General features: G+C 33.8%; 46 protein-coding genes (1 of these 46 running past the window's edge). 28 read left to right on the forward strand and 18 right to left on the reverse strand.

All coding sequences use genetic code 11. The annotated features are described in order from the left end of the window. Positions 1–5 precede the first annotated feature (5 nt). From ABI657_RS05895 to ABI657_RS05940, 10 genes are all read left to right on the forward strand, one after another. Positions 6–1010: a 2Fe-2S iron-sulfur cluster-binding protein gene (locus ABI657_RS05895; protein WP_348096370.1), complete on the forward strand. Its 1005-nt coding sequence runs from the start codon at positions 6–8 to the stop codon at positions 1008–1010. 2 nt (positions 1011–1012) lie between these two features. Beyond that, positions 1013–2068: an NADH-quinone oxidoreductase subunit NuoH gene (nuoH, locus tag ABI657_RS05900; protein ID WP_348096315.1), complete on the forward strand. Its 1056-nt coding sequence runs from the start codon at positions 1013–1015 to the stop codon at positions 2066–2068. 54 nt (positions 2069–2122) lie between these two features. After that, a complete protein-coding gene (locus ABI657_RS05905; protein WP_348096316.1) occupies positions 2123–2413 on the forward strand; it encodes an ORF6N domain-containing protein in 291 nt (96 codons plus the stop codon). Between the two features lie 350 nt (positions 2414–2763). After that, positions 2764–3309 (forward strand): NADH-quinone oxidoreductase subunit I, encoded by a 546-nt coding sequence (locus ABI657_RS05910; protein WP_348096317.1) that lies wholly within the window; start codon positions 2764–2766, stop codon positions 3307–3309. Beyond that, positions 3310–3849, forward strand: a complete 540-nt coding sequence (locus tag ABI657_RS05915) for an NADH-quinone oxidoreductase subunit J (protein WP_348096318.1) — start codon at positions 3310–3312, stop codon at positions 3847–3849. Further along, positions 3849–4169, forward strand: a complete 321-nt coding sequence (gene nuoK, locus ABI657_RS05920) for an NADH-quinone oxidoreductase subunit NuoK (RefSeq protein WP_017494599.1) — start codon at positions 3849–3851, stop codon at positions 4167–4169. The genes ABI657_RS05915 and nuoK overlap by 1 nt, the downstream gene beginning before the upstream one ends. A 6-nt stretch (positions 4170–4175) precedes the next feature. After that, on the forward strand, positions 4176–6059 hold the full coding sequence (nuoL, locus tag ABI657_RS05925; protein ID WP_348096319.1) for an NADH-quinone oxidoreductase subunit L: 1884 nt from the start codon (positions 4176–4178) through the stop codon (positions 6057–6059). 10 nt (positions 6060–6069) lie between these two features. After that, a complete protein-coding gene (locus tag ABI657_RS05930; protein WP_348096320.1) occupies positions 6070–7509 on the forward strand; it encodes an NADH-quinone oxidoreductase subunit M in 1440 nt (479 codons plus the stop codon). 63 nt (positions 7510–7572) lie between these two features. Beyond that, positions 7573–8967 (forward strand): NADH-quinone oxidoreductase subunit N, encoded by a 1395-nt coding sequence (locus ABI657_RS05935; RefSeq protein WP_348096321.1) that lies wholly within the window; start codon positions 7573–7575, stop codon positions 8965–8967. Between the two features lie 165 nt (positions 8968–9132). Then, on the forward strand, positions 9133–9906 hold the full coding sequence (locus ABI657_RS05940; RefSeq protein ID WP_348096322.1) for a Bax inhibitor-1/YccA family protein: 774 nt from the start codon (positions 9133–9135) through the stop codon (positions 9904–9906). A gap of 53 nt (positions 9907–9959) precedes the next feature. Here the strand turns inward: ABI657_RS05940 and ABI657_RS05945 are convergent, their stop codons facing one another. Beyond that, positions 9960–10349, reverse strand: a complete 390-nt coding sequence (locus ABI657_RS05945; RefSeq protein WP_348096323.1) for a PAS domain-containing protein — start codon at positions 10347–10349, stop codon at positions 9960–9962. A gap of 203 nt (positions 10350–10552) precedes the next feature. Beyond that, positions 10553–11635, reverse strand: coding sequence for a DNA polymerase IV (gene dinB / locus ABI657_RS05950; protein ID WP_348096324.1), 1083 nt, complete (start codon positions 11633–11635; stop codon positions 10553–10555). A gap of 214 nt (positions 11636–11849) precedes the next feature. Here dinB and ABI657_RS05955 point away from each other — a divergent pair, with 214 nt between their 5' ends. Next, entirely contained in the window at positions 11850–13373 is a 1524-nt protein-coding gene (locus ABI657_RS05955) for a DUF4394 domain-containing protein (protein WP_348096325.1), read from the forward strand. Positions 13374–13441: 68 nt separating this feature from the next. Here the strand turns inward: ABI657_RS05955 and mfd are convergent, their stop codons facing one another. Then, positions 13442–16807: a transcription-repair coupling factor gene (mfd, locus tag ABI657_RS05960; protein ID WP_348096326.1), complete on the reverse strand. Its 3366-nt coding sequence runs from the start codon at positions 16805–16807 to the stop codon at positions 13442–13444. Beyond that, positions 16800–17426, reverse strand: a complete 627-nt coding sequence (locus tag ABI657_RS05965) for a hypothetical protein (RefSeq protein ID WP_348096327.1) — start codon at positions 17424–17426, stop codon at positions 16800–16802. Before ABI657_RS05965 ends, mfd begins: the two co-directional genes overlap by 8 nt. A 203-nt stretch (positions 17427–17629) precedes the next feature. Here ABI657_RS05965 and ABI657_RS05970 point away from each other — a divergent pair, with 203 nt between their 5' ends. Then, positions 17630–18568 carry an L-threonine 3-dehydrogenase gene (locus ABI657_RS05970; RefSeq protein ID WP_348096328.1) on the forward strand — a complete coding sequence of 313 codons (939 nt, stop codon included), beginning with the start codon at positions 17630–17632 and terminating at the stop codon, positions 18566–18568. Positions 18569–18641: 73 nt separating this feature from the next. Here ABI657_RS05970 and ABI657_RS05975 read toward each other — a convergent pair whose 3' ends face one another. Beyond that, entirely contained in the window at positions 18642–20522 is a 1881-nt protein-coding gene (locus tag ABI657_RS05975; protein WP_348096329.1) for a M1 family metallopeptidase, read from the reverse strand. Positions 20523–20606: 84 nt separating this feature from the next. Then, the gene (locus ABI657_RS05980) at positions 20607–22238 is read right to left on the reverse strand and encodes a S8 family peptidase (RefSeq protein ID WP_348096330.1); all 1632 of its coding nucleotides are present in this window, start codon (positions 22236–22238) and stop codon (positions 20607–20609) included. Positions 22239–22460: 222 nt separating this feature from the next. Here ABI657_RS05980 and ABI657_RS05985 point away from each other — a divergent pair, with 222 nt between their 5' ends. Further along, the gene (locus ABI657_RS05985; protein ID WP_348096331.1) at positions 22461–23774 is read left to right on the forward strand and encodes a T9SS type A sorting domain-containing protein; all 1314 of its coding nucleotides are present in this window, start codon (positions 22461–22463) and stop codon (positions 23772–23774) included. Positions 23775–23850: 76 nt separating this feature from the next. Here the strand turns inward: ABI657_RS05985 and ABI657_RS05990 are convergent, their stop codons facing one another. Next, positions 23851–24708, reverse strand: coding sequence for an MBL fold metallo-hydrolase (locus ABI657_RS05990; RefSeq protein WP_348096332.1), 858 nt, complete (start codon positions 24706–24708; stop codon positions 23851–23853). Positions 24709–24827: 119 nt separating this feature from the next. On the opposite strand from ABI657_RS05990, the gene ABI657_RS05995 reads away from it, so the two are divergent. From ABI657_RS05995 to sufD, 12 genes are all read left to right on the forward strand, one after another. Next, a complete protein-coding gene (locus tag ABI657_RS05995) occupies positions 24828–25454 on the forward strand; it encodes a response regulator transcription factor (RefSeq protein ID WP_348096333.1) in 627 nt (208 codons plus the stop codon). A gap of 15 nt (positions 25455–25469) precedes the next feature. Beyond that, a complete protein-coding gene (locus ABI657_RS06000) occupies positions 25470–27218 on the forward strand; it encodes an ATP-binding protein (protein ID WP_348096334.1) in 1749 nt (582 codons plus the stop codon). Between the two features lie 236 nt (positions 27219–27454). After that, complete coding sequence (locus ABI657_RS06005; protein ID WP_348096335.1) at positions 27455–28654, forward strand: hypothetical protein; 1200 nt, start codon at positions 27455–27457, stop codon at positions 28652–28654. 7 nt (positions 28655–28661) lie between these two features. Next, on the forward strand, positions 28662–29519 hold the full coding sequence (locus ABI657_RS06010; RefSeq protein WP_348096336.1) for a T9SS type A sorting domain-containing protein: 858 nt from the start codon (positions 28662–28664) through the stop codon (positions 29517–29519). 2 nt (positions 29520–29521) lie between these two features. Continuing rightward, positions 29522–32008: a T9SS type A sorting domain-containing protein gene (locus ABI657_RS06015; RefSeq protein WP_348096337.1), complete on the forward strand. Its 2487-nt coding sequence runs from the start codon at positions 29522–29524 to the stop codon at positions 32006–32008. Between the two features lie 16 nt (positions 32009–32024). Further along, positions 32025–33323, forward strand: a complete 1299-nt coding sequence (locus ABI657_RS06020; RefSeq protein WP_348096338.1) for an IPT/TIG domain-containing protein — start codon at positions 32025–32027, stop codon at positions 33321–33323. A 900-nt stretch (positions 33324–34223) separates the two neighbouring features. After that, positions 34224–34553 carry an iron-sulfur cluster assembly accessory protein gene (locus ABI657_RS06025; RefSeq protein ID WP_348096339.1) on the forward strand — a complete coding sequence of 110 codons (330 nt, stop codon included), beginning with the start codon at positions 34224–34226 and terminating at the stop codon, positions 34551–34553. 18 nt (positions 34554–34571) lie between these two features. Next, positions 34572–36020: a Fe-S cluster assembly protein SufB gene (sufB, locus tag ABI657_RS06030; protein ID WP_348096340.1), complete on the forward strand. Its 1449-nt coding sequence runs from the start codon at positions 34572–34574 to the stop codon at positions 36018–36020. A gap of 7 nt (positions 36021–36027) precedes the next feature. Beyond that, positions 36028–36522 carry a flavodoxin family protein gene (locus tag ABI657_RS06035; protein WP_348096341.1) on the forward strand — a complete coding sequence of 165 codons (495 nt, stop codon included), beginning with the start codon at positions 36028–36030 and terminating at the stop codon, positions 36520–36522. Positions 36523–36535: 13 nt separating this feature from the next. Then, positions 36536–37282 carry a Fe-S cluster assembly ATPase SufC gene (gene sufC / locus ABI657_RS06040; RefSeq protein ID WP_348096342.1) on the forward strand — a complete coding sequence of 249 codons (747 nt, stop codon included), beginning with the start codon at positions 36536–36538 and terminating at the stop codon, positions 37280–37282. Positions 37283–37367: 85 nt separating this feature from the next. Next, entirely contained in the window at positions 37368–37757 is a 390-nt protein-coding gene (locus ABI657_RS06045; RefSeq protein ID WP_348096343.1) for a four helix bundle protein, read from the forward strand. 89 nt (positions 37758–37846) lie between these two features. Beyond that, positions 37847–39163: a Fe-S cluster assembly protein SufD gene (gene sufD / locus ABI657_RS06050; RefSeq protein WP_348096344.1), complete on the forward strand. Its 1317-nt coding sequence runs from the start codon at positions 37847–37849 to the stop codon at positions 39161–39163. Positions 39164–39251: 88 nt separating this feature from the next. Here sufD and ABI657_RS06055 read toward each other — a convergent pair whose 3' ends face one another. After that, positions 39252–40211, reverse strand: coding sequence for a 3',5'-cyclic-nucleotide phosphodiesterase (locus ABI657_RS06055; protein WP_348096345.1), 960 nt, complete (start codon positions 40209–40211; stop codon positions 39252–39254). 173 nt (positions 40212–40384) lie between these two features. Between ABI657_RS06055 and ABI657_RS06060 the strand changes: the two genes are divergently transcribed. Then, a complete protein-coding gene (locus ABI657_RS06060) occupies positions 40385–41938 on the forward strand; it encodes an aldehyde dehydrogenase family protein (protein WP_348096346.1) in 1554 nt (517 codons plus the stop codon). Between the two features lie 72 nt (positions 41939–42010). Here the strand turns inward: ABI657_RS06060 and ABI657_RS06065 are convergent, their stop codons facing one another. The 5 genes from ABI657_RS06065 to ABI657_RS06085 form a co-directional block, all read right to left on the reverse strand. Next, entirely contained in the window at positions 42011–44773 is a 2763-nt protein-coding gene (locus tag ABI657_RS06065) for a T9SS type A sorting domain-containing protein (RefSeq protein WP_348096347.1), read from the reverse strand. 470 nt (positions 44774–45243) lie between these two features. Beyond that, positions 45244–48093 carry a T9SS type A sorting domain-containing protein gene (locus tag ABI657_RS06070; RefSeq protein ID WP_348096348.1) on the reverse strand — a complete coding sequence of 950 codons (2850 nt, stop codon included), beginning with the start codon at positions 48091–48093 and terminating at the stop codon, positions 45244–45246. Positions 48094–48496: 403 nt separating this feature from the next. Then, on the reverse strand, positions 48497–49027 hold the full coding sequence (locus ABI657_RS06075; protein WP_348096349.1) for a DUF6646 family protein: 531 nt from the start codon (positions 49025–49027) through the stop codon (positions 48497–48499). A gap of 43 nt (positions 49028–49070) precedes the next feature. Further along, entirely contained in the window at positions 49071–49796 is a 726-nt protein-coding gene (locus ABI657_RS06080; RefSeq protein ID WP_348096350.1) for a metallophosphoesterase family protein, read from the reverse strand. A gap of 202 nt (positions 49797–49998) precedes the next feature. Beyond that, the gene (locus tag ABI657_RS06085; RefSeq protein ID WP_348096351.1) at positions 49999–51195 is read right to left on the reverse strand and encodes a C1 family peptidase; all 1197 of its coding nucleotides are present in this window, start codon (positions 51193–51195) and stop codon (positions 49999–50001) included. Between the two features lie 223 nt (positions 51196–51418). Between ABI657_RS06085 and ABI657_RS06090 the strand changes: the two genes are divergently transcribed. Further along, complete coding sequence (locus tag ABI657_RS06090; protein WP_348096352.1) at positions 51419–52213, forward strand: helix-turn-helix transcriptional regulator; 795 nt, start codon at positions 51419–51421, stop codon at positions 52211–52213. Positions 52214–52291: 78 nt separating this feature from the next. Continuing rightward, entirely contained in the window at positions 52292–53173 is an 882-nt protein-coding gene (locus tag ABI657_RS06095) for a type II CAAX endopeptidase family protein (protein ID WP_348096353.1), read from the forward strand. A 72-nt stretch (positions 53174–53245) separates the two neighbouring features. On the opposite strand, the gene pyk is transcribed toward ABI657_RS06095, so the two are convergent. The 5 genes from pyk to ABI657_RS06120 form a co-directional block, all read right to left on the reverse strand. Beyond that, positions 53246–54676, reverse strand: coding sequence for a pyruvate kinase (gene pyk / locus ABI657_RS06100; protein ID WP_348096354.1), 1431 nt, complete (start codon positions 54674–54676; stop codon positions 53246–53248). Between the two features lie 3 nt (positions 54677–54679). After that, a complete protein-coding gene (locus ABI657_RS06105) occupies positions 54680–55168 on the reverse strand; it encodes an IPExxxVDY family protein (RefSeq protein WP_348096355.1) in 489 nt (162 codons plus the stop codon). A 124-nt stretch (positions 55169–55292) separates the two neighbouring features. Next, a complete protein-coding gene (gene rnc, locus ABI657_RS06110) occupies positions 55293–56033 on the reverse strand; it encodes a ribonuclease III (protein WP_348096356.1) in 741 nt (246 codons plus the stop codon). An 8-nt stretch (positions 56034–56041) separates the two neighbouring features. Further along, positions 56042–57295: a beta-ketoacyl-ACP synthase II gene (fabF, locus tag ABI657_RS06115; RefSeq protein ID WP_348096357.1), complete on the reverse strand. Its 1254-nt coding sequence runs from the start codon at positions 57293–57295 to the stop codon at positions 56042–56044. A 181-nt stretch (positions 57296–57476) separates the two neighbouring features. Next, positions 57477–57671: the 3' portion of an acyl carrier protein gene (locus ABI657_RS06120; RefSeq protein WP_007137004.1), read on the reverse strand. It continues 42 nt past the right edge of the window; 195 of the gene's 237 nt are visible here — the last part of the coding sequence; its start codon lies off the right edge, out of view; its stop codon occupies positions 57477–57479.

Genomic DNA, 57671 nt, shown 5'->3' on the forward strand with positions numbered 1-57671 from the left:
AAAGTATCGACGTAGAACCAGGAACTACCATCCTGCAGGCTGCACGTATGATTGGCGGGGATTTAGTTCCGCCAGCCATGTGTTATTACTCAAAATTAAAAGGCAGCGGCGGAAAATGCCGTTGTTGTTTAGTGGAAGTTTCCAAAGGAAGTGAAGCAGATCCAAGACCAATGCCAAAATTAATGGCATCTTGCGTTACAGGCTGTATGGACGGAATGGAAGTGAACAGCAAATCTTCAGACAGAGTAACGGAAGCCCGTAAATCAGTAACGGAATTTTTATTGATCAATCACCCATTGGACTGCCCGGTTTGTGATCAGGCTGGTGAGTGTGATCTTCAAAATTTAAGTTTCGAACACGGAAATCCGAAATCACGTTTTATCGAAGAAAAAAGAACATTCGAACCAGAAGATATTGGTCCGCATATTCAATTACATATGAACCGTTGTATTTTATGTCAAAGATGTGTACAGGTTGCAGATCAATTAACAGACAACAGGGTTCACGGTGTATTAGATCGTGGAGATCACGCTAATATTTCAACAGGAATCTCAAAAGCTATCGATAATGAATTTTCAGGAAATATGATTGATGTTTGTCCTGTAGGGGCATTGACAGATAAAACTTTCCGTTTCAAATCGAGAGTTTGGTTCAACAAACCTTATAATGCACACAGAGAATGTACAACTCCTGGATGCTGTGGAAAAACAACTGTCTGGATGTTTGGTGGAGAAATTCAACGTGTGACCGGTCGTAAAGACGAGTACCATGAAGTAGAAGAATTCATTTGTAACTCTTGCCGTTTTGACCACAAAAATGTTAGTGACTGGACTATTGAAGGACCCAGAGAATTTGAAAAAGATTCTGTTATCAACCAAAATAACTACACTCAGAAATTAGAGAAAGTAGAAATCGCTACAGAAAAAAACATTCTTTTGGGCAGAGACGAAGACCGTAAAAAAATTAGTATGGCTGAAATTCCATTAAACACTAACAACCAAAATTCTTAAATATGGTAAATAGTGCGTTTATTATAGAAAAAAGTGTGGTGATTTTTGTGGTTTTTGCTATAACCATGATTATGGCGATGTACTCGACCTGGGCTGAGCGTAAAGTTGCGGCTTACCTGCAGGATCGTGTGGGTCCAAACCGTGCAGGCTGGGGAGGTTTATTACAGCCTCTTGCTGATGGTTTGAAATTATTTTCGAAAGAAGAATTTTTCCCTAATACGCCTAATAAATTTTTATTTGTTGTAGGCCCTGCCATTGCGATGAGTACGGCTTTAATGACAAGCGCTGTTATTCCGTGGGGAGACAGGTTGCATTTATTTGGAAGAGATATTTTATTACAGGCGACAGATATTAACATTGGATTATTATATTTTTTCGGAGTGGTTTCTGTTGGAGTTTACGGAATCATGATTGGTGGATGGGCTTCGAATAATAAATTCTCTTTGATGGGAGCTGTTCGTGCAGCTTCTCAAATGGTTTCTTATGAAGTTGCCATGGGATTATCAATGATTGCTTTGTTGATGATGACCGGAACTTTAAGCTTAAAAGAAATTTCACTACAACAGGCAGGAATGAACTGGAATATTTTTTACCAGCCCTTATCTTTCCTTATTTTCCTTATTTGCGCTTTTGCAGAAACCAACAGAACACCTTTTGATTTGGCAGAATGTGAGTCGGAATTAATTGGTGGTTACCATACGGAATATTCATCGATGAAAATGGGATTCTATTTATTTGCTGAATATGCGAATATGTTTATTTCGGCGACTATTATTTCGGTATTGTTTTTTGGAGGATATAATTATCCGGGAATGCAGTGGATGGTGGAGAATGTGGGTGTAAATACCGCTAACTTATTAGGAATTGCCGTGCTGTTTATAAAAATATGTTTCTTCATATTCTTTTATATGTGGGTTCGCTGGACGATTCCGAGATTTAGATATGACCAATTGATGCATTTGGGATGGAAAATTTTAATTCCGCTTTCGATTTTGAATATCATCGTTACCGGTGTTGTTATTTTGAGACACGATATTGCGGCTTATTTCGGATTTTAAAATTGTATTGAAAAAGTTAGTTACAATTAGTGACCATTTCATAAAACAAATAAAATGAGTAACGAATTAATGATTACTGAAGAATTCATAATTAGCAAAATATTGCTTATTCGAGGACAGAAAGTAATGACTGATTCTGAGTTAGCAATACTTTACGCAGTAGAAACTAAACAACTTAAAAGGCAGGTTCGTAGAAATACAGAGCGATTTCCTGAAGATTTTATGTTTGAATTGACTGATATTGAAAATGAAATTCTAAGGTGCCAATTTGGCACCTTAAAGCAAGGACCCTATTCAAAATATAAACCGATGGTATTTACTGAACAAGGAGTTGCAATGTTGTAAAGTGTTTTAAATAGTGCTATTGCTATAAAAGTTAATATTCAGATTATTCGTGTTTTTACAAAAATACGTCAAGAAATTTCGGAAACTCTGAATATGAAATTAGAAATCGAAGAGATAAAAAAGAAATATCGAATCAGAATAAAAATATTGAATGGTCTTTACTTATTTAGATGAGTTGATGGACAAACAAGACAATAAAATTGAAAGAACAAAAATTGGTTATAAAAAATAAAATTCATTAATACCAAAATGTCCTAGCCCTGATAGAAGCGGTATCCTTTTTTGGCTTTTTCTGCCAAAAAAGATACAAGCGGATAGCAGGATTAAGCTTCAAAATAAAAATTAAAAGAATGTCAATAGAAACTATATCATTATCGGGTAGAAAAAAGTTGGTCTCTAATAAGGAGATGACTTTTTTGGAGCGATTGTATCTTGTGGCGATTGTAAAAGGTTTACTTATTACGATTAAACACTTTTTCAGAAAAAAAGCTACTATTCATTATCCGGAACAGGTACGTGAAATGAGTCCGGTTTATCGTGGTCAGCATCAGTTGAAACGTGATGAGCAGGGTCGTGAAAACTGTACTGCTTGTGGATTGTGTGCTTTGTCATGCCCTGCAGAAGCCATCACGATGAAAGCTGCTGAGCGTAAAGCGGATGAAAAGCATTTGTACCGAGAAGAGAAATATGCTTCGATTTACGAAATCAATATGTTGCGTTGTATTTTTTGCGGACTTTGTGAAGAAGCCTGTCCAAAAGATGCCATTTATTTAACTACTTCGAAAGTATTGGTTCCTTCCAGCTACGAAAGAGAAGATTTTATTTTTGGAAAAGACAGATTAGTGATGCCTCTTGATGTGGCGATCAAAAACGCTCAACTTAACAACGCTAATTAAATGATACATATTCCTGATTTTGCACACGCAACTACAGTACAAATTATTTTTTGTTTCTTAGCGTTTATTACGGTTGCGACCGCATTTTTGACCATTTTTAGCAGAAACCCGATTCACAGTGCCATTTATTTGGTGATTTGTTTCTTTTCGATTGCCGGTCATTATTTATTACTGAATGCTCAGTTTTTGGCAGTCGTACATATTATAGTTTACTCGGGAGCAATTATGATCCTGTTCCTGTTTACGATTATGCTGATGAACCTGAACGAACGCCATCAGGTGCACAGACCGAGAATTACTCGTCTTGGCGCTATTGTTTCTTTCTGTTTGATTTGTATTGTTTTGATTGCAATATTTATCAACTCCAAACCAATTGTTGGAGAATACGATTCTACGGGAGAAGATTTCCAGTCGATAAAAGTATTGGGTAAAATATTATTGAACGAATATATGGTTCCGTTTGAATTTGCTTCAATCCTGCTTTTGGTAGCCATGATTGGAACTGTATTATTGTCTAAAAAAGAAAAATTAAATAAATAATGGGTAATATATTAAATCAAATAGGTATTGAAAACTACATCTTTTTAAGTGTTGTACTTTTCTGTATTGGTATTTTTGGTGTATTGTACAGACGAAATGCTATTATCGTTTTCATGTCTATCGAAATCATGCTGAATGCTGTTAACCTTTTATTTGTTGCTTTTTCAACTTATCATCAAGACGCGCAAGGACAAGTTTTTGTATTCTTCTCGATGGCAGTTGCTGCAGCAGAAGTTGCAGTTGGATTGGCTATTTTAGTTTCGATCTTTAGAAATTTAGGTTCGATTAGTATCGATAATTTAAAAAATTTAAAAGGATAAATGGAAATGGATACCAATTTAGCTTTAGTTTTAGTATTAGCTCCTTTTTTAGGATTTTTAATCAATGTTTTCTTTGGAAAAAGCTTAGGAAAAACAGTTTCGGGAATTATCGGAACGGCTTCTGTAGTGATTTCGTTTCTTGTAACAATTTTCTTTTTCAATCAGATTACCCAAACTGAAAAAGCCATTCAGATTACCTTATTTGACTGGATTCAGATCAGTAATCTTAAAATCAATCTTGGATTTTTATTAGATCAATTGTCTATTCTTTGGTTGCTTTTTGTAACGGGAATTGGATCTTTGATTCATATATATTCTATCAGTTACATGCACGATGATGAAAATATGCACAAGTTCTTTTCATATTTGAATTTGTTCGTCTTTTTCATGATTACCCTTGTAATTGGAAGCAACTTGTTGGTATTGTTTATAGGTTGGGAAGGTGTTGGACTTTGTTCGTACTTATTAATTGGTTTCTGGTATAAAAACCAGGACTATAATGATGCTGCGAAAAAAGCGTTTATCATGAACAGAATTGGAGATTTAGGTCTTTTGATTGGAATGTTCATTCTGGGTTCGATGTTTTCAACTTTGGATTATGCAACTTTACAAACGGCGATTACCGGAGCAACTGACTTAAATATTCCGCTGCTTTCATTAGCTGCGTTATGTTTGTTTATTGGTGCTTGTGGTAAATCGGCACAAATTCCATTATACACCTGGTTACCTGATGCGATGGCTGGACCAACTCCGGTTTCGGCATTAATACACGCGGCAACGATGGTTACTGCAGGTATTTTTATGGTAACGAGATTGAACTTTGTTTTTGATCTGGCTCCGGATGTTCAGACCATTATTGCAATTGTTGGAGGTATAACTTCATTGGTTGCCGCAACAATTGGTTTGGTTCAGACCGATATCAAAAAAGTATTGGCCTACTCTACCGTTTCTCAATTAGGTTTAATGTTTTTAGCATTGGGATTTGGCGCTTATGAAGTCGCTGTTTTTCACGTAATAACACATGCTTTCTTCAAGGCCTGTTTATTCTTAGGATCAGGTTCTGTAATTCACGGATTGCACGGAGAGCAGGATATGCGTAAAATGGGTGGTCTGCGCAAAGTAATGCCCATCACTTTCTGGACGATGCTGGTTTCATCATTAGCTATTTCAGGAGTTCCGTTTTTCTCTGGTTTTTTCTCTAAAGATGAAATTTTACTGACAGCTTTTCACAATAGTATTCCTTTATATGTTGTGGGTTCTATCGCATCAATAATGACTGCTTTTTATATGTTCCGATTAATGTTTCTTACTTTCTTTAAGGACTTTAGAGGGACAGAAGAACAAAAACATCATTTACATGAAAGTGACGGCTTGATTACTTTTCCGTTAATGATTTTAGCAATTTTGGCTACTTTTGGAGGTCTTATCAGTTTACCTGGAAATAGCTGGCTAAACGAATATTTATCTCCACTTTTCACGAAAGTGGCAGGCGAAGAACACCATTTAGGTACTACAGAATATATCCTGATGGGAGTTGCTGTACTTGGTGGATTAGTTGGTATTTTAATTGCTTACATCAAATACTTCAAACAGGATAATGTTCCAGAATCAGATGAAAACATAACCGGTCTGACTAAAGTTTTATACAACAAATATTATGTAGACGAAGCGTATGATGCCCTATTTGTTGCTCCAGTAAACTTCTTGTCAAAATTCTTTAGGGATTATATTGAAACAGGCTTATCAGCACTCGTTTTCGGATTAGGAAAAGTAACCAATGAAATAGGTTTTCAGGGTAAAAAATTACAGAATGGAAGTGTGGGAGTCTATCTTTTTGCTTTTGTTTTGGGTCTATGTGCCATTGTTTCCTATATATTTTTAGCTCAATAATTTTATAACTATGAACGTTTCCCTTATATTAATTATTCTTTTAATTGGTGCATTTGTCACTTATTTTGCCGGAGATAAACTGGCATCAAAAGTAGCTTTGTTCTTTAGTTTGGCCGCTTTGGGCTGTTCCGTTGTGTTGTTGAATCACTTTTTGGATGGCGAAAATATCAGTTTAATCAATGCCTGGATTACACAGCCTAAAATTTCATTTGCGCTAAATGCAGATGGATTGGCAATGGCGATGCTTTTATTAACGGTAGCGTTAACGCCTATTATTATATTTTCATCTTTCGGGAATGACTATAAAAATGCGAAAAGCTTTTATGCTTTAATTTTATTTATGGCTTTTGCAATGACAGGAACTTTTCTGGCGTCAGATGGTCTTTTATATTATATTTTTTGGGAATTGGCTCTTATTCCAATTTATTTTATTGCCCTTATTTGGGGGAATGGGGATGCTGAAGAGCGTAAAAAAGCAGTGATTAAATTCTTTATTTACACTTTTGCCGGGTCTTTATTCATGTTAGTATCGCTTATTTATTTGTACCAAAAGGCGGGAAGTTTCCTAATTGAAGATTTATATCAACTTGATTTATCTCAAACAGAGCAAATCTGGATATTCTTAGGTTTCTTTTTAGCGTATGCTATTAAAATTCCAATTATTCCTTTCCATACCTGGCAGGCAAATGTGTACCAAAAAGCACCCACTGTTGGCACAATGCTTTTATCCGGTATTATGCTAAAAATGGGATTGTACAGTGTTATTCGCTGGCAATTGCCAATTGCACCGCTTGCGGCAAAAGAATTAATGAATATTATTATTGCTTTAGGAATTGCCGGAGTAATTTATGGTTCAATCGTAGCCTTAAGACAAAAAGACCTAAAGAAATTATTGGCGTATTCATCATTAGCGCACGTTGGATTAATTGCTGCGGGAACATATACTTTAACTCTTGACGGATTACGCGGTGCTGTTTTACAAATGATTGCACACGGTTTTGTGGTAGTTGGATTATTCCTCGCTGCTGAAATTATTTTTAGAAGATTTCAAACCAGAAATATTTCTGAAATGGGCGGTATTCGTATCCAATCACCAAAGTTCGCTTCCATGTTTTTGATCCTGGTTTTGGCTTCGGTTGCGTTGCCGGGAACTTTTAACTTTGTAGGTGAGTTTACGGTTTTGTACAGTCTTTCTCAAATCAATATTTGGTTTGCTCTTTTGGGCGGAACAACCATTATTTTAGGGGCATATTATATGCTTAAAATGTTTCAGAATGTAATGTTGGGTGAAGCTAATACTAAAACTTTTGCTGATGTAACGCTTAATGAAGGAATTTCATTAGTAGTAATTATTACTATTTTAATTTTCTTCGGATTTTATCCAAAGCCAATTACAGACTTAATTTCTCCGAGTTTAGAAATTATTTTAAACGCTATCAACAAGAATTAATATTTTAAATAAAAATAAATTAGGGCGTCATTAGTTTGGATTTCCTAAATCAAAAAAACAAAAATGAATACATTAATAGCTATAACAGGATTGGGTATTTTCTGCCTATTGTTTGAAATTCTTAATTTAAGAAAGGCCATTGTTCCTGTAACCATTATTGGGTTATTGGGTGTTTTGGCGCTTAATTATTACGAATTCGGATCTACAGAAAGTTACTACTATAATATGATTACAGTTAGTAAATTCTCAACCGCATTTTCATCATTGTTTATTGTTTTAACTATTTTCCTTGTAGCATTAAGTCACAATTTCTATGAAAATCATCCAACCAAAATCTCCGATTTTGTTGCTATAAAAATATTTTTATTAGCTGGAGGAGTTGCCATGGTTTCTTTTGGAAACTTAGCAATGTTTTTCTTAGGTATCGAAATATTATCAATTTCCTTATATATTCTGGCAGCAAGCGAACGTTTGAATCTTAAAAGTAACGAAGCAGGAATGAAATACTTTTTGATGGGTTCCTTTGCATCAGGAATTATACTTTTTGGGATTTGTCTAATTTATGGAGCAATGGGAAGTTTTGATATCGTTGAAATTAGCGAATATTCCTTATCGGCCGAATTGCCAATCTGGTTCCCAATCGGAATGATTTTACTGACTATCGGGATGTTATTTAAAATTGCCGCAGTTCCTTTTCATTTTTGGGCCCCGGATGTTTATGAAGGATCTCCTGCTTTAACGACTGCTTTAATGAGCACTTTGGCAAAGGTGATAGCAATTGCAACACTTTTCAAATTAATTTCGGGTTTAAATTTAATTCCGTCTTTAGAAAATCAGGACCATCTATATACTTTCGAAAATATCATTGTAGTTATTTCCATTGCTTCTATGACCGTAGGAAACATCATGGCACTGCGTCAGGCAAATGTAAAACGTATGCTGGCTTTTTCAGGAATTTCTCATGCCGGTTTTATGTTGATGACATTATTAACTGTAGCAACATCCGCAGGTGTTTTGTTATATTACACTACAGCTTATGCATTAGCAGGAATTGCTGCATTCAGTGTTATTCTGTATGTGTGCAAAAACAATCAGAATCATGAAGATATCAGCAACTTTCATGGTTTAGGAAAAACAAATCCGTTATTGGCAGCTATCCTTACAGCTTCACTCTTATCAATGGCTGGTATTCCGATTTTCTCAGGGTTTTTTGCGAAATTATTTTTATTTAATCAAACAATTCAGGCGGGTTATATTGCTTTGGTAATTGTTGCTGTTGTTAATTCCATTATCAGTGTTGGATATTATTTCAAACTGATATTGGCCATGTATTCCAAAGAACCGAATCAGGAACGTACCGGAAAACCTTTTCTTATCTACGCTGTTGCCATCATTTCAATAGTTTTAAATATTGCTTTAGGTTTATTCCCGTCAATAGTTTTAGATTTATTGAATTAAAAAATTAAATCTTAATAAATACAAATCCATCAGATGTTATTTTGATGGATTTTTATTTTTAACTGAATCATTTTCAGATGAAAAAATCATGTTAAAAATGTTGAACAAAACTAAAGACTTCAAAAAAACTAACTATATTTGGATACAATTAAATGTATTAGAAATATGAACTTCAATTCGAAAAATCCATTTTTAAGCAACAAGCGTTTTTCATCAAATGCTGTTTCAAAAGCTGAAGAAGTGCATCAGACACAAATTATTGATTACAATCAGGAAATGACTGTATCAGGTACAATCAATAAAACAGCAATTTTATTTTTAATTTTATGCGGAGCTGCGATGGTAACGTGGTGGATGTTTTTTCAGCAAATGAACGTAATGCCAATAGCAATTGGCGGGGCTATTGTTGGACTTATTTTAGTCGTAATTTCTGCATTTAAACCGCAAGCGTCTCCTTACTTAGCTCCCGGTTATGCCTTATTTGAAGGATTGTTTATTGGAGGTATTTCTGCTATTTTTGAATTAAAATTTCCTGGAATTGTATTAAATGCTGTTGCTGCAACCTTAGTTACTTTTTTAGTTTGCCTTGGTTTGTATAAATTTAAAATCGTTAAAGTAACAGAGCAATTTAAATCTGTAGTTATTGCATCTACATTAGCAATTGCAACTTATTATTTAATTTCATGGGTAGTTTCTATGTTTACAAGCTGGCAACCTGTGCATTACGGAAATTCTATGATGAGTATAGGAATTAGTGTTTTTGTAATTATTATTGCAGCATTAAACCTGTTTTTAGATTTCGACCAAATTGAAAAAGGGGCAAAGGAAAGAATGCCAAAATTCATGGAATGGTATGGTGCTATGGGACTAATGGTAACTTTAGTTTGGTTGTATATTGAATTCCTAAGATTACTATCAAAATTATCAAGTAAAGATTAATTAAATTTTAAATAAATGAAAAAAACCTTTTGAAATTACTTCAGGAGGTTTTTTTATGCTGCTTTTTCAAAAGCTATAAAATGGGATAGTTGACCTTTCATGTTAAAGACGGGGACACCGTGAATAATACAATCATAGATTTCACCATTTTTTTTATAATTCAATATTGTCTTTTCAAAAGGAATTTGTTTTTCGATTGCTGTTCTGATTTCCTGCAGAACCAAAGCTGAAGTCATTGGTCCCTGAAAAATTTTTGGCAATTTCCCCAGAATCTCATTTTCTGTATAACCTGTCATCTTGGAAATGCCTTCAGATGCAAAAATTATTTTTTGCTCGCTATTTGTAATTACGACAACTTCGTTCATTAAACGTTGCTTAATATCAAGACCGATTTCATTCCATTTAAATTTTGTTGAAATACGTTTGATTTTTTTTATGTCCAAAGAAAATGTTTTTAATTCATTTATAGATTCATAATGAAAATCCCAACAAAGTAGCGGCACTGGGCTACTATTTAAATTTGAATCAAATTCGGAAAAAAACTCACTATAATAATTTACAGATTCCATAAGAATGATTTGTTCAAAGTTAATGAGAAATTTATAAACAAAACTTAAATTTTAGAATTTAACTCTTGTTTAATCTATCAAAAATCAAATTTCAACTGAACAACAACAGCTTTCTTCTCTTCCGTATTGAGGTTGTTTAAAGAAATCCCTAATAAACGAACAGAATCTTTCATCCGTTCCTGATACAATAATTCTTCTACCGTCTCAAGAATCAAACTTTTGTCTGAGATAAAATATGGTAGTGTTTTGCTTCTTGTTTGTTGTGTAAAATCGCTGTATTTAATTTTAAGCGTTACCGTTTTCCCGGATATATTGTGCTTCCTTAACCTTTTTTCTAGTGAAACTGCAATTTTTTCAAGCTGTTCCAACATGAAGATTTCGGATGTTAGATTAACATCAAAGGTATGCTCTGAAGCTACAGATTTTGTATTTCGGGAAGGTTTTACTTCACTGTTATGAATTCCCCTGACAACGTGAAAATAAAATTTGCCGGACTTTCCAAAATGCTTCTCTAAAAACTCTTCTGATTTTGTTTTTAAATCCGCTCCGGTAAAAATGCCCAATTGATACATTTTTTCGGTCGTTACTTTTCCAACTCCATAAAATTTCCGAATGGGCAATTCTTCTAAAAAAGGAATTACCTCATCCGGATTAACAGTTTTCTGACCATTTGGTTTATTATAATCACTCGCAATTTTGGCGACAAATTTATTTACCGAAATTCCGGCCGATGCAGTAATTCCAACTTCATTCAAAATTCGCAACCTGATTTCCTGAGCCAACAAAGAGGCACTCGGATTTCCTTTTTTATTTTGAGTTACATCAAGATAGGCTTCGTCAAGTGAAAGGGGTTCGACCATATCTGTATATTCATGGAAAATTTTATGAATCTTAGATGAAATTTCTTTGTAACGATCAAAACGAGGGCGAACGAAAATAATTTCCGGACAATATTTTTTTGCCAAAACGCCGCTAATGGCACTACGAACGCCAAACTTCCTGGCTTCATAACTTGCTGCCGCAACAACTCCCCTGTTTTCTGATCCGCCAACTGCTATAGCTTTACCCCGTAAAGCAGGATTATCCATTTGCTCTACCGAAGCATAAAAAGCATCCATATCAATATGGATTATTTTTCGATAAATTGGTGTTTCAGACATGATACAAATTTAGAGAAGAACAGATAAAAAGAGCTATCTAAATGGATCAATATCTTTTATAAAAATGAATTTTATTTTTATAAACCAGATCTCTAAAACCCGAAAAACTCATGGGTCAATATCATTTGTTTTCTTTTAAAGCTTTTTTCTTATAAAACTAAAACCATAACTGTCTTTTGTTCGTACATCATTAATAACCAAAACTTATCATATTATGAACAAAACAACTTTAAACAATCGTCTTGCTTCGTTTTTACTTTTAGGAACACTAGCACTGACTGCTTTTTCCTGCAATAATGACGATAATGATTTAGGAAATATGTCACCGGCAGCACCGGATGTAAATTTTACCGCATTAACAAACAGCAATAGTATTGTAAAGTATAATGCCAAAAATGTAGCAACACCTATTTCAACAACAGCCATTACAGGTTTGCCAAGCGGTGAGAAAATCGTAAGTATCGATTACAGACCTGCAACAGGGCAATTGTATGCATTAGGAACTTCGAGCCGTCTTTATTTTATTAACGAACAATCGGGCTTGGCAACGGCATTAGGAAGTACTTCTTTTACACCAGCCTTAAGCGGAACTACTGCTACTATAAATTTTAATCCTACCGTGGATAGAATTCGTTTGGTAACACCATCAGGGCAAAATCTGAGATTGCATCCTGAATTAGGGACTGTTGCAGCAACAGATGGTACAATAAATGGAGGAACAACTCCAAGCATCGGGGCAGTGGCTTACACCAATAGTGTTGCGGGTGCTACAACTACACAACTTTTTGATATTGATTTTGCGCAAGATAAATTATACCTTCAAAACCCACCAAATAATGGAACCATTGAGGAAGTAGGTCCTTTGACAGTTGATTTTGCAGGAGTTGGAAATTTCGATATTCTTCCTGATAACAGCGCTGCATTAGCTGTTACCTACAATAACAATATATCTAATTTATATACAGTTAATTTAACAACTGGAAAAGCAGAAAAATTAGGTGTTTTTGGATTAGCAGTTATTGGAATTGCATTTAAAACTAATCCTGTTGCCTACGCAGCTTCATCTGATAATAAATTATACCGTTTTGACCCGACTAATCCAACCATGAATTCTGTGAATTTTGTTGGTCTTTTGGACAGTGAAACTATAATTGGATTGGATTTTAGACCTGCAACGGGAACACTTTATGCAATAACAAACCAAAATAGGTTGTTGACTATAAACACTGCCAGCGGTCAAGTTACAGCAGTTGGTACGCCTTTGACAACTGCATTATCCGGAACCTCAATTGGGTTTGATTTTAATCCAATGGCAGATAGAATAAGACTAGTAACCAATACCGGGGAAAACTTAAGATTGCATCCCGATTTAGGTACTGTGGCGGGAACAGATACCACTTTAAGTCCAGGGACGCCAGCTGTTAGCGGTGCTGCTTATACCAATAACTTTGTAACTACAGCTACGACCAATTTATTTGTTATCGACTACACTACCAATATGCTTTACAACCAAACTCCACCTAATAATGGTACTTTAATTCCTGTAGGTGCTTTAGGAATAGATGTGGATGCTGAAAATGGTTTTGACATTGGAGGCAGTTCAAATACTGCTTTTGCTTTGTTTAAAGTAGGGGGAATGACATCCGTATACTCTGTGAATTTGACAACTGGAGCGGCTACAAAAATTAAGGATTTTAATATTTCAGCGACTGCTATGGCGGTTGGTTTAGGATTTTAAACTAAAGATTATTTTTTTAGTTAAAACCCAACCAGGATTTGAAAATCCTGGTTGGGTTTTTAATTTTACTACACGCCCAACATCTCCATCAATTCCAAAGCTCGTTTGGTGGATTTTACATTCTCAAAAGTCAATAAAAGTCGCAAGCCGTTTGGCGTTTGTTTTTCTTTCATTTGGCAAAGTGAGCTGTATTTTTGTACAAACTGCAACACCTTTCTGAACTTTGAAGACTGGTAATAATCAGACTGCTGATCCGAAACAAAATAACCAATCATTTTGCCTTTTTTCATCACCAGTTTTTCGATTCCGATGTTGGTTGCGATCCATTTGATACGAATGCTGTTCATAAGGGCATTGGCGCGCGGAGGCATCGGGCCGAAACGGTCGATCAATTTGTTTTGAAAGATGATCAATTCCTCTTCGTTTTTTACCGAGCCCAATTCGTTGTACAAACTCAAACGTTCCGTGACATTATTGATATATTCATCAGAAAATAATAATTCAAAGTCGGTATCGATTTGTAAATCTTTGACGTATTCCTTCGTTTCAATATCATTCTCTTCCGGATATAAATCTTTGAATTCATTTTCTTTTAATTCCTCGATGGCTTCGTTCATGATTTTTTGGTAGGTATCAAAACCAATTTCATTGATGAAACCGCTTTGTTCGCCGCCCAATAAATCTCCTGCACCACGAATCTCCAAATCTTTCATAGCAATGTTAAAACCACTTCCGAGTTCGCTGAATTGCTCCAAAGCCTGAATACGTTTTCTGGCATCTTCGGTCATGGAAGAATACGGCGGACAGATGAAATAACAGAACGCTTTTTTGTTGCTTCGACCAACACGTCCCCGCATTTGATGCAGATCTGATAGTCCGAAATTATTGGCATTATTGATAAAAATCGTGTTGGCATTTGGTACATCCAAACCGCTTTCAATAATGGTGGTGGCTACCAAAACATCAAAATCCCCGTTCATGAAAGCTAACATCAATTCTTCGAGTTTGGCTCCTTCCATTTGTCCATGACCAATTCCGACTCTCGCATTCGGAACCAAACGCTGAATCATACCAGCTACTTCTTTGATGTTTTCTATTCGGTTATTGATGAAGAAAACTTGTCCGTTTCGTTGAATTTCATACGAAATCGCATCACGAATAATTTCCTCGTTAAAACCTACCACATTTGTTTCAATAGGATAACGATTTGGCGGAGGCGTTGTTATTACAGACAAATCGCGCGCAGCCATTAATGAAAACTGAAGCGTTCTCGGAATTGGCGTTGCGGTTAAGGTCAGTGTATCGACATTAGCGGCAATCGTTTTTAATTTATCCTTTACGTTCACTCCAAACTTTTGTTCCTCATCAACAATCAATAAACCAAGGTCTTTAAAAACGACATTTTTATTGACCAATTGATGCGTTCCGATGACAATGTCGAGTTTTCCTTCGGCTAAATCTTTTAAAGTCTGTGCTTTTTGTTTGGCGGTTCTGAATCGGTTTAAATAACCGACAGAAACCGGCATATCTTTCAATCGTTCTGTAAAAGTTCGATAATGCTGATAAGCCAAAATCGTGGTCGGAACCAAAATCGCAACTTGTTTGCTATTGTCAACGGCCTTAAAAGCAGCACGAATGGCAACTTCTGTTTTTCCAAAACCAACGTCGCCACAAACCAAACGATCCATTGGGCGATCGCTTTCCATGTCGGCCTTTACTTCCTGTGTTGATTTGGTCTGATCCGGGGTATCTTCATAAATAAACGAGCTTTCTAATTCATTTTGAAGATAACTGTCAGGCGCAAACGCAAACCCTTTTTCCAATCTTCGTTTGGCATACAACTGAATCAAATTGAAGGCAATATGTTTTACGCGTGCTTTGGTTTTTTGTTTTAAAATCTTCCACGCGTTCGATCCTAATTTATAAATTTTAGGCGGTGTTCCGTCTTTTCCGTTGTATTTTGAAATTTTATGAAGCGAGTGAATGCTTACATACACAATATCATTATCAGCATAAACCAATTTGATAGCTTCCTGAGTTTTGCCTTCCACCTGAATTTTCTGCAAACCGCCAAACTTTCCAATTCCATGATCGATGTGTGTTACATAATCGCCCACCGAAAGTGAGGTCAATTCTTTAAGCGTAATGTTTTGCTTTTTAGAATAGCCGTTTTTAATGTTGAATTTATGATAACGCTCAAAAATCTGGTGATCTGTATAGGCCGTTATTTGATTTTCTTCGTCAATAAAACCTTGGTACAAGGGCAACACAACGGTGTGATATTGCTTGCGGATGTTTTCTGAATTGGCTTCGTCCAAACTTTCAAAAATATCATGAAACCGTTTGGCCTGAGCATCATTCGAACAAAACAGATAATTTTTATAGCCGTTAAAATGATTCTCACTTAGATTATTCAGCAACAAATCAAACTGTTTATTGAAGGATGGCTGCGGCTGAAAATGAAATTCGAATTTTTTAGTGGTTTTGAAAATTGATTTTGAAGCCAATTCTACTATCGAAAAATTTAAAGCTCTTTTGATAAACGAACTCTGATTTAAAAATAATTGTTCCGGAGTAGCGTGTTTTATTTCTCCCGAAAGTTTCTCAAAAGCTTCTTCGGCCCTTGCAAATTGTTTGTCTAACTGACTAAAAAGTCCTTCGGTATTCTGAATAAAAATAACGGTCTTTTCGGCAATATAATCTAAAAAGCTTTCACGGTTTTCCTGAAAAATTTTGTTTTCGACATTCGGAATAATGGTAATTTTTTTATGTGTTACTAACGATAATTGAGTTTCAACATCAAAGCTTCTGATACTATCTACTTCATTTCCAAAGAATTCAATTCTATAGGGATGATCATTTGAAAAAGAAAACACATCAACTATTCCTCCACGAACCGAAAATTCTCCAGGTTCTGTAATAAAATCTACTCTTTTAAATTCATATTCGAATAAAACTTCGTTAATAAAATCAATCGAAATTTTATCGTTGACAGCGACTTTTAAAGTGTTATTATCAAGTTGCTGACGTGTAACGACTTTTTCAAAAAGCGCTTCAGGATAGGTGACAATTATGGCTGGTTTTTTACGGGAATTAATCCTGTTTAATACCTCAGCACGAAGCAAAACATTGGCATTATCTGTTTCATCAACCTGATAAGGACGACGAAATGAAGCAGGATAAAACAGAACATCCTGCTCACCGATCATTTGTTCGAGGTCATTCAAATAATAAGCAGCTTCTTCCTTGTTATCTAAGACAACTAAAAAAGGCAATTCGGTTTTTTTGAAAACAGCACGAATTATAAACGAAACTGCTGAACCCAATAATCCGCTAAGATGCATTTTTACCTGATTCTGATCTAGTAATTGTGTGGCAATCTGCTGTGTTTTAGGCAGATTGTCATACGTAGTATATAAGGCGTTTTTACTCAATTTTTGTTAAATTTTGATCTATATTTCGTGCCGGAACCGGCGCTAAGGCTGCATTTGGGATTGCACGTGTTGTATCTAACATTCTGAGAAAATCTTCTTCTCCCTGCTCTTTTGGAATTTTACTTTTCTCGATAATTTTGTCCATTTGTCTTTGTAAAGAAACCAATTCTTTATTTATTTCGCCAATCAAAAAGGTTACTTTTTCATCCGGGATTCTATCTAAGTGAATAAACAAATCCATCATTTTTACTTTAGTAATTAAAATTGAGATTCGGCTTTTTATATTTGGCTGATTGAATTGTGCCGGAATATTATTATTTAATGCCACTGCCTTTTTAGCAATTGCTAAAGATTTTTTTTGAAAAGCACCAATTGTTTTTCTCGGTTTTCCGCCCAGTTCTTTTAAAAAATCCCCCCATTCCTTCCAATCCTTGACATTTTTTTCTGAAATTTCATTAATAGGCTCATCAATAAACGACCATCCTTTATTTATATTATTAAAAATGATTTCTTTCTTTTTAGCTTCTTTAATATTTTCTGCAAGGCGTTTTTCATTTTGATCCTGACATGAATTCAGCACAAAAATTAAAAGTAGAAAAAGAGATGTTTTGTATTTCATCAGGTACAACATTAAGCTACAAAGTTACAAGTAAATTTACAATTATGAATTTTGATTTACAATGATTTTATGGGGATCCTAGAAAATTTTTTGAAAACGAATTAGACAAAAAAAATATTATTTGTTGTTAAATTCATAATTTAACATTCTTAAAAGTATGATTATTTACGAATACATTATATTTGTTCTTTAAATATATTCAAATGACTCCAAAAATATTAATCATTGGCGCTTGTGGTCAAATTGGGACAGAACTGACACAGAAACTGCGTAAGCTGTACGGAACAGAAAATGTTATTGCTTCTGACATTCGAAAATTAAATACTGATGTGGTGAATTCAGGTCCGTTTGAAGTGGTCAATGCATTAGATTTTAACCAAATTGAGCATCTTGTTGAAATACACCAAATTACAGATGTCTATTTAATGGCCGCACTTTTATCGGCTACAGCAGAAAAAAATCCTGCCTTTGCCTGGGATCTGAATATGAATTCTTTATTCCACGTTTTGAATCTGGCAAAAGCAAAAAAAATAAAAAAGATTTTCTGGCCATCGAGTATCGCTGTTTTTGGACCTACAACTCCCAAAGAAAATACACCGCAATACACCATTATGGAACCTTCGACCGTTTACGGAATCAGTAAACAAGCGGGAGAAAGATGGTGTGAATATTACCATAACATTTACGGAGTTGACGTTCGCAGTATCCGTTATCCAGGCCTAATCAGCTGGTCGACTCCTCCTGGTGGCGGAACCACAGATTATGCTGTTGACATTTTTCATAAGGCTATTGCCGATAAAAAATACGAGTGCTTTTTATCATCAGAAACTAAAATGCCGATGATGTATATGGATGATGCGATTGATGCTACAATCAACATCATGAAAGCTCCAACTGAACAAATCAAAATTCACTCTTCGTATAACTTAGCTGCAATGAGTTTTACGCCAACCGAAATTGCAGCCGAAATCAAAAAGCATATTCCGGAATTTGAAATTACTTACAATCCTGATTTCCGTCAGAAAATTGCGGACAGCTGGCCTGCCAGCATTGACGATGCTGATGCCAGAAAAGACTGGGGATGGCAACATACTTTTAATTTGGAATCGATGACGAAGGATATGCTGGAGCATTTGGGCTAAAACAAAATTTATTAAACACAAAAAGGTCCCGTTTAGAATGTAAACGGGACCTTTTTATTACTTTAAATAAGGGTTATTTCACTTCAAAAACATTATTTCCAGCTTTTACATCAGCCATTAAACCGCTTGAATCAATTGTGATTTTTTTAATCGCTGATTTGTTTTTATCAATTGTAAAACTATAATTTGACTGTGCCCAGGCCCAATCTTGCAAAACAGTTCTTTTTGTGTCTGGATTAGGATTTGGTTTGATAAAATTCATCATTCGCAAAGGAATGTAAAAACTTTCAGAAGTCCCGTCCGTATATTCAACAGTCAAATCAATTGGCATTGGCATTCTGCCGAGTCTTTCTAAAGCGACACTTGTTTTACCATTATTATCAGCAACATCTTTAATTCCGTAATCAATTGTGTTTGCTGTTTGAGCCCAATCAGTCAGATACCAATCCAATTCAGCACCTGAAACTCTTTCAGCCGATCTTTTAATATCGTTGGGTGTTGGGTGTTTGAATTTGAAATCGTTAAAATATCTTTTTAAAGTCGCATCTGTATTTTCTTTTCCAATCACATATTCCAACTGTGATAAAAAGATACTTCCTTTTATATAAGATGAAATACTATACGGTCTGTTTTCGTCGTAACGATCACCATGCGTTGTTTGTGGCTGTTCTTTTCCCGAATTTACCAAACTGAAGTAAGCTGCATAATTTCCTTTAAAAGGATTCACTGCTTTTTTATCGCCCTTTAATTCATTCAAAGCAATGTCTTCGATGTACGTTGTAAAACCTTCATCCATCCACGGATGTTTGGATTCATTTGAAGCCAGAATATGCTGAAACCAGGAATGACCCAATTCGTGTGTTGCTGTTCCCAAGACACCTTCTAAAGTCCCATTTCCTAAGATTAACGTGCACATTGCATATTCCATTCCGCCATCTCCACCCTGAATAAAAGAATATTGTTTATACGGATATTGACCTACTTTCTGGTTGTAAAAATCCATTACTTTAACCATTAAAGGCTGTAATTGCTTCCAGTTTTCTGTGGTTTTAGGATTGTTTTTGTAGAAGAAATGCAAATCTACATCGTTTGGCCCTTTTACAATATCATGTGTGTATTCCTTGTCAGCAGCCCAGGTAAAATCATGGACATTTGGCGCAATAAAATGCCATGTCAAAGTTTTTGCTTTCTTTGGATAAGTAACTGTTACACCTTTATCTTCATAACCATGACCAATTTCATTTTTATCCTGTAAATATCCTGAACCTCCAATGGTGTAGTCTTTATCAATAGTAATTTTTACATCAAAATTACCCCAAACCCCGTGAAATTCTCTTGCAATGTAGGGATCTGCATGCCAGCCTTCAAAATCAAATTCGGCTAATTTTGGATACCATTGCGACATTGATAATGCTACGCCTTCAGAATTATTTCTTCCCGAACGACGAATCTGAACCGGAACCTGTCCGTCAAAATCTAAGCTAAAAGTCGATTTAGAATTCGGTAAAATTGGTTTTGACAAAGTTACTTCTAAAATAGTCCCGGAAGTTCTGGTTTGAGCCGTTACGCCATCCTGTTTGAAATTGGTGATTTTTAAAAAACCGATTTCATTTGGTTTCAAAGTTTCAATTCGGCTTTGTTTTATTTCTTTACCATCAGCACCTTTTACCTTATTAACCATTCTTCCGTCAGGATCTTTTATAAAATGAAGACGCGCATCCATTTCACTTCCAGGTTGGAAAGCATTAAAAAATAAGTGATAATATACTTTTTTTAAAGTATCAGAAGAGTTGTTGGAGTAAACCAATTCTTGTTTTCCTTTGTACTGATAGCTTTTTATGTCCATTGATACTTCCATTTTATAATCAGCATGCTGTTGCCAATAAGAAGTGTTTTGAGAAAAGGAAATCTGTAAACCAAAGCCAAAAAAAGAAAGCAGGATAATTTTTTTCATTTGAATTACTGCGGTATTAAAAAATTACAAGTTTACAAAAGAGGCTCTTGTAAACTTGTAATTAAATTATTTAAAATTTATGTTTTACTTAGACATTTTTTCAGCCATCAATAAAGCATTGTAAGCATTTACCATTTTGGCTGTTCGGGAAGATTCAGCAGACGAAACCGCAACAGGTTCCTGATCCGGATTTGGATTGTCTCCCAAAACTACACTTGAAGGAAGCATTACTCCTGAATCCATCAAAATTTGTTTTACTTGTTTTGCCTTTAATTTTGGATAATAAGAACGAATCAATGTAGCTACTCCAGCTGCATTTGGGGATGCCATTGAAGTTCCCTGGAGATATTTATATTTATTATTTGGAACAGTTGCATAAATTTCCTCTCCCGGAGCAAAAACATCTACGTTTAATTTTCCGAAGTTGGAGAATTGAGCCACAACATTTTTTCCGTAAGATTTGTTAATCGCGCCAATTGTAATTAGGTTATCTGCAAATTCATTAATATTGTCTTCAGAATCATTAGGATAATTAATGTTCTTTGCATCATCAATATTGTAACCATCATTTCCTGCTGCATGAACAATTAAAACATCTTTTTTAGCCGCATATTTAATAGCTTCATATACCCATTTTCTTTGAGGCGAAAAACTTTTACCAAAACTTCCGTTAATTACTTTTGCTCCATTATCGACCGCATAACGAATTGCAAGAGCGATATCTTTATCATATTCATCTCCGTCTGGCACTGCTCTGACAGCCAAAATTTCAACGTTATTGGCAACTCCGTCTCCACCTAAGTTATTGTTGCGAACCTGAGCTATAATTCCGGCAACGTGAGTTCCGTGTAATGCTTTTTCTTTGTCCGGTCCAAAAACAATATTATTACCATATTTTGTGCTTTTAATATCGTCTGCATTATCACCTAAAACTTTTCTTCCGTCAAAATCTTTATTCAGGGTAAAATTTAATTCGCCGTAAACATGTTCTCTGTAATCTTCTAATTCAACACTTGGATCAAAATTTGGTCCGCCGTTGGTAAAGATTTGTGTCATAATCATTTTACTTCTGCTAACTTTCGGATCAGCAGATGTAATACCTGAAACATCTTTAAGTGTATATTTTTCTTTATTTAATGCCGTTTTTAAGGTGTTGTGTACATCTAATAAAAAATCTACTTGTTCCTTCTCTTTTAGTGCCTTCTCGTACTTTTCTGTATATTGGGCCAAAGCACTTTTATATTGTTGGGAACCATCATCTCCTTTTTTAACAATGCGGGTCATTTCAAGGTTTTCATTAACAATATTTCCCAGAAAATTCCATCCATGAATATCATCAACATAACCATTTTTGTCATCATCGATTCCGTTTCCTGCAACTTCCTTTGGATTTGTCCAGATCATTCCTTTCAAATCTTCGTGTTCGATATCAACACCAGAATCTACAATTCCGACAATTACTCTTTTACCGGTTTTGCCTTGTAATAATTCGGCATAAGCCTTATCTACACTCATTCCGGGAATAGAGTCTTTTATTAAGTCCAAATGACTCCATCTTTTTAATTCATTTTCTTTAAGAGGTGCTTTTTTAACTACCGATATAGGCGCTTTTATAAATTCTTTTGAAGTTGAAACTTGCGCCTGCATAGTTGCGCCACATCCTGCTAAAACAAGTAATGCAAAAGCAGATAAATTGAGAGGTTTTATAGGAATCATGTATAATTTAATAGATGTTGAAAATAATTCGACTAAATTATACTTTTTTGTTATAAAAAACTAACCGTTAACACTGTGTTATGATTTTTATATTTCAAAATTTTATCACCTAACAATATTTAAAAATTATTCTAAGTAATTTATCTATTGGAACACAACATTATTAAGTAAGAAAATGACGTATTATTTGTATTATTGCAAACTCAAACAATTATTGAATTTATGAAAACAAAACTACTTTTGATGCTATTACTGGCAAATTTTTCTATTTATGCACAATACACAAACATCCCAGATGTTAATTTTGAAAAACAATTAATTTCTTTAGGGATCGATACGGGAACTCCAGATGGACAAGTATTAACTTCAAGCATATCGAGCCTATCTACATTGGATGTTAACAATAGCTCAATTGCTGATTTGACAGGAATAGAAAATTTTACTGCTCTTGAAAATTTATACGCTAGAAAAAATCAATTATCAATTGCTGATTTTTCATCAAATGTTTTACTAAAATATCTAGATTGTAGTAGAAATCAATTAACAAGTTTAAATGTTTCAAAAAATACCAAATTAATTGGTCTAAATATTGGTTTTAATACCTTAACAGAAATAGATCTAAAATCAAATGTTCTTTTGGAAGGGATTGATTTTCAGACAAACGCATTAACAAACGTAGATCTTACAAAAAACACAAAATTGACTAATATAAATGCGTTAGTAAATCAGTTAACAGACTTAGAATTATCTGCAAACACACTTTTATCCAGTTTATCAGTTAGTTCGAATAAATTAACTTCTTTAGATATTAACAATAATATTGAATTGACATATTTAAATTGTGGTAATAATCTATTAACAGGAATAAATGTTTCAAAAAACATAAATTTGATCGATTTTTATTGTCATAACAATCAAATAACAAATCTGGAAATTAAAAAAAATATTCTTCTAAAAGGCTTTATGTGCAATGGTAATAAACTTTCTAGTATTGATGTCTCAAACAACCCAGAACTAGAAATGTTTGACTGTTTAGAAAACCAACTAACTAGTCTTGATATCTCTAAAAATCCAAAAATAACAGAATTGGCTTGTGAAGAAAATCAGTTAACGTACCTAAATTTAAAAAACGGAAACAACCTAAATTTAGATCTTACCTATTCAAACTTTTCAAAAAATCCAAATTTAACTTGCATTGAAGTTGACGATATTGCTTATTCTAATGCCAACTGGACAAACATAAAAGATGCTACAGCAACATATGCGTCAGCATGCACTAAATTAGGTCTTGAAGATTTATTATTCGATAAAATAGCACTCTATCCAAATCCTACTAAAGATGAAGTTACTATTACTAATATTGCATTAGAAAAAGCAACAGTCTACAATGCATTAGGACAATTGGTGAAATCTTTTACATTAAACTCAAACAATATAAATAACACCATCAGTTTATCCGGTTTGCCAAAAGGAATATATTATGTATATTTAATCAATCAGGAAACCGCTTCTGTTAAAAAAGTTATAATGGAATAATTACAATTCTATTGTAATTAAAAATCCCATTTTCAAAATAATGAAAATGGGATTTTTTTTATGCTTTCAAATTTATCTAAAGAATTTGTTCGCAAGTAAAAACTTCTTTTAACCTAACCCCCTTCTCTGTATTTTCTAACGTTATAATTTGATTATGCGCATCATGTTCCAGAAACAGATAATAATTATTTGTCGCAGCAGCATTTAAAAATTTCTCTTTTTCATCTAATGCTAAAAGTGGTCTTGTATCATAACCCATAATATACGGCAAGGGAATATGTCCTGCAGTGGCCAATAAATCAGCACAAAAAACAATCGTTTTATCCTTATACTGAATGTGCGGAATCATTTGTTTTTCGGTATGGCCGTCGGCAAAGAAAATTCCGAAACCTAGTTCCGACTGTGGTAAAAAATCACTTCCGGGTCTTTTTATGAAATTCAGCTGACCACTTTCCTGCATTGGTAAAATATTCTCTGATAAAAAAGAAGCTTTTTCACGGGCGTTTGGCTTTATCGCCCATTCCCAATGGTTATCATTTGTCCAGAATTTAGCATTTTTAAACGCTGGTTCATACCCGGTTTTATCTGCATTCCATTGCACACTTCCACCACAATGATCAAAATGTAAATGGGTCATAAAAACATCGGTAATATCATCTCTGTGAAAACCATATTTCGCCAGAGAATCATCCAGCGAATGCGTTCCCCAAAGCGAATAATACCCAAAAAACTTTTCAGATTGTTTGTTTCCCATTCCCGTATCAATCAAAATCAGGCGTTTTCCATCTTCAATAAGTAAACAACGTGCGGCAATATCAATTAAGTTATTGTTATCGGCAGGATTCGTTTTATTCCAGATTGTTTTGGGCACAACTCCAAACATCGCACCTCCGTCTAATTTAAAGTTTCCTGATTCTATAGGATAAAGTTTCATTTTTTTGTATTTAATTCAGAATAAGATGCAATTTAGTCCTTTAGTTTTATTTACTACGCTTATTTGCGTATTTTAGAAGTGCTTTATTATTTTTAATATTGTCAGATAAATCAAGGCAAATGAAAAAAAGAATTGGCATTGTGGAGGACAACCGTGATTTACGAGAAGCATTGGCAATGATGATTCAGTTTACGGAACAATATGAACTTGCTGGCACTTTTGAAAATGCAGAAACTGCAATAGAAGTTGTGCCGACAATAGCAATCGATGCTTTATTGATGGACGTAAATTTGCCTGGATATAACGGTTATGAATGCGTTTCGATTTTAAAAGCTAAAAAACCCAGCCTTTTTTTTATCATGTGCACTTCCTACGAAGACGATGAGATTATTTTTAAAAGTTTAAAGGCTGGTGCCAGCGGATATATTTTAAAAACTGAAGGTCCAACAAAAATTATTGATGCCCTGAACGATTTATTTGATGGCGGAAGTCCGATGAGCAGCAGCATTGCGAGAAAAGTAGTTGGGAGTTTTTCGAAATTGGACACTATTGATGAAGGTGTACAATTATTAACACCTCGCGAGAACGAAATTTTAGAATTACTGGCTACCGGAAAAATGAACAAAGAAGTTGCAGACAACCTTCAGATAAGCGGAGGAACGGTTCGAAAACACATTCAGCATATTTATGAAAAACTCCAGGTTAACACCAGGGTTGAAGCGGTAAACTTGTATCTAAAAAGATAATTAAAAAAAAGGAAGATGAAGTTATATTATTTCTTATTTTTTCTGTTTTCAGCTGTTCTTGTTTTTTCCCAGGAAACAATTTCAGATAAAAAAAAAGCGTTTGATAAATGCACAACCAGCAGTTGTAAAATAACTAATTCGATAGCTGTATCAGAACAATATCTGGAACTGGATCAAATTGAAGAAGCGCAAAAATGGCTGAACTATTCTAAAAAAATGTTATTAAAGTATCCAGACGATATGCAGCAATATTGTGTCAATAGTTTACAGTCGGAGCTTTTTTATTATTCTGGATTGTATCAATTTGGTTTACATGAAGCTCAAAAAGCAATAAAATTAGCCAGGAAGTCCAAGGACAGTTTACACCTTTCCAATGCTTTTCTAATTGAAGGAATTAATTGGTTCGAAATGGGTAAAATCGCGAATTCGGAAGATTCCTATCATAAAGCAAAGAAATATTTTCCTTTAAAATCTAATAGCAATTACAAAAGATATCAAATAAACAAGGAATACATTTATAATGATATTGCTCAATTAAAAATAAAAACCAGACAATTGGATTCGGCTTATTTTTATAATAAAAAAGCATATGGTTTTGCTAAAAATTTAAAAGACCAGAGATGTATTGCTAACATTGAACGTACTTTTGGAGATCTTTTTTTAAAACAAAACAAAAAAGATTCAGCTGATTTTTATTTCAAAAAAAGCATCAAAACATCTTTAGATTCCGCAATTTATGACACTGCCTTATTAGGTTTTGGAAGCTTAATTGAATCCAGTTCCGAAGAATCTCAAACAGTTCGTTATTATTTTGAGAAAGGACAGGAAATAATAAAACAACACAATGTAAATCCTTCTTTTCAAAAACTTTTCTATGAGCAGTCATTATCTAAATTTCAATCTCTTAGTGATAAAAATTTAGTATTGTCAACGCAGGGAAAGCTATTAGAAATTGAAAAAAACACGAATCAAAACGGAAATCTTTACATTCAAAAAATCACAGACCAATATATTAATAGTGAAAACAAATTACTCTTATCTAAAATCAATCAATTAGATAAAGAAAAAAATATAAAAATCCTGCAGCTTCTTGCCACGATTTTTTTCGGATTAATTTTAATGCTTATCATTATTATTATCAGAAGAAAGAACAAATTACAGAAGAAAATTTTAGATCAAAAAAATGAGATCAGCAAAGACCTTCATGATGATATTGGCAGTGAATTAAGCAGTATTTTAATCAATGCCAATTTATTAAAGAATTACGATCCTAATGACAAGCAAAAAATACTCATTGACAAAATCAGCAATACCAGTTCTGAAATTTCACAACGTCTTAATGCCTTTATCTGGTCCCTGAATGCTGACAATAATAACGTTCGGAATTTTACAGAATACGTAAAACAATATGCCTATAAATTTTTTGAGGGAACTGAAACCAAGTTACTTTTTTCGGATGATATTGAGAGTATTTCGAACCGAATCCTAAACGGAAATTCCCGAAAAAATCTATTTTTTTCTATAAAGGAAGCTCTAAATAATACGGTTAAACATGCAGATGCTGCTAAAGTAATTATTACCATTTCTTCAATTGACAAAAAAGGGCTTCTCATTACTATTAAGGATAATGGAAAAGGCATGCAGGAAGGCAATAAATTTGGTAATGGATTAGTCAATATTAAAAAAAGAATAGCCCTCTTAAAAGGGAATGTAAAAATTCAATCCGGTAATGGATTGAAAATCAGTATTGAGATTCCTTTTTAACATTCATTAAATAGCATAAAAATTAAGTACGCCATTGAGCGTATTTTTTTTTGGATCCAAATATGCACATCTTCTAAAAACAGTTATTTATTTAACTTTTACTTCATTATTTAATAAAAATATCACTTTACCTATACTCTCAATTGCGTATTGTAGGATATTTCATTTTAAATCAATTTTACATCATAAAATAAGATAAATATCTGATTTCAAAACAATTAAAATTACAACACATTATGCAAAACTTAAAAATAAGACTCTCAATTTTTTTATTAATACTTATAACTTCATGTTCAAAAGATGATGGTGATTCTGATTCAGGAATTGACAGTTCCAATACAGTTTTTGTAGTTGGCCGTGAAGCCAAAGGAGATTTTCTTGTGCCTGTAATTTGGAAGAATGGAGAAAAAAGCTTCTTGCCTGCCATTGCAGACACAGATATTGACGATTTAAAAGTGGCGGTAGAAAACAATGATTTATATGTAGTAGGAGTTGAAACAAATTCAAACAATAAAATGAGTATTGTTTTATGGAAAAATGGTGTACAATCGAGATTTTCGGAAGCTGCTAATTTTGTCGAAATCAAACAAATAATTGTGGATAATGGAAGTGTATATGTACTAGGAGAAGAAAGATTGGCTGGAGGGGAAGACAAATACAGGTATTGGAAAAATGGTACTGCTACTACAATCATTAACTCTAGTGTAACAGTTGATGATGATTTTGAACAAAACGATGTTTCAAAAATGGTAGTTGTCAATAACGATGTTTATTGTATAGGATTTGAATGGAATGCTTCTGGAACAATACTAACTGGAAAATATTGGAAAAATGCAATTCCAACAGCTGTATCAGTTTTTAAAGATAAAATTTTTGATTTTTTGCAAGACATTCAGGTCAATGGAAATGAGGTCTCAATACTATTTAATCAACTAAATACAGCAACATTTGCTCAGGAAACAAAATTGTGGAAAAACAATGTTGTTAGTGTTTTGGGTAGTGGATCAAGTGATTTTTTTGCTGCCGGGATGGTTATAAAAGAGGGGGTTGAACATGTTTTAATTGAAGAAAAAATATCAGACACAAAAACAAAGCTATTGTATTTAAAAGACCGAGTAAAAACTGAAATTACCGATGGTAGTTCTGAAGTAACAAGAAGTTTTTTGAATGTAGATGGTAGTAATGTTTGTGTGGCTTATTACACGGATTTTATATTTACCTATACAACTAAATACTGGTTGAATGGTACAACTAAAACTTTAAACGGATTTGATAAAGAACCATTTGATGCTTTTTTCCTTTCAGGAACGGATGTTTATATGACATCTAGCGAGAGTAATAAGCCACAATTTTGGGTAAACGGAACACAAACTGAATTGCCATTCGATGCTAGTAAAAATTTTACAGTTGCAAATGATGTTTTTGTTACTAAATAAGAATACTATGAAAAAAATTACCTTTTTAATATTGTTTTTTACGGCTACTTTTTTAGCACATTCGCAAAATTTAATTCTTAATCCAAGTGCTGAAGAGCCTGCAATAAATGGCGAAATACCACATTGGACAGAAACCATTGGTAGCTCCTGGGTTGCTACAAATGATGCGGCTCTTTTCAATTTTGAAGCCAATACGGTTCCTAATGGGGATTCTTGGTTTTGGGCGGGTAATAATGTTCAAAATGTAGGCGGATTAAATGTAAGTGAAATAGAGCAGATTATTAATATAACTTCCGATGCTTCGGCAATTGATCTTGGAACTAAAAATTATTTTTTTAGTGGTTATACAAGATCATTTGAACAAGGATTAAACGATGAGTCTAATATTTTTATTGAGTATCTGGATGTAAATAATGTTATTCTAAACACGTTTACTTTTGGACCTTTTAGTACCAGTTCTTCTTGGATTAATGTGACTGGAATATTATTAGCTCCGATTAATGCCCGAAAAATCAGAATAAAACTACATACAATCCTCCGAAGCGGAAGCGATAATGATGGCTGTTATGACGATTTATATTTAGGAAGTGTGCCACTTCTGAGGATTTCTAAAAACAAACATAACGAATCAGATATTGTTATTTTTCCAAATCCATCCACAGGAATTTTCAATATCCAAACTACCAAATATATTGAAAATGTTTCCCTAAAAGTTTTTGATTTAAATGGGCGAATGATTCATCAAACTAAACCAGAAAATTTAGAAAATAAAATATTGGATTTAACGAATTTACAAAATGGTACATATATCCTGGATATTGAAAATGAAGACTATAATTATTCTCAAAAAATCATAAAACAATAATTATGAAAAAAGCATTACTCACAAAAATATTTTTATTCCTTGCAATTGGAGGAATGTATGCACAAGTTGGCGATATTGATTTAAACTTTAATGCAACAATTGGAGTAGGAGCAAATCTTAATGTTACTTCATTGGCAGTTCAGACAGACGGAAAAATTATAATTGTAGGAGAGTTTACAAATTATGCTTATACTCCAAAAAACCGTATCGCACGATTAAATCCCGATGGAACTCTTGATTACTCTTTTGATATAGGAACGGGAGCAAATGACAGAATTTCTGCTGTAACAGTATTGCCAAATGGTAAAATTATGATCATAGGGAATTTTACTTCTTATAATGGTATTGCCATAAATCGTATTGCTAGATTGAATACTGATGGAACACTCGATACAACTTTTATAGCAGGAACAGGTTTTAATGGTTATAGTTGCCTTGCTATTCAAACAGACGGAAAAATTTTAATTGGAGGATATTTTACTTCTTATAATGATGTTGCAACAAAGCACATCGTAAGACTAAATACTAACGGAAGTTTAGACAATACATTTGATCCGGGAGTTGGACCTACTAGTACGGTTAGAGAAATAGTAATTAAAACCGACGGAAAAATTGTGATTATAGGTGCTTTTTTGTCCTATGCCGGAATTTCAAGAAACGGTATAGCACAACTTAATGCTGATGGAACCCTTGACACTACTTTTTTTCCAGGAAATGGAGCGGTTGGTATTGAATCTATTGCATTGCAAAACGACGGTAAAGTTTTAATTGGAGGATACTTTGCCGCTTATAATTTTACTTCAAAAAATGGTGTTGTAAGGCTGAATCTTGATGGAACTATAGATAATACTTTCAATCTTGGAGGGGGACCTGATTTTTCAGTAAAGGAAATAGTAATACAATCGGATGCAAAAATTCTAATCGGAGGACAATTTACCTCCTATGATGGTATCTCAAGAAATAGGATTGCTAGACTGAATGCTGACGGATCGCTGGATGTTAATTTTGATACAGCAATTGGTGCGAATGAAACAGTCTCTTCTATTGCTTTACAAGCAGACGGAAAAATTTTAACAGCAGGGGATTTTACTTCTTATAATGATACTTTAAGAGGACGACTTGCCCGAATAAATACTGACGGAACTATTGATACTACTTTTTTCAACCCAGAAGGGTTTGCGAAAGGATCAGATAATACGATTGTATCCGTGGCAATGCAACCTGACGGGAAAATTTTGCTTGCAGGAGAATTTACTTCTTATAATGGTATTCCAAAAGTGGCAACAATAAGACTTAATGCAGACGGAACGCTTGATGCCCCTTTTAATCCAACAACAATAGGAACAGGAAGCGCAGTAGAATATAGTATTGTAGTACAACCCGATGGAAAAATTTTGCTTGCAGGACGACATTTTGATTCTAATTTTATATTAAGAGGTCGATTACTCCGAATGAATGCCGAAGACGGATCTTTAGATGAAACATTTTATATAGGAGCAGGTAATGCAAATGGAGATGTTTATTCAATTGCACTTCAATCTGACGGAAAAATTTTAATTGGAGGGATTTTCAGTTCTTATACAGGTGTTTCAAGAAATAGGATTGCCAGGCTAAACACCGATGGAAAAATTGACACCACTTTCGACCCACTATTAGGAACCAATAATGCCATCAATTCTATAGTAGTGCAACCTGATGGAAAAATTTTGATTGGAGGTACTTTCACTACTTATAATGGTATCTCAAGAAACCGCATAGCCAGATTAAATGCCGATGGAACGCTTGATACTACTTTTAACCCAGGAACAGGAGCAAACAATATCGTTAATGCTATAGCGCTGCAAACGGATGGAAAAATTTTAATAAGTGGAATTTTCACATCTTATAATAGTACTGCAAAAAAATATCTAGTCAGACTTAATTCCGACGGATTACTTGATACCACTTTTAATTCAGGGACAGGAGCAGATGGTCCGATTAAATCTATAAAAGTACAATTAGATAAAAAAATCCTAATAGGTGGTGGTGGATATTTTACTTCTTATGATGGAATTTTAAGGAATAATATTGCACTATTAAATACTGATGGAACACTCGATACCACTTTTGATCCAGGAACGGGAGCAAATAATGAAATTCGAGCTATATTAATTCAGCCAGATGGAAAAATTTTAATTGCAGGTAACTTTACTGCTTACAATGGTAAAACTGTGGGGCGCATAACTAGATTATTATCAAGTGATATAACACTATCAACCAAAGAATTTAATAAAGAAACTTTATTGATTTATCCAAATCCTGCAACAACCGAAATTTATTTTTCACAAGATCTTACAGAAATAGCTTTTTATACTATTTCAGGTCTTAAAACAAATGTTCCCTGCAGTTCAACTTCGGCAAATATTAGTGCGTTGCCTCAAGGAATTTACATCCTAAAAGGACTTGAAAACAATGGCAAAATAGTTACACAAAAAATAATAAAGAACTAATATAAAACATGTTATCATGAAAAAAATCATAACTCTAATCAGTTTAATTCTTTTGTTTTCCTGCTCCAATGATGAAGATAAAAAGGAAACAATTATTTTATCAATTGCTGACATCAGCCCAGCATCAGGACCCAAAAACACTCCTGTAACTATTACAGGATCAGGTTTCAGTGCTATAAGTTCTGAAAATGCTGTAACTATTAACGATAAAGTTTGTCCAATTATAAACAGCACTCCAACACAAATCACTATTACCATACCGCCAAGTGCAGGTTCGGGCAAAATAAATCTGACGGTAGGTAATGCTAGTGCAGAAAGCAACAATTTTGATTTTATAGTCACTACAACTGTAACCACGATTGCAGGAAATATAAAAGGCATTCAAGATGGTCAAGGTTCAGCGGCTCAATTTGATTTTCCACGAGGTATCACTGTAGATAACCAAGGAAACTTGCTCGTAACGGATGGAGATAGAATAAGAAAAATTTCATCAACTGGTTTGGTTACAACTATTGCTGGTAGCACAACGGGTTCTGAACACGGACAAAGTATATTGGCAAAATTTGATGGTCCTGCTGGAATAGTTATTGATGAATCTGGAAGATTATTTGTTGCTGATGAGTTCAATGATATGATAAGATTAATCTCTAATACTGGCTTAGTAAATACAACCGCAGGAGCTGTTACAGGATCTGATACGCCTGCTGTAAGCGGTTTTTTAGATGGCAATCGTTTCGAGGCTAAATTTGATCGTCCTGTTGGAATAGCTATTGATGTATCGGGAACATTATTTGTTGCTGACAGCCAAAATAGAAGAATACGAAAAATTGCAGGAAATAATGTAACAACATTTGCCGGAAGCGGAGATTTTAGTTCTGCTGACGGTCAGGGTAATACCGCAAGTTTTGGCAATCCTCAAGGATTAACAATTGATACTGCAGGTAATTTATATGTTAGTGATAGATTTAAAATTATTCGAAAAATAACTCCAACAGGATTAGTTACTACTATTGCAGGCTCGACTACTGGTGGTTTTGCAGATGGCCAAGGCAGTGTTGCAAAATTTAACAACGCAAATGGAATTATAGCTGATTCTCTCGGTAATTTATTTGTTACTGATGGACCAAGAATCCGCAAAATTTCTCCAACTGGCTTGGTTTCAACAATTGCTGGAACGGCAACAAATGGTTTTGCTGATGGAATTGCTACAATAGCACAATTTAACAATCCCCAAGGAATCACAATAGATTCTCAAGGCAATCTATATATTGCTGATACTATCAATTTTAAAATCCGCAAAATTACTTTTGATTAATCTTCAAACCACAAGATCTGCAGGTAGTAGTGCATTGCCTCAAGTTATATACATCCTTAAGCATTGGAAATCAAATACAAAATAATTACACAAACAGATAATTAAAAATTAATGTAAAATATCCTCTCATGAAAAAAATCATTAATAACTATAAAAAGGCAACAATTTTAATTCAAATTCACAAAGATTAGTAAAGCAAATAGGAATATTAAACCAATTATTATGAAAAAACCAGTAGTTTATTTTAGATTAAGCATAGTATAGAGAAGCAAGAAGAACTTGTGACACAGATAAGCCTAGAACTTTCTCTGCAGCATCTTATGGAAGCGTTAGCACATCTGTTACTTCAATTAAATCAATACTAAGATCACAAGGCGCCTTAGCTGTAGTTATTCTTACAAATGAAGATTTTAACAATTACTAGGTTGAAAACTCTGTAATAAGCTTAAAGATTAATGATTCAAATGAAACGACTGTGTAGCTATTGTTGAATGGGACAATAATCGAAGTGCTTGGCTAGTAAGAAATTCATGGGGCGATGAATGGGGACAAAATGGTTACGGATGGATAAATTATAATTCTAAAATATTTTTTGTAGATTATGTAAATATGGATTAATTATGTCGTTAAAGTTAAAATCATACTATCTTATTTATAAAAACTCAGTTAAATATCTAATGAGCAATAATATAAATAATTATTAAAACCTTTTTAATATTACTCTGCTTTATAATTATAAATTTTTAATTGTTTTTAAATCCTCTTCATTTTGAAGGGGATTTTTTGTAAATCTAAATAACTAATATCTATTTTAACATTAGTTATATTAATGTGAAGCATTATGGAAAAAGGTTTTTAAGTCGTATATTTGCAGTTAATTTAGACAAAATCAACATAGCTATGATACAAGTTTCTGAATCTGCAAGTAAAAAAATTGTCGATATGATGAAAGACGATGGTTTTGACGCTGCCAAAGATTACGTTCGAGTAGGCGTAAAATCTGGTGGTTGTTCTGGATTATCTTATGATTTAACTTTTGACAAACAAATAGGCGAAAACGATAAGGTTTTTGAAGATAATAATATAAAAATTGCCGTAGAAAAAAAATCATTCCTATATTTAGCTGGAACTATATTAGAATTTTCAGGCGGATTAAACGGAAAAGGATTTGTTTTTAACAATCCAAATGCAAGTAGAACTTGCGGTTGCGGAGAGAGTTTTTCTCTGTAAAACAATTAAACAACTATTATGTCAAAATATACCGAAGACGACTTAAAAATTGAACTCGAAACCAAAGAGTATGAATATGGATTTTATACCGAATTGGAATCGGAGACGTTTCCTATTGGTTTAAATGAAGATATTGTTCGTGCTATTTCTCTAAAAAAAGAAGAACCACAATGGATGACCGATTGGCGCATTGAGGCTTTTCGCGCATGGGAACAAATGATCGAACCAGAATGGGCAAATGTAAAATATACTAAACCCGATTTTCAGGCAATTTCTTATTATTCTGCACCAAAAACAATCGATCCTAATAAAACATTAGACGACGTAGATCCGGAACTTTTGGAAATGTACAAAAAGTTAGGAATCTCTGTCGATGAACAAAAAATGATGAACAATGTTGCTATGGATATTGTAGTCGATTCAGTTTCAGTAGCAACGACTTTCAAGAAAACTTTGGGCGAAAAAGGAATTATTTTTATGAGTATTTCCGAAGCTATTAAAGAGCATCCCGAATTAGTTCGTAAACATTTGGGTACAGTTGTTCCCCAAAAAGACAACTTTTATGCAGCATTAAATTCGGCTGTTTTCTCTGACGGAAGTTTCTGTTACATTCCAAAAGGTGTTCGTTGTCCAATGGAATTATCAACTTATTTCCGTATCAATCAGGCAGGAACTGGACAATTCGAAAGAACATTATTAGTGGCAGATGAAGGAAGTTATGTTTCTTATTTGGAAGGATGTACCGCTCCAAGCCGTGACGAAAACCAATTACACGCAGCAGTAGTAGAATTAATCGCTTTAGAAGGTGCCGAAATCAAATATTCTACCGTTCAAAATTGGTTTCCTGGAAACAAGGAAGGAAAAGGTGGAGTTTACAATTTCGTAACCAAAAGAGGTTTATGCGAAACAAATGCTAAAATATCCTGGACACAAGTAGAAACTGGATCAGCAATAACCTGGAAATATCCTTCGGTTATTTTAAAAGGAGATAATTCAGTAGGAGAATTTTATTCGATTGCAGTTACCAATAATTACCAACAAGCTGATACCGGTACTAAAATGATCCATTTAGGAAAAAACACTAAATCGACTATTATTTCTAAAGGTATCTCAGCCGGTAAGTCACAAAACAGTTACCGTGGATTAGTGCAGATTAGCCCAAGAGCTGATAATGCAAGAAACTTTTCACAATGTGACTCTTTATTAATGGGAAACAATTGTGGTGCACATACTTTTCCTTACATCGAAAGCAAAAATCCTTCAGCCAAAATAGAACACGAAGCAACTACAAGTAAAATTGGAGAAGATCAGGTTTTTTATTGCAACCAAAGAGGTATTCCGACTGAAAAAGCGATTGCCTTAATTGTAAACGGTTTCAGTAAAGATGTCCTGAACAAATTACCAATGGAATTTGCGGTTGAAGCTCAAAAATTATTAGAGATTTCTCTTGAAGGATCTGTTGGATAGTTGTAAAATGGAAAACAAATCAGTCATCATTTTAGGTTCTTCCAGAAAAAACGGAAACACAACAAAAATTGCGGATGAAATTGCCAAAGAATCCGGAATAGATGTAATCGATTTGAGTGATTATACGATTTCATATTATGATTACGAAAGCAAAAATATTGACGATGATTTTTTGCCTTTAATAAGAGGTATAATTGAAAAGTATGATACTTTAATTTTTGCTACTCCTATATATTGGTATAATATGAGTGGAATTATGAAGGTTTTCTTTGATCGTATTTCGGATTTAATTCGAATTGAAAAAGAAACCGGAAGAAAACTCAGAGGAAAAAAAATTGGTGTGATATCAAATTCGCACGACAACGAAATTGAAGATAGTTTTTACATTCCGTTCAAAAAATCAGCCGATTATTTAGGTATGGAATACTTAGGTCACGCGCATTTTAATGCTAACATTCTAAGTCAGAGCCAAACAAAAAAAATAGAATTGACATTTATATAAAATAAAAAAAACAATGTTATCAATAAAAAATTTACACGCTGCAATTGGCGATAAAGAAATTCTTAAAGGAATAAACATAGAAGTAAAAGCTGGAGAAGTACATGCTATCATGGGGCCAAACGGTTCCGGGAAAAGCACACTTTCGGCTGTAATTGCAGGAAACGAAAACTATGAAGTTACAGACGGAGCAGTTTTCCTTGACGGAGAAGATCTCGCTGATCTTGCTCCTGAAGAAAGAGCGCACAAAGGAGTTTTCCTTTCGTTTCAGTATCCTGTAGAAATTCCCGGAGTAAGTGTAACTAACTTCATGAAAACTGCCATTAACGAAACCCGTAAAGCAAACGGCCAGGCTGAAATGCCAGCGAATGAAATGCTAAAAGTAATTCGTGAGAAATCTGAATTATTAGAAATCGATCGTAAATTTTTATCCCGTTCCTTAAACGAAGGTTTTTCCGGAGGGGAGAAAAAAAGAAACGAAATTTTTCAAATGGCAATGTTAGAGCCAAAATTGGCTATCCTTGACGAAACCGATTCTGGTCTTGATATTGACGCTTTAAGAATTGTAGCTAACGGAGTTAACAAATTGAAAAGCGAGAAAAATGCAATTATTGTTATCACGCATTACCAACGTTTATTGGATTATATCGTTCCGGATTTCGTTCATGTTCTTTACAACGGAAGAATTGTAAAATCTGGTGGTAAAGAATTGGCTTACGAATTGGAAGAAAAAGGATACGACTGGATTAAAGCAGAAAACTAAAAATTTTGTCTCAAGTTTTAGGTTTTTTTAGTTTCAGGTTTGACTTATTTTGTAAGTTTAAGCTTAAATTAAAAAAATAGAAATTATGGCAACAATAAATAGATTTGAAGATTTAGAAATCTGGAAAGAAGCTAGACGATTAGCAAAAGAAATACATCTTATTGCAATTGAAACAGAATTAAAATCAGATTTCAGATTCAAAAATCAAATAAAAGCATCATCTGGTTCAGTAATGGACAATATAGCTGAAGGCTTTGAAAGAGATGGAAATTTAGAGTTTAGACTATTTTTATCTATAGCAAAAGGTTCAGCTGGAGAAACAAGATCTCAGCTTTATCGCGTTTTTGATTTTGAATATATTTCAGAACAAAAATTCGAAATTTTAAAAACAGATTATGAAAACTTAAGCGGTAAACTAAAAAACTTTATCACTTATCTAAATAAGAAGGATTTCAAAGGAAATAAGTTTCAATAGAAAACATGAAACAAAGGATTCAAAGGAATTAAGTTCCGGTACACAACCTGAAACTTGAAACCTAAAACTCCGAAGGAAACAAAACAAAAATGGATTTAAAAGAAAAATTAGTATCGTCTTTTATGGCTTTTGAAGAGCGTGTCGATGTACATTCAGATTTACATGACATTCGCACAAATGCCTTAAAAAATTTCGAAAATAAAGGTTTCCCAACCAAAAAAGAAGAGGCATGGAAATATACATCACTTAATGCCATCTTAAAAAATGACTTTACGGTATTTCCAAAGGCAGAGAATGCAATCGAATTTAATCATGTGAAAAAATATTTTTTACATGAAATAGACACTTATAAATTAGTATTTATTGATGGTGTTTTCAGTTCACATTTATCTTCTACAACACACGACGGAATTGATGTTTGCCTGATGTCTTCGGCATTGACCAAACCAAAATATAAAATGGTTATCGATACCTACTTCAATCAAATTGCAAGCAAAGACGAAAGTTTGACTTCGTTGAATACTGCATTTGCAAGTGAAGGGGCTTTTATCAATATCCCGCAAAAGAAAGTGGCTGACAAACCTATTGAGATTATGTATTTCTCAACAGGAAACGAAGCGGCTTTAATGGTTCAGCCAAGAAACTTGATTATTGTAGGTGAAAATTCGCATGTTCAGATTATCGAGCGCCACCAAAGTTTAAATGAAAATCCTGTTTTGACCAATTCGGTTACAGAGATTTTCGCTCAAAAACGTGCTATTGTTGATTATTATAAAATCCAGAATGATAACAGCGAAGCAAATCTAGTTGATAACACTTATGTTTCGCAACAACAGGAAAGTCACGCTTATGTTCATACATTCTCGTTTGGTGGAAATATAACCCGTAACAATTTGAACTTTTATCACTTTGGCGAAAGATTGACAAGTACGTTAAACGGAATTACAATTCTAAGCGACAAACAACATGTTGATCACTATACTTTAGTAAAACATGCACAGCCAAATTGTGAGAGTTTCCAGGATTATAAAGGAATTTTTTCTGATCGTTCTACAGGAGTTTTCAACGGAAAAATTTTGGTAGAAAGAGAAGCTCAAAAAACAAATGCTTTTCAAAAAAGCAATAATATTTTATTGAGCGACAAAGCTACTATCAACGCAAAACCCCAATTGGAAATTTTTGCTGACGATGTAAAATGTTCTCACGGATGTACCATTGGACAATTAGACGAAACGGCTATGTTTTACATGCAATCTCGTGGAATCCCACAAAAAGAAGCCAAAGCTTTATTGATGTACGCATTCTCAAATGCAGTTATCGAAAGTATAAAAATACCGGAATTAAAACAAAGAATTACCAAAATCATCGCTATGAAATTAGGCGTAAATTTAGGATTTGACTTGTAGTAAATTCTCCTTTTAAATATATAACCGACAAAGTTAAATCTTGTCGGTTTTTTTTTATTTAATTTTTAATTTGAATAAATTTACTGAATTACAATTCAAAACGTTTTCCCTGTTCCGGAAAAATCAGTTTCAATCCCAAATCATTTTGATTTTTTAATTGCTCTTTAATTATTTTAATGCTTTTAACCGGAGGTTTTAAATGGGTAATAATTATTTTAAAATTATCCAAGGAACCTTTACCCGATAATTCTTCTAAAACATGAAGTTCTTTCATCAAATAATTTGGAGTCAGGTGTCCAAATAAAAACTGATCTGGCTGCTCATTCGGAAAAGAAACTTCTATAAAAATTCCTTTTAATTGTTTACTCTGAATTAAAGGTGCAATTGCTGTCCACAAGTCTTTTAAATTACTGCTTTTTTCTACCGTGTCAGGGCCTGTATCACCAAGATACAAAGCATAATCATTTCCGTTTTTTATCAAAAAAGCAGTGCTTTCATATGGATTGACATGACTTAAAGAAAAAGATTTTACCGTCATTGCAGTATTGGTAATTGGAGTTTCTTCACCAATATTCAAAGTCTGGAAATGATAACGTTTAATGTGAAAACCAGGCCCTTCATCTCCAAAATTAGCCCAGGTCTGATCATTAAAATAATGATTTTCCATCATTTCCATACATCTTTTTGTTGCGTAAATCGTTTTTGAAGAATCTGCCGGCGAGTTAATTATCAAACCCGAAACATGGTCTAAATGTGCATGCGAAATTAAATAGCCCTTAATATATTTTCGCAACACTTCACTTGCTGAAACTTTAAAAACTTTATTTTCAATGGCTTTTTCGATTCCAGAATTGATTGTACCGGCATCCAGACAAACAAAATCTTTTGTGTTGACAGGACCCAATAAATAAGCCGAAAGATTTTTTTCGTCAATACCTCCTTTTACTCCTAAAGGAACAACCTGAAAAGTTGAGTTTTGTTTTTTTTGCGCAAATGTATGGATCGAAATTAAAAAGAAACAAACTAAAAAGCTCTTTACAATTGACATATTTAAAAATTTATATTGGTACAAATTTCATCAATTAAGATGGATAAATTGATGACATACAATTAAAATCCTATTAAATAATAGTAAATTTACTTTGGATTACTTTAATGAAATTCATTTCGAAATAATATCTTTACGTAAAAAATATCACAATTTCAACTAAAAAAGTTAAAATGACAACAATAGCATCGCAATTTGGAATAAATGAAGCTCTGGAAAAATTGGGCATCAAATTTATAAATGAAGGAACCTCAACAGGAATGGAAAACTTTTCGTCCGGAGAAATTTTAGACAGCTATTCCCCCGTTGATGGTAAACTTATTGCTTCTGTAAAAACATCAACGTTTGAAGACTATGAAAAAGTGATGCAGTCAGCAACAGCAGCTTTTAAAATTTTTCGATTAACACCTGCACCACAACGTGGAGAAATTGTACGCCAATTTGGAGAAAAATTACGCCAGAATAAAGAAGCTCTTGGGAAACTGGTTTCCTATGAAATGGGAAAATCATTACAGGAAGGATATGGTGAAGTACAGGAAATGATTGACATTTGTGATTTTGCTGTTGGTTTATCCAGACAATTACACGGGTTAACGATGCATTCTGAAAGACCCGGACACCGCATGTACGAACAATATCATTCATTAGGAGTAGTCGGAATCATTTCTGCATTCAATTTTCCGGTTGCTGTCTGGGCGTGGAATACAGCGTTAGCCTGGATTTCCGGAGATGTTTGTGTATGGAAACCTTCTGAAAAAACACCACTTTGTGGAATCGCCTGCCAAAATATTATTGCTCAGGTAATCAAAGAAAATAATTTGCCGGAAGGAATTTCATGCTTAATCAATGGAGATTATACTGTTGGTGAGTTAATGACAGCAGACAATAGAATTCCTTTAATTTCAGCCACCGGTTCAACCCGAATGGGAAAAATAGTAGCTCAGGCTGTTGCAGGTCGTTTAGGAAAATCATTATTAGAATTAGGTGGAAACAACGCTATTATTGTTACACCTGATGCCGATATAAAAATGACAGTAATTGGAGCTGTTTTTGGAGCTGTTGGTACTGCCGGACAACGCTGTACTTCTACCCGAAGATTAATCATCCATGAAAGCATTTATGATAAAGTAAAAGAGGCATTGATTGCCGCCTACAAACAATTACGAATTGGAAATCCGCTTGACGAAAACAATCATGTTGGGCCGCTAATTGATATTCATGCAGTCGAAATGTATGCAAAAGCCCTAAACAGAGTGGTTGCAGAAGGCGGAACAATTTTAGTTGAAGGAGGCGTCCTTTCCGGTGAGGGTTATGAAAGTGGCTGTTACGTAAAACCAGCAATTGCCGAAGCCCAAAATTCATTCGAAATAGTACAGCATGAAACTTTTGCCCCGGTTTTATATCTGATGAAATATTCCGGAGAAGTAGAAAATGCCATTGAACAGCAAAATGGTGTGGCTCAAGGATTATCATCAGCCATTATGACCAATAACTTACGTGAAGCAGAAAGATTTTTATCTGTTACAGGTTCTGATTGTGGTATTGCAAATGTCAACATTGGAACTTCCGGTGCCGAAATTGGGGGAGCCTTTGGAGGAGAAAAAGAAACTGGAGGAGGAAGAGAATCAGGTTCTGATGCCTGGAAAATATATATGAGACGCCAGACCAATACTATCAATTATACAACTAGCCTACCATTGGCTCAAGGGATTAAATTTGATTTGTAAATTAAATACACAAAAGGCTTCCAAAATTGGAAGCCTTTTGCTTTTAATAAATAGTTGGTTAGTTAGTAGGCATTATTTTTTAATGATGATTTTAGCTGTAACGCTGCTTTCGGTATGAACTTTTACCAAATAACTGCCATTAGCAAGATTGCTCATATCAACAATGTTATTATTTCCTTGTTGTGTATTTACCAATCCACCTGATAAATTATACACTTCCACTTTTTGAATCGCCTTATCTGAATCAATATTCAACTCACTTAAAACCGGATTTGGATATAGTGTCAGTTTAGACCGTTTTAAAGTTTCTTCCACAGAATTGTTTGATGCCATACGGGCTGTCGTATTATACGCGGTACTCATGTAAAACAAATTTGCAACAGAACCTTTTGTTATTGTATTTGCTCCCGCAGGAAGTGATACCGTAACGATTCCTGCAGTTGCAGTATAAGAGATATTATTGACTTTTACAGTTCCGGTAAAATTAGAATCAAATACCAGCGTTAAAGTCGAAGCAACAGTTGTCGTATAAGTTATAGAGGTACTGGATTCTATTTTTAAACGAGCAGTTAATGTTAATCCTGCATAAGTTACTGAACCCGCAGAAGAATTCATATTTCCTGTAATAGTATAAAATGAACTTGTTTTTCCGGATACGGTAAAATTATGTATTTGATTTCCTGAAGCAGTTCCTGTAACAGTAATAGTTCCTGATCCTGTCGTTGCAGTTCCTGTTCCAGTGGTAGCAATAGAATAAGACAAAGTTGCTGTTGGTGTTCCTGTGATAGTAATTGTTTTAGCTGTTGTATTTTTTACAAAGGTAATTCCTGATGCAGGTAACCCCGTTACCGTAGCATCTGTTGCACTTCCACCCCAAGTGAAAACAATGGAACTAATTGCTGTACCACTTGTCACAGTTTGACTTTTATTACTTGTTGAAGTAAGGGTTTGAGCACTTACAGGAGTAACTGTAATTGTTCCTGATCCTGTCACTGCAGTTCCCGTTCCTACAGTACTGATTGAGTAAGAAAGAGTAGCGGTTGGGGTTCCTGTGATAGTAATGGTTTTAGCTGTAGTATTTTTTACAAAAGTAATTCCTGATGCAGGTAACCCAGTTACCGTAGCATCTGTTGCTGTTCCACCCCAAGTAAAAACAATTGAACTAATTGCAGTACCACTTGTCACAGTTTGGTTATTATTAGTGGTTGAAGAAAGTGTCTGATTACTTACTACGCTTGTTTCTCCCTGTACTGAAACCAATGTTCCTGTATAGTTAGTAATAGCTGATTTTAATGCTGTAATTACGGTAGAAGATGCGTCGTCTAAAGCATTATTAAAAGTCCATTTTAAATCTCCTCCCGAAACTCGCCCAGAATATTGCATTACTTTAGTTTGTGCTACCGCTGGCTGATCGATAACCAGATTTTTAACATATAGCGCGGCATTAGTATCAAAATTGTTATAACTATTTGCTCCCAATTTTGATTTGATACTGCTGCTAATAATTTCACCTCGGGTTGACGTTTCAATAGCATCAAATTCAATTGGATTAGTAGAAGAATTATAAGGAACATAACGTGTCTGTCCACTCATTGTATTATTAAAAGCTTTAATCGTTCCTCCTGCTTCTCCGGAGAAAGTACCTTCAGAATCATAAAAAATATCTGTTCCCTGTTTAGAAGTAAGCATAGGATATTTGCAATTTCGGAAATAATTTCCTTCTATAAATAAAGAAGAACCTAATGTTGATCCTGCACCGTATTTTGAGTTTCCATCATAATAGTTGTTATAAATGTGTGCAGAATAATAACGAACCCTTGGATGACGAGAATCAGAATGATCAAACCAGTTATGATGGTATGTAATATATAAACCTGTCGTGGTGCCTTCGCTTAAGCCTAAAAGACTTGCTTTTCCACTATCCCAAAAGTGATTATATGAAAACGTTACATAGGTAGAACCTTTATTGTCCATGGCGCCATCTCCTTTTATCTGATCTGCATCGCTTCCGGCGTTTCCGTAAAATAAATCGCAATTATGGACCCAAACGTGATCATTTTTATCCTGAAGTCCCACGTTATCACCTGCTGTACTATTACAGTTCATAAAACCCAGATTATTAATTTCAATATTAGATGCCGATTTAAGACGAACACCCATTCCGTTAACCACTGCATCATTACCAATACCTTCCAAAGTAAGATAACTGTTGGCATTATTGGAATTTTCGATCGTGATATCTCCGCCTTCCATTATGCTCATATCAGTTATGTTTCCGATAAGACGAATGATGAAGGGACGCGTGTCTTTTCCTTTTTTAATTCCATATAAAATATTTTGTAACCCTACACAAGGATTTGTGCTTGCACCTGTAATATCCATTGAAATAGTGTTTTTTGTATTTTTTGTAATGTAAAGAATTACCGCATTATCTTTTGGAGTTCCATCGGCTTTGTATCCTCCGGGAACACGGCCGCCATCAAAAGCAAATCCGTTGCGATCCTGAGCCAAAACAGTTAAAGTACTCGTTGTCGTTCCCGTTCCTTCAACACCTGAAATGACTGGTTTAACTTTTACGGTATAAGTCCCTGCTTTTAGTCCAGGAATATCTGCACGGTAATAAGAGCCATAACTTCGGATTAATTGATTATCAATTTTTTGATCCGTAAAACCGTTACCGGTATAGTAAACATTATAGGTTTGAACATTGCTAACTGGCTGCCATTTTACAAAAACTGATTCCAGCCAGCCCGATGCCTCGTTAATTTGAATTTGCTGTGACCATGTTTGTATTGAAACAAACAAAAAGGTCAGAAAAAATATTTTTTTTCTCATTTTGTGGTTTGGTTAATTGATAGTTATTTAAAAGTGGTTTTTATTTTTTATCGAATGCATCAATAAAATGTAATCGATTACTCAAAAATATAAAAATTTTTATTATTCATAATATTTTTATTATAAAAAAACATATTAAATAAAATAAGACAGTTTAAATGATTAAAATGTAATTTGTTGCATTAAATGTAATAAATTACACACATTAAAAATTCCTTATTTTACAAGCTTCCCAGCCATTTCACAAATTTGACTTAACAAATACTAACATTAATTACGTTTTTTGTTTTATAAATTTAAGTATGTTAAAGCTACAAAATAATATAAGAAAAAAATTACAATTTAAGATTAACAAACTGTAAATCAATTCCAAAAAATCACTCTGGCCTCGTTAGAACAACTTAAACAACAACACAATAAAAAAAGGCTCCCAAAAAATTTGGGAGCCTTTTTTTAAATTTAATTTTTAATTATTTTTTGATAATTTTCTTGGTAATAATACCCTCGCCTGTAGTTACTCGTACTAAATAATTTCCTGTAGCCAGATTGCTCATATCAATAGATTCAACCACCCTTGAAACGTTTTTGACTATTGTTCCAGATAGGCTATAAATCATAACGTTTTCTATTTTTTGACTCTCAGAAGAAATATACAATTGATCTGAAACAGGATTTGGATATAACGATAATTTTGAAGCCTCAATATTATCTCCCAAGCCTAATGTCGCATAAGCTGTTTTTATATAAAACAGATTCGCTGTGTCTCCTTTAGAAATTACATTATTACCAGCAGGAACTGACGATATAGTAATTATTCCTCCTACTGCAGCAACGCTATTTACACCATTAAGCTTGACTTTACCAACAAATGTTGGATCAAATACTAAAGTTAAGGATGAAACAGCTGCTGTTGTATAAGTAATTGTTGTAGCTGTTTCTATTTTTAAACGTGCAGTTAAATTCAAACCATCATAAGATGCAGATCCAGCAGTTGAATTCATGTTAGCTGTTGCACCAAAAGTGTAAAATGAACTAGTTTTTCCAGATGTCGTGAAATTATGTATTTGACTACCTGAAACTACAGCATTAACCGTAATTGTTCCTGATACAGCAACAGGAGTTCCTGAAGTGCCTGAAGTAATTAAAGTAAAAGTAGCAGAACCCGTAGCAGTTGGCGTACCAGATATTGTAATGGTTTTTGCTACTGCATCTTTTACAGACACAAGTCCTGCTGCTAATCCAGAAACATCAGCATCTGTTGCATCACCACTCCAGGTTAACATTATAGGAGTTATTGAAGCACCAATTGTTATTGTTTGATTGTTATTATTGCTTGTAGAAGTAAGAATCTGACTGCTCGGAGGCAATACAGTAATCGTTCCGGAATCAGAAGCTGCACTACCAGCCGTACCAGTAGTAGTAACTGTGTAATCTAAAGTTTCGGTTGGTATTCCTGAAAGAGTCAACGTTTTATTAGTAGTATTTTTAATCGTTGTAATTCCATTTGGTAAACCAGTAGCAGTTGCATCAGTTGCATCTCCTCCCCAGGTAAATACAATATTACTAATTGCAGCTCCAGTAGATACTGTTTGGTTATTATTATTGGTTGTTGCAACTAAAGTTTGATTTCCAGGAGCTGCTATTTCACCTTGTACAGCAACCATTGTCGATGTATAGTTAGTTAATGCTGTTTTTAATGCCGCAATTACAAGATAAGATTTATCATCTGTAGCATTATTAAATGTCCATTTTAAATCACCTCCGGAAACACGTCCTGCATATTGTGTTACCTTAGATTTAGCATCTAAAGGTGTGTCTATTACCAAATTTTTAACATATAAGGCTGCATTAGTATCAAAATTATTATAGGTATTAGCTCCTGATTTGGAGATCACAGTAGCCGGAACAATTTCATCTCTTGATAAAGCTAAATAAGCATCAAAATCTGTAGTCGAATTGATTTTACCTGCAATATTATACGAAGGATTTGTATCTCCATAGGCTACAAAACGCATACTATTAGTGGCAATATCTGTATCAAATGTATTATTGAAAGCTTTAATACTACCACCGGCTTCACCAGAGAATGTTCCCATAGTGCCTGCATTATTTATCTGATTAGTCGAATCCCATATATCAGTACCCTGCAATGATGTCATTATAGGGTTTTTAGTATTGCGGTAATAATTTCCCTCAATAAATAAAGAGGAACCTAATGTTGATCCGGAACCATATTTAGAATTTCCATCAAAATAATTATTATAGATATGAGCAGAATAAAAACGCACCCTAGGATGACGGGAATCAGAGTGGTCAAACCAGTTATGGTGATAGGTAATATACAAATCTGTTGTTTTATTTTCACTTAAGCCCAGAAGACTTGCTTTTCCACTATCCCAAAAGTGATTATATGATAATGTAACATAGGTGGATGTTTTATTATCCAATGCACCATCTCCTTTTATCTGGTCAGCATCAGAACCTGCATTTCCGTAAAACAAATCATTATTATGAACCCAAATATGATCATTATCCTGCTGCATGCCAATATTATCCCCAGCAGTACTGTTACAGTTCATAAAACCAAGATTACTAACCTCAATATTCGAAGCAGATTTAAGACGAACTCCCATTCCATTTACGACGGCATCATTTCCTACTCCTTCCAAAGTAAGGTAGCTATTTGCATTGTTGGCGTTTTCAATAGTAATATCACCACCTTCCATTACAGCCATATCAGTGATATTTCCAATCAGACGAATAATATAAGGGCGTGTATCTTTTCCTTTTTTTATACCATATAAAATATTTTGCAAACCAATACAATTTGTTTTTGTTATACCATTTGAACCAGTAACAACATCAAATGAAATTGTATTCTTTGTGTTTTTAGTAATATAAAGAATCTCAGCTCCTGTTTTGGGAGTACCATCAGCATTATATCCTCCGGGAATACGTCCTCCCTCAAATGCAAAACCGTTACGATCATGAGCTACAACTGTTAAAGCTGAAGTGGTAGTCCCAATTCCTTCAACAGTCGCTGTTACTGGTTTTATTGTTAAAGTATAAGATCCAGCCACAAGTCCTGGTACATCTGCACGAAAATAGGTGCCATAACTGCGAATAAGCGGTTCGTCAATTTTTTTATCTGTTTCGCCTCCTCCAGTGTAATAAACATTATAGCTATCGGCTCCTGAAACAGGAGACCATTCTACAAAAGCAGATTCTAACCAGCCGGCCGATTTAGTTATAGTAACGGATTGTGCCCACACTTGCGCAGACATAAAAATTAAAATCAGATAAAATAATTTTTTTTTCATAATTGTGGTTTAAGTAAATAGTGTAAAGTTTATAATTTCAAGCAATATGAAATGTAATCGATTACACAAAAGTAAATAAATTTTATTAATCACAAAAAAAAACATAAAAAAAACACATAATAAAAAAAAACCCTTAATTTTTTTTTAATTTAATAGTTATAACGTTATAGTGTTAGAATTATCTTAGTACTGTAAATACTAACTTACCGCGTAAAATATCATTAAAAACTTCAATTTTAAACCTAATAATTAAATAACAGAATATTCTTATTTTTTAAATTGAATAAGTTTATACTACAGGGAGTTTGTCTTTATGATTTAGATCTAACTTCGAAATGTTATAAAAAAAGCGGTAGTTTGAATATTTCAAACTACCGCTTTTATGCTGCTATTATTAAGAATGTTACAAGTTAAAAGAAGCTCCTAAACTAAAAGTTACCTGATTATTCAAATGGTCAAAAATATCATTATCACTACTATACTTTGCAATTGGAAATCCTAGTTCCGTAAAAACACCAAATCCTTCAGTAAAGAAATAACGTCCTCCAACATGACCGCCAAAATTTTTCAATCCTAAACTTAAGCCAGGATAAATATCTAATTTTTCATCAATATTAAATACCGTTCCTAAATTGGCATTAATTCTGAATTTTGCATCAAAACGATCTTTAAATTCTGGTTTCTCATTTGTATATGGATCCGGATTGTCGTTATAAAATCCTGAAAATTCATTTACTCCCAACAAATAAGTAGTAACAAATCCGTAAGAAAAATTTTCTGCCAGACCAAAATCAATTGAACCCTGAATTCCTGAACCACCATCTTGTAAATTGGCGCCAATATTAATTTTTGTATCTCCTTTTCCTTTAAAAGCTTCTTGCGATTGTGAAATTCCAAATACTGTTAAAAGCAATAATGTAAAAACTATTTTCATAAATCTAATATTTAATTTAATTGCAAAAATAGAATTTTTAGACTTAATTTCTGCCTCTTTCATCAAAATACAATTCGTTTAACGGGTCACTTTGCCAAAATTCTTTGGTTTCAACATTCATAATGGTCAAAGGCCCTTTAAAAGCAGCACCAGTATCAACATTCCATACACAAGCTTTTTTTATCGGAACTGTTTTTCCAATCCTTGTTACAGGAGTATGGCCAATAAAAATTTCTTTATATAAGGTAAATCTTTTTGGATAATACAAATCATCCTCTTTCATATTTGGATCCAATGAAAGTGCTGTCTCCCACAAAGTCCTATCCCAATAAAATGTTTTTGAAAAATATTCATAACTAACTCCATTCAGATTGGAAAATCCTGCATGCACAAACAAACGATTCTCTGCATCAATATAATAGTCCTTAAGATTCTCCAAAAATTTTATATGAATTTGTTTTTGTTCGTCATTAAGTTTTTCATAAGCCAAAACTGTGGCCTCGCCTCCATGCTGATACCAAAGTTCATTGTTTTTCGCGTTTTTAAGCCATTCAACTAATAAATCATCATGATTACCTCTGATACAAATACAATTTTGTCTGCTCTGAAGATCAATCAAATAATCAATTACTTGGGGTGACTGGCTCCACCCATCGACGTAATCGCCCAGAAATATTAGAGTATCTTTTTCAGTAACCTGGGCTTTTTTCATTACTTGTTTCAGTGCGAGTAAACCACCATGAATATCGCCTATAACAAATTTTCTCATTTTAAATTGTTTGATCTGAAGTTGTAAAAATATAAAATGATTTCGTGTTAGGAATTACAAATCTTAAACTAAATATATGTCTAACATTTGGTAAACTAATTCTTTTATCAAAACAGAAATCAGATTTTAAATTTAATAAAAAATCCCAAGGCATTTAAAAAATATTTTCTGCTCTTGGGGGTTTTATTTTAAAATCTATAAACTAAACGCCTAATTTCTTAGCAATTTCAGTTGGAATTCCACCTTTATTTACCAATAAAGCAGTTGTTTTGTATTTTACAAAATTTTTGGTTACAAACAAGAAACCTTTATAGTCATTTGTTTCTCCCCAGGAATTTTTTACAATATAATATTCTCTTCCGGTTTGGTCTTTGGCTAAACCAATAATATGCATTCCGTGATCGTCTGTTGTAGTATAATTATCAAATGCAGTCTGACGCATTTCAGGAGTAATTTCGGGTTCTGGTTTTGGTCCGTTAAACATATCTGCTTTTTCTTCAGCTGACATGTCTTCGAATTTTTTTGTCGGAACATACGCTACCCCATTTTTCCAGCTAAAACTTTTTTCACTCACGTCTGTTGCCCAAGCGACTGTGTATCCTTTTTTCAAAGCATTGTCAATAACATCTGTCATATCATTTACTTTTACATTATAAACCTGATCAAATGACCAGTTATCCGGCACCATCATTGTTGTTTTCTGATAATAAGGAGAAGTTGTAAAAGAGGACATTTCGATATAATCATCAGGATTAATTCCTACTACTTCTTTAGCAAAAGATTGTGGTGTATAATTTTTTCCTTTATAAGTAAAGTTGTCCGGCACTTTTCCTAAATAAGAATCGATAACGGCAGCGTATGCTTTTTGCCAGTTTGGTGTTAATTCGCCATTTGGATTTTTAACAACAGCCGTCAAAACACCTTCAATAAGCGCTGCCATTTCACCAAATTTATTTTTATCAGTTCCGTAGTTTAATCCTGTGTAAACTTCTCTTGGTACCGTTCCGTATTTTTTATACATATTAATTACATCATGTAAGGCACCGCCGTCACCTAAGGTAACTGCACCATGCATACGCACATAATTAATTCCTTTTTCAACATATACATTTCTTGCCGAATAAATCTGAGACAATTCTACAGGCTGTTTTCCTAAACGAATCATTTCAGATTCTAAAAATGAATTGGTCGAATAACTCCAACAAGTTCCTGAAGAACCCTGCAATTTTACTGAAGTAGTTCCTAAATTAATTTGTTCTGTAAATTTAAAGTTCTCTTTACTTTTATCACTTGCATTTAGTTTCAGCGAATTCACTAAAACGTCTTGTGCAAAACTGCCACTAACGCCAACTAAAAAGGCGGATGCCACTAAAACTGATTTCATCGTAATTTTATACATAATCAATGATTTAAATAGTTACTTATTAGTAGCCATTATTATATTTGTGTTACAAAACAATTAAATAATAAATAATTTGTGTGAATTATGGAAGTTAATTTTTTCACAATATTTTTATTGTGCGTTATAAACTTACAAATTACCCGGGTTAGACTCAATTATTAATATTCATTATTCTTACCTAAATAATTACTAATTTGCCCTGCAAATACAATCAACAATAATGTACCAACTGGAAAAAGAAATATACTTAGGAAATACCAAAAAGATTTTCACTAATACAAATGGTATTGCGGTTGTTGAAACAGAGTATCAAAATAAAGTTTATGAAGGCTGGCATTCGCATGATAACGCCCACATAACTCTTTTTCTAAAAGGTGGCACAACAGAAAAACGAAAAAACTTTAGCAAAACACTTGGTTCGGGTTCATTGTTGTTTTATCATAGTGATGAATTGCATTTGAATCAGGATACACTTTTCCCCTCCAAAAATATTAATATTGAGATTGAAGAAAATCTGTTTAAGGAACTTCAAATTACTGAAGCGATAATCGAAAAATCCGTTCAAAACGCAACGCTTACTAAATTTATAATTTTAAAAATCTTTAGGGAAAGTTTAGTTGCCGATGCTTTTTCGGGCGATACTATTACCATGTTATTTGCTCAATTATCCAACACTTCTCATTTGGAACGTTTTGAAAAAAGTCCGTTTTGGGTAAAAAGTTTAAATGAATTATTAAACGATTGCTGGAATGAAAATCCCAGATTACAAGATTTGTCACAGGTTTTAAATTTAAATCCGATTACGATATCCAAGCATTTTCCCAAATATTTCGGATGTACTTTAGGAGAATATATGCGAAGAATAAAAATCAATCGTTCACTTTCGCTGATACAATCCAATCAAACTAATCTTACCGAAATTGGTTTTCAATGTGGTTTTGCAGATCAGAGCCATTTCATCAGAACTTTTAAAAACCAAACCGGATTTTTACCCAAACAATTTCAAAAATTATAAAGCAGGCAAATTTCATTCTATTTTTTGGTTTTAATGTGACATACATTTGTTACAACTTAATACATACATCAATTCAAAATGGAAACCCTGACCAGAAAACAAAAATTATTCAATTTTCCTGTAACCAAAATTATTTTTGCTTTAATTGCCTTTATGGCTTTTGTCGTTGTCGGGCAGCAAATTGCCGGAAAATTATTAGGATTAACAGCTCTTGACAAAGACATTAGAAATCTTTTTAAAGGAATTATTGTTTCGGCTTTAGCCATAATAAGCTATAGTATCTTTTTTAAATATTACGAAAAAAGGGCCGTAACTGAATTAGTCGTGAAAGGATTGGCAAAAAATCTGATTATCGGAACTTTAATTGGCTTTGTCCTGCAAGCACTAACTGTTTTAGTTATTTACCTTAATGGAGGTTTTAACATTATTGCTGTAAATCCAATTTCGTTTATCCTTATTCCGCTTACAGTTGCCTTTACAATTGCAATTATTGAAGAAATCTTAGTTCGTGGCATCGTATTCAGAATTATTGAAGAAAAACTGGGAAGTTATATTTCCCTTTCTATTTCGTCAATTCTATTTGGTGCATTGCATTTGGCAAATCCAAACAGCACTTTGCTTTCTGGACTGTGCATTACATTTGCAGGTTTTTTGCTTGGTGCGGCTTTTATTTACAGCCGAAATTTATGGTTTCCAATCGCTATACATTTTGCATGGAACTTTACACAATCAGGTATTTTTGGAGCAATAACTTCCGGAAACGAGAAAACAAATAGTTTATTAATTTCTAAAATAGAAGGCTCTACATTGCTTACCGGAGGCGAATTTGGACCTGAAGGTTCTGCTCAGGCAACATTATTTTGTCTTATTGCTGCGATTATATTATTGGCTTTAAGTCATAAAGAAAAGAAAATAATTAAACCATATTGGAAATCATCCGACTTTAATAATCAATTATAAAGCAAAATGATTGCATAAAAAAACCGTCAAATATATTTTTGACGGTTTTTTATTTTTTAAATTCAGAAAAAATTATTCTATTTCAGAAACTCTCACAGTGTTTACCATTCCCTTATCTTTAATTGGCATAGCGGCAAGGTTAATTAAATAATCTCCTTTTACTACATAACCTTTTTCTTTTGCAATATTGTTTACATCTGTAACTGTATCATCAGTACTTTCGTCCTTATCGTAGAAATATGACTTTACTCCCCATAACAAATTCAATTGAGTTAATATTCTTTTATTTGAAGTAAAAACTAAAATGTGAGCAGAAGGCCTCCATGCTGAAATTTGAAAGGCTGTGTACCCACTATTGGTTAACGTACAAATAGCTTTCGCATGAATTGTATTTGCCATTATCGCTGCCTGTTGACAAATTGTTTTGGTAATAAAACGTTTTGTCTTAATTTGAGGCGTATTTTGTGGAACGGTAATTAGTGGTGAATCTTCTACAGCTTCACATATTTGAGTCATTTTTTGAATAACCTGTACAGGATAATTACCAGTAGCCGTTTCTCCTGATAACATTACAGCATCTGCTCCATCCATAACCGAGTTGGCCACATCATTTACTTCCGCACGTGTTGGCGTTAAACTGGTAATCATAGTTTCCATCATTTGTGTTGCCACAATTACAGGAATTCTTGCAGTTTTAGCTCTGCGGATTAAGTCTTTTTGTACCAATGGCACTTCATGAGCAGGCAGTTCAACTCCTAAATCGCCACGAGCCACCATTAAACCATCACAATAAGCTATGATTTTATCAATATTCACTAATGCTTCCGGCATTTCAATTTTTGCAATAATCGGAATTTTAACATCCGAATGTTTTGCAATTAATTCTTGTAGATCTTGTAGATCACGGGGTGTTTTAACAAACGAAAGTGCAATCCAGTCTACTTTTTGTTCAATAGCAAAAATAGCATCTGCAATATCTTTTTCTGTTAAAGCTGGTAAAGAAATTTTAGTGTTTGGAAGATTAACCCCTTTTTTAGATTTTAATTCCCCACCCTGAATTACTTTAGCAACAACTTCTGTTTTTTTATCTGTTGAGATAATTTCAAAAATAAGTTTACCGTCATCAAGCAAAATACGCTCTCCTGCATTAACATCATTTGGAAAATTTTGATATTTCATGAATACTTTTGAAGCAGTTCCAATAATATCTTCTGCAGTTGTAAAAGTGATTATATCACCATCATTAACTACTGTTCCTTCTTCCATCACACCAACTCTAAGTTTTGGCCCCTGCAAATCCCCAAGGATTGCTGTAGTGTAGCCAAATTCTTCATTAAGTCCTCTAATGATATTGATTTTTTCTTTTACTCCTTCATAATCTGCATGCGAAAAATTAACTCTAAACACATTTACACCTGCGTCGATCATATCCTTGATGATCTCTCTAGTTCCACATGCAGGTCCAAGTGTGGCTACAATTTTGGTTTTTTTGTTTGTAAGCATTTTTTAAAAAATTAAATTGTTTTTTGATTTTATTTTGTTTGTATCAACAACATATATAGCTGCAATACTCTCAATTGTATTTAGCTTTTGCTGAATTTCTGAAAAGTCCATAGCCTCATCGCTATTATCTATTTTCAGGAAAAAATCTACTTTTTTGAATTCAGGAAGTAAATGAATTGTTGTTGAAACCTCACTTGTTTCATTGGAAAACAAATCCTGAAAATCATTTTTACTCACTGAAATGATTTCATTTTTATTCTGAATCAGATTCCACGATAAGGCCTTATCGTTATCATAATAATAGAATCTTGAAAAATTTGTCTGTCCTTCCTTAGTTTGAGCATGGATCTCGTTTTTGCTCTTACTTAAGTTTATCGGAAGTGCTTTATTGATAAAATAGGCCAGTCGATAATCTTCTAATGAAGTATGGATTGCCATTAAATAGTAATCAATTTCGTCAAATTCGTCTAAATCCAATCTATGAATAGCCATATCATGAAAATCAAGGTGTAAATATACTATTTCTATTGAACCATCAATAATACAGATGGACTTGTTTTTGTTAATTTATAAACTAAAACGATATAGCTTTAAGAAGATTACTATAAATATACTGTTATTTCTTATCTATTTTTTCCTGAAATGCAAAATAAGCACGTTGAGATGCTTTCTCTTCCGCCTTCTTTTTAGAAGTTGCTCTTGCTCTTGCAATAACTTTATCATCTATACTCAATTTGACACCAAATAATCTTTGACCGTCAATTCCATTATCTTCAAATATATCATAATGAAAAACTCTTTTTTCTTTCTGACACCATTCAATAACCAAACTTTTATAACTAATTACTTTTCCCTCCAGTCTGGCAATATCAACATAAGGTGTAATGACTCTTTTTTGTATGAACTTTTCACAGAAGCCATATCCTCTGTCTAAGTAGATGGCTCCTACAAGTGATTCAAAAATGTTTCCGTGAATATTTTCACCAAAATGCTGTACAGGAACTTTACTTTCAATAAAGCGAACGAGGTTTAAGTCCTTGCCTAATTCATTCAAATGTTCCCTGCTAACAATTTTAGATCGCATTTTAGTCAAATATCCTTCATCTCCATTGGGTACTTTACTAAATAAATGTGCTGCAATTACTGCACTTAACATAGCATCTCCCAAAAATTCTAATCTTTCATAATTTACGGGTATTCCGGATTCATCAAGTTTGTTTGAGGAACGGTGGGTAAAGGCTTTCTTATAATATTCAATTGAAATTGGCTGAAAACCAAGTATTTTCTGAATAGTGTCAAAAAAAATCCCGTCTTCTTTTGAACGGGATTTTGAGAGGATTTTTTTGAAAATATTCATATGCAAAATTATTCTGATAATTTTTTAAACAATACACATGCATTATGGCCACCAAAACCAAAAGTATTGCTCATAGCAACATTTACTTCTCTTTTTTGCGGTTTGTTTAAAGTAAGATTTAATGCCGGATCAATATTTTCATCAACAACCTTGTGGTTTATTGTTGGAGGAACAAGACTATGTTTCATAGCTAAAATTGAAGCAATTGCTTCAATTGCTCCTGCAGCCCCAAGCAAATGCCCAGTCATTGATTTTGTTGAATTAATATTGATTGTTTTAGCATGTTCACCAAACACCGCACTAATTGCTTTTAATTCGGCAACATCGCCTAATGGAGTAGAAGTTCCATGTGTATTGATATGGTCAACATCTTCAGGATTCATTCCCGCATCTCTTAATGTGTTTTTCATTACCGCAATGACCCCTATTCCTTCCGGATGTGGAGCTGTTAAGTGGTAAGCATCTGATGACATTCCGCCTCCACCAACTTCACAGTAAATTTTTGCTCCTCTCGCTTTCGCATGCTCATATTCCTCAAGAACAAGCGCACCTGCTCCTTCACCTAAAACAAAACCATCTCTGGTAGCATCAAAAGGTCTTGAAGCTGTTTCCGGACTTTCGTTTCTTGTAGATAATGCGTGCATAGAATTAAAACCTCCCATACCTGCAATAGTAATGGCGGCTTCTGATCCTCCAGAAATAATAACATCACACATTCCTAAACGAATGTAGTTGAAAGCATCAATTAAGGCATTTGCAGAAGATGCACATGCTGAAACAGTTGTATAATTTGGTCCCATATAACCATTACGCATCGAAATATGCGCCGGAGCTATATCGGCAATCATTTTGGGGATAAAAAACGGATTGAATTTAGGTGTCCCGTCACCTTTAGCGTAGTACATTACTTCTTCCTGAAAAGTTTCCAAACCTCCAATTCCCGCTCCCCATATAACACCAACTCTTTGTTTGTCTATGTTATCATTCGTAAGTCCTGCATCCTTAATAGCTTCGTCACTTGCTGCTACGGCATATTGAGCAAATTTATCTAATCTGCGTGATTCCTTGCGATCCATATAATCTTCAATATTGAAGTTTTTTACTTCGCAGGCAAATTTCGTTTTATGTTTTTCTGTATCGTAATACGTTATTGGGGCAGCACCGCTAACACCATTAATAAGCGCATCCCAATACTCCTGGATATTATTTCCGATAGGAGTAAGAGCGCCTAATCCTGTTACAACAACTCGCTTTAATGCCATAAATATGTATTTTATCTTTAACAAATAAAACCCACGCTTTCTTAACTGTATTGTTTACTTAAGAGCCATGGGCATTACAATATAAATATATTTTTTTTGATTGAAATTCAATCGAAATTTAAATTTTAAAAAAAATAATAACACCCGACCTATATAGCATATAAAATCGGGTGTATATTTATTATTTTTTAGCTTCCTCGATATAAGAAATAGCTTGACCAACAGTAGCAATGTTTTCTGCCTGATCGTCTGGAATTTGGATATCAAATTCTTTTTCGAATTCCATAATAAGCTCAACAGTGTCTAATGAGTCAGCTCCTAAATCATTAGTGAAGCTTGCTTCTGTTACAACTTCGTTTTCGTCAACACCTAATTT

It is taken from the genome of Flavobacterium sp. (assembly GCF_039930565.1).
Classification (GTDB): Bacteria; Bacteroidota; Bacteroidia; order Flavobacteriales; family Flavobacteriaceae; genus Flavobacterium.

Bases quoted from the DNA above. Each gene is read 5' to 3' on its own strand.
- ABI657_RS06075 (WP_348096349.1), bottom strand. From the start codon at position 49,027: ATGAAAATAGTTTTTACATTATTGCTTTTAACAGTATTTGGAATTTCA.
- fabF (WP_348096357.1), bottom strand. From the start codon at position 57,295: ATGGCATTAAAGCGAGTTGTTGTAACAGGATTAGGCGCTCTTACTCCT.
- ABI657_RS06085 (WP_348096351.1), bottom strand. From the start codon at position 51,195: ATGTATAAAATTACGATGAAATCAGTTTTAGTGGCATCCGCCTTTTTA.
- ABI657_RS05940 (WP_348096322.1), top strand. From the start codon at position 9,133: ATGAACTTCAATTCGAAAAATCCATTTTTAAGCAACAAGCGTTTTTCA.
- dinB (WP_348096324.1), bottom strand. From the start codon at position 11,635: ATGTCTGAAACACCAATTTATCGAAAAATAATCCATATTGATATGGAT.
- ABI657_RS05915 (WP_348096318.1), top strand. From the start codon at position 3,310: ATGATACATATTCCTGATTTTGCACACGCAACTACAGTACAAATTATT.
- ABI657_RS06005 (WP_348096335.1), top strand. From the start codon at position 27,455: ATGCAAAACTTAAAAATAAGACTCTCAATTTTTTTATTAATACTTATA.
- rnc (WP_348096356.1), bottom strand. From the start codon at position 56,033: ATGAATATTTTCAAAAAAATCCTCTCAAAATCCCGTTCAAAAGAAGAC.
- ABI657_RS05995 (WP_348096333.1), top strand. From the start codon at position 24,828: ATGAAAAAAAGAATTGGCATTGTGGAGGACAACCGTGATTTACGAGAA.
- ABI657_RS06010 (WP_348096336.1), top strand. From the start codon at position 28,662: ATGAAAAAAATTACCTTTTTAATATTGTTTTTTACGGCTACTTTTTTA.
- ABI657_RS06025 (WP_348096339.1), top strand. From the start codon at position 34,224: ATGATACAAGTTTCTGAATCTGCAAGTAAAAAAATTGTCGATATGATG.
- ABI657_RS05980 (WP_348096330.1), bottom strand. From the start codon at position 22,238: ATGATTCCTATAAAACCTCTCAATTTATCTGCTTTTGCATTACTTGTT.
- nuoH (WP_348096315.1), top strand. From the start codon at position 1,013: ATGGTAAATAGTGCGTTTATTATAGAAAAAAGTGTGGTGATTTTTGTG.
- ABI657_RS05970 (WP_348096328.1), top strand. From the start codon at position 17,630: ATGACTCCAAAAATATTAATCATTGGCGCTTGTGGTCAAATTGGGACA.
- ABI657_RS06095 (WP_348096353.1), top strand. From the start codon at position 52,292: ATGGAAACCCTGACCAGAAAACAAAAATTATTCAATTTTCCTGTAACC.
- ABI657_RS06070 (WP_348096348.1), bottom strand. From the start codon at position 48,093: ATGAAAAAAAAATTATTTTATCTGATTTTAATTTTTATGTCTGCGCAA.
- ABI657_RS06105 (WP_348096355.1), bottom strand. From the start codon at position 55,168: ATGGCTATTCATAGATTGGATTTAGACGAATTTGACGAAATTGATTAC.
- ABI657_RS05930 (WP_348096320.1), top strand. From the start codon at position 6,070: ATGAACGTTTCCCTTATATTAATTATTCTTTTAATTGGTGCATTTGTC.
- ABI657_RS05935 (WP_348096321.1), top strand. From the start codon at position 7,573: ATGAATACATTAATAGCTATAACAGGATTGGGTATTTTCTGCCTATTG.
- ABI657_RS06065 (WP_348096347.1), bottom strand. From the start codon at position 44,773: ATGAGAAAAAAAATATTTTTTCTGACCTTTTTGTTTGTTTCAATACAA.
- ABI657_RS05965 (WP_348096327.1), bottom strand. From the start codon at position 17,426: ATGAAATACAAAACATCTCTTTTTCTACTTTTAATTTTTGTGCTGAAT.
- ABI657_RS05990 (WP_348096332.1), bottom strand. From the start codon at position 24,708: ATGAAACTTTATCCTATAGAATCAGGAAACTTTAAATTAGACGGAGGT.
- ABI657_RS05975 (WP_348096329.1), bottom strand. From the start codon at position 20,522: ATGAAAAAAATTATCCTGCTTTCTTTTTTTGGCTTTGGTTTACAGATT.
- ABI657_RS06080 (WP_348096350.1), bottom strand. From the start codon at position 49,796: ATGAGAAAATTTGTTATAGGCGATATTCATGGTGGTTTACTCGCACTG.
- ABI657_RS06090 (WP_348096352.1), top strand. From the start codon at position 51,419: ATGTACCAACTGGAAAAAGAAATATACTTAGGAAATACCAAAAAGATT.
- ABI657_RS06000 (WP_348096334.1), top strand. From the start codon at position 25,470: ATGAAGTTATATTATTTCTTATTTTTTCTGTTTTCAGCTGTTCTTGTT.
- ABI657_RS06060 (WP_348096346.1), top strand. From the start codon at position 40,385: ATGACAACAATAGCATCGCAATTTGGAATAAATGAAGCTCTGGAAAAA.
- ABI657_RS05985 (WP_348096331.1), top strand. From the start codon at position 22,461: ATGAAAACAAAACTACTTTTGATGCTATTACTGGCAAATTTTTCTATT.
- nuoL (WP_348096319.1), top strand. From the start codon at position 4,176: ATGGATACCAATTTAGCTTTAGTTTTAGTATTAGCTCCTTTTTTAGGA.
- ABI657_RS05910 (WP_348096317.1), top strand. From the start codon at position 2,764: ATGTCAATAGAAACTATATCATTATCGGGTAGAAAAAAGTTGGTCTCT.
- ABI657_RS06020 (WP_348096338.1), top strand. From the start codon at position 32,025: ATGAAAAAAATCATAACTCTAATCAGTTTAATTCTTTTGTTTTCCTGC.
- sufD (WP_348096344.1), top strand. From the start codon at position 37,847: ATGGATTTAAAAGAAAAATTAGTATCGTCTTTTATGGCTTTTGAAGAG.
- nuoK (WP_017494599.1), top strand. From the start codon at position 3,849: ATGGGTAATATATTAAATCAAATAGGTATTGAAAACTACATCTTTTTA.
- sufC (WP_348096342.1), top strand. From the start codon at position 36,536: ATGTTATCAATAAAAAATTTACACGCTGCAATTGGCGATAAAGAAATT.
- sufB (WP_348096340.1), top strand. From the start codon at position 34,572: ATGTCAAAATATACCGAAGACGACTTAAAAATTGAACTCGAAACCAAA.
- ABI657_RS06055 (WP_348096345.1), bottom strand. From the start codon at position 40,211: ATGTCAATTGTAAAGAGCTTTTTAGTTTGTTTCTTTTTAATTTCGATC.
- ABI657_RS06035 (WP_348096341.1), top strand. From the start codon at position 36,028: ATGGAAAACAAATCAGTCATCATTTTAGGTTCTTCCAGAAAAAACGGA.
- ABI657_RS06015 (WP_348096337.1), top strand. From the start codon at position 29,522: ATGAAAAAAGCATTACTCACAAAAATATTTTTATTCCTTGCAATTGGA.
- ABI657_RS05905 (WP_348096316.1), top strand. From the start codon at position 2,123: ATGAGTAACGAATTAATGATTACTGAAGAATTCATAATTAGCAAAATA.
- ABI657_RS05955 (WP_348096325.1), top strand. From the start codon at position 11,850: ATGAACAAAACAACTTTAAACAATCGTCTTGCTTCGTTTTTACTTTTA.
- pyk (WP_348096354.1), bottom strand. From the start codon at position 54,676: ATGCTTACAAACAAAAAAACCAAAATTGTAGCCACACTTGGACCTGCA.
- ABI657_RS06045 (WP_348096343.1), top strand. From the start codon at position 37,368: ATGGCAACAATAAATAGATTTGAAGATTTAGAAATCTGGAAAGAAGCT.